Annotated in this window: 48 protein-coding genes, 3 tRNA genes and 2 pseudogenes (1 of these 53 running past the window's edge); 25 read left to right on the top strand and 28 right to left on the bottom strand. The window is 71.8% G+C overall.

Annotation, left to right across the window (positions count from 1 at the left end):
- Positions 1–164: 164 nt before the first annotated feature.
- Positions 165–1,913: an MFS transporter gene (locus ACGF2Y_RS04190; protein ID WP_392943109.1), complete on the bottom strand. Its 1,749-nt coding sequence runs from the start codon at positions 1,911–1,913 to the stop codon at positions 165–167.
- A 228-nt stretch (positions 1,914–2,141) separates the two neighbouring features.
- Here ACGF2Y_RS04190 and ACGF2Y_RS04185 point away from each other — a divergent pair, with 228 nt between their 5' ends.
- Together ACGF2Y_RS04185 and ACGF2Y_RS04180 are read left to right on the top strand one after the other, a co-directional pair.
- The gene (locus ACGF2Y_RS04185; protein WP_392943108.1) at positions 2,142–3,113 is read left to right on the top strand and encodes an endonuclease/exonuclease/phosphatase family protein; all 972 of its coding nucleotides are present in this window, start codon (positions 2,142–2,144) and stop codon (positions 3,111–3,113) included.
- A gap of 218 nt (positions 3,114–3,331) precedes the next feature.
- Entirely contained in the window at positions 3,332–4,495 is a 1,164-nt protein-coding gene (locus ACGF2Y_RS04180) for a serine hydrolase domain-containing protein (protein WP_392943106.1), read from the top strand.
- 25 nt (positions 4,496–4,520) lie between these two features.
- Here ACGF2Y_RS04180 and ACGF2Y_RS04175 read toward each other — a convergent pair whose 3' ends face one another.
- The 6 genes from ACGF2Y_RS04175 to ACGF2Y_RS04150 all read right to left on the bottom strand — a co-directional run bounded on the left by ACGF2Y_RS04175 (position 4,521) and on the right by ACGF2Y_RS04150 (position 12,335).
- Positions 4,521–6,599: an ArnT family glycosyltransferase gene (locus ACGF2Y_RS04175; RefSeq protein WP_392943104.1), complete on the bottom strand. Its 2,079-nt coding sequence runs from the start codon at positions 6,597–6,599 to the stop codon at positions 4,521–4,523.
- Complete coding sequence (locus tag ACGF2Y_RS04170; RefSeq protein WP_392943102.1) at positions 6,596–7,990, bottom strand: glycosyltransferase; 1,395 nt, start codon at positions 7,988–7,990, stop codon at positions 6,596–6,598. Before ACGF2Y_RS04170 ends, ACGF2Y_RS04175 begins: the two co-directional genes overlap by 4 nt.
- A 26-nt stretch (positions 7,991–8,016) precedes the next feature.
- A complete protein-coding gene (locus ACGF2Y_RS04165) occupies positions 8,017–9,594 on the bottom strand; it encodes a sensor histidine kinase (RefSeq protein ID WP_392943298.1) in 1,578 nt (525 codons plus the stop codon).
- 22 nt (positions 9,595–9,616) lie between these two features.
- A complete protein-coding gene (locus tag ACGF2Y_RS04160; protein WP_392943101.1) occupies positions 9,617–10,363 on the bottom strand; it encodes a response regulator transcription factor in 747 nt (248 codons plus the stop codon).
- 173 nt (positions 10,364–10,536) lie between these two features.
- Complete coding sequence (locus ACGF2Y_RS04155; RefSeq protein ID WP_392943100.1) at positions 10,537–11,418, bottom strand: amidohydrolase family protein; 882 nt, start codon at positions 11,416–11,418, stop codon at positions 10,537–10,539.
- Positions 11,419–11,441: 23 nt separating this feature from the next.
- Positions 11,442–12,335 (bottom strand): DUF2797 domain-containing protein, encoded by an 894-nt coding sequence (locus tag ACGF2Y_RS04150; RefSeq protein WP_392943297.1) that lies wholly within the window; start codon positions 12,333–12,335, stop codon positions 11,442–11,444.
- A 133-nt stretch (positions 12,336–12,468) separates the two neighbouring features.
- Here ACGF2Y_RS04150 and ACGF2Y_RS04145 point away from each other — a divergent pair, with 133 nt between their 5' ends.
- Together ACGF2Y_RS04145 and ACGF2Y_RS04140 are read left to right on the top strand one after the other, a co-directional pair.
- A complete protein-coding gene (locus ACGF2Y_RS04145) occupies positions 12,469–13,413 on the top strand; it encodes an RNA polymerase sigma-70 factor (protein ID WP_392943098.1) in 945 nt (314 codons plus the stop codon).
- A 132-nt stretch (positions 13,414–13,545) separates the two neighbouring features.
- Positions 13,546–14,745 carry an NAD(P)/FAD-dependent oxidoreductase gene (locus ACGF2Y_RS04140; protein WP_392943097.1) on the top strand — a complete coding sequence of 400 codons (1,200 nt, stop codon included), beginning with the start codon at positions 13,546–13,548 and terminating at the stop codon, positions 14,743–14,745.
- On the opposite strand, the gene ACGF2Y_RS04135 is transcribed toward ACGF2Y_RS04140, so the two are convergent.
- A complete protein-coding gene (locus ACGF2Y_RS04135; protein WP_392943095.1) occupies positions 14,732–15,082 on the bottom strand; it encodes a hypothetical protein in 351 nt (116 codons plus the stop codon). The two genes, ACGF2Y_RS04140 and ACGF2Y_RS04135, sit on opposite strands and share 14 nt — an antisense overlap.
- 401 nt (positions 15,083–15,483) lie before the next feature.
- Between ACGF2Y_RS04135 and ACGF2Y_RS04130 the strand changes: the two genes are divergently transcribed.
- Positions 15,484–15,870, top strand: a complete 387-nt coding sequence (locus ACGF2Y_RS04130; RefSeq protein WP_392943094.1) for a nuclear transport factor 2 family protein — start codon at positions 15,484–15,486, stop codon at positions 15,868–15,870.
- Between the two features lie 154 nt (positions 15,871–16,024).
- Here the strand turns inward: ACGF2Y_RS04130 and ACGF2Y_RS04125 are convergent.
- Positions 16,025–16,575 (bottom strand): annotated as a pseudogene (locus ACGF2Y_RS04125) (transposase); the annotation flags it as partial.
- Positions 16,576–16,585: 10 nt separating this feature from the next.
- Here ACGF2Y_RS04125 and ACGF2Y_RS04120 point away from each other — a divergent pair.
- Positions 16,586–16,994, top strand: a pseudogene (locus ACGF2Y_RS04120) (NUDIX hydrolase); the annotation flags it as partial.
- A gap of 25 nt (positions 16,995–17,019) precedes the next feature.
- Here ACGF2Y_RS04120 and ACGF2Y_RS04115 read toward each other — a convergent pair.
- On the bottom strand, positions 17,020–17,487 hold the full coding sequence (locus ACGF2Y_RS04115) for an NUDIX hydrolase (protein ID WP_392943296.1): 468 nt from the start codon (positions 17,485–17,487) through the stop codon (positions 17,020–17,022).
- Between the two features lie 18 nt (positions 17,488–17,505).
- Between ACGF2Y_RS04115 and ACGF2Y_RS04110 the strand changes: the two genes are divergently transcribed.
- From ACGF2Y_RS04110 to ACGF2Y_RS04095, 4 genes are all read left to right on the top strand, one after another.
- Complete coding sequence (locus ACGF2Y_RS04110) at positions 17,506–18,285, top strand: GntR family transcriptional regulator (RefSeq protein WP_392943093.1); 780 nt, start codon at positions 17,506–17,508, stop codon at positions 18,283–18,285.
- Positions 18,286–18,617: 332 nt separating this feature from the next.
- Positions 18,618–18,944 (top strand): hypothetical protein, encoded by a 327-nt coding sequence (locus tag ACGF2Y_RS04105; protein ID WP_392943091.1) that lies wholly within the window; start codon positions 18,618–18,620, stop codon positions 18,942–18,944.
- Positions 18,932–20,185: a radical SAM protein gene (locus ACGF2Y_RS04100; RefSeq protein ID WP_392943090.1), complete on the top strand. Its 1,254-nt coding sequence runs from the start codon at positions 18,932–18,934 to the stop codon at positions 20,183–20,185. Before ACGF2Y_RS04105 ends, ACGF2Y_RS04100 begins: the two co-directional genes overlap by 13 nt.
- A 110-nt stretch (positions 20,186–20,295) precedes the next feature.
- Positions 20,296–21,117, top strand: coding sequence for an aminoglycoside phosphotransferase (locus ACGF2Y_RS04095; RefSeq protein ID WP_392943088.1), 822 nt, complete (start codon positions 20,296–20,298; stop codon positions 21,115–21,117).
- A gap of 274 nt (positions 21,118–21,391) precedes the next feature.
- Here the strand turns inward: ACGF2Y_RS04095 and ACGF2Y_RS04090 are convergent.
- Positions 21,392–21,464: transfer RNA gene (locus ACGF2Y_RS04090), tRNA-Arg, on the bottom strand.
- A gap of 227 nt (positions 21,465–21,691) precedes the next feature.
- A tRNA-Ser gene (locus tag ACGF2Y_RS04085) sits at positions 21,692–21,782 on the bottom strand.
- Positions 21,783–22,114: 332 nt separating this feature from the next.
- Between ACGF2Y_RS04085 and ACGF2Y_RS04080 the strand changes: the two genes are divergently transcribed.
- Both ACGF2Y_RS04080 and ACGF2Y_RS04075 read left to right on the top strand, forming a co-directional pair.
- Positions 22,115–22,699, top strand: a complete 585-nt coding sequence (locus tag ACGF2Y_RS04080) for an SSI family serine proteinase inhibitor (RefSeq protein ID WP_392943086.1) — start codon at positions 22,115–22,117, stop codon at positions 22,697–22,699.
- 371 nt (positions 22,700–23,070) lie between these two features.
- Positions 23,071–27,324 carry a PAS domain-containing protein gene (locus ACGF2Y_RS04075; RefSeq protein ID WP_392943084.1) on the top strand — a complete coding sequence of 1,418 codons (4,254 nt, stop codon included), beginning with the start codon at positions 23,071–23,073 and terminating at the stop codon, positions 27,322–27,324.
- A gap of 140 nt (positions 27,325–27,464) precedes the next feature.
- Here the strand turns inward: ACGF2Y_RS04075 and ACGF2Y_RS04070 are convergent, their stop codons facing one another.
- The 8 genes from ACGF2Y_RS04070 to ACGF2Y_RS04035 form a co-directional block, all read right to left on the bottom strand.
- Entirely contained in the window at positions 27,465–29,117 is a 1,653-nt protein-coding gene (locus tag ACGF2Y_RS04070; protein WP_392943082.1) for a long-chain fatty acid--CoA ligase, read from the bottom strand.
- Positions 29,118–29,372: 255 nt separating this feature from the next.
- On the bottom strand, positions 29,373–29,936 hold the full coding sequence (locus ACGF2Y_RS04065; protein WP_392943080.1) for a SigE family RNA polymerase sigma factor: 564 nt from the start codon (positions 29,934–29,936) through the stop codon (positions 29,373–29,375).
- A 180-nt stretch (positions 29,937–30,116) separates the two neighbouring features.
- Complete coding sequence (locus ACGF2Y_RS04060; protein ID WP_392943079.1) at positions 30,117–31,283, bottom strand: lipid-transfer protein; 1,167 nt, start codon at positions 31,281–31,283, stop codon at positions 30,117–30,119.
- Positions 31,280–31,822 (bottom strand): acyl dehydratase, encoded by a 543-nt coding sequence (locus tag ACGF2Y_RS04055; RefSeq protein ID WP_392943077.1) that lies wholly within the window; start codon positions 31,820–31,822, stop codon positions 31,280–31,282. Before ACGF2Y_RS04055 ends, ACGF2Y_RS04060 begins: the two co-directional genes overlap by 4 nt.
- Positions 31,819–32,862: an acyl-CoA dehydrogenase family protein gene (locus tag ACGF2Y_RS04050; protein ID WP_392943075.1), complete on the bottom strand. Its 1,044-nt coding sequence runs from the start codon at positions 32,860–32,862 to the stop codon at positions 31,819–31,821. Before ACGF2Y_RS04050 ends, ACGF2Y_RS04055 begins: the two co-directional genes overlap by 4 nt.
- Position 32,863: 1 nt before the next feature.
- Positions 32,864–33,997: a bifunctional MaoC family dehydratase N-terminal/OB-fold nucleic acid binding domain-containing protein gene (locus tag ACGF2Y_RS04045; RefSeq protein WP_392943074.1), complete on the bottom strand. Its 1,134-nt coding sequence runs from the start codon at positions 33,995–33,997 to the stop codon at positions 32,864–32,866.
- Positions 33,994–35,202 (bottom strand): acyl-CoA dehydrogenase family protein, encoded by a 1,209-nt coding sequence (locus ACGF2Y_RS04040; protein ID WP_392943072.1) that lies wholly within the window; start codon positions 35,200–35,202, stop codon positions 33,994–33,996. The genes ACGF2Y_RS04045 and ACGF2Y_RS04040 overlap by 4 nt, the downstream gene beginning before the upstream one ends.
- A 268-nt stretch (positions 35,203–35,470) precedes the next feature.
- Positions 35,471–35,785, bottom strand: coding sequence for a hypothetical protein (locus ACGF2Y_RS04035; protein WP_392943070.1), 315 nt, complete (start codon positions 35,783–35,785; stop codon positions 35,471–35,473).
- Between the two features lie 335 nt (positions 35,786–36,120).
- Here ACGF2Y_RS04035 and ACGF2Y_RS04030 point away from each other — a divergent pair, with 335 nt between their 5' ends.
- From ACGF2Y_RS04030 to ACGF2Y_RS04020, 3 genes are all read left to right on the top strand, one after another.
- Complete coding sequence (locus ACGF2Y_RS04030; RefSeq protein ID WP_392943068.1) at positions 36,121–37,059, top strand: bifunctional DNA primase/polymerase; 939 nt, start codon at positions 36,121–36,123, stop codon at positions 37,057–37,059.
- A 136-nt stretch (positions 37,060–37,195) separates the two neighbouring features.
- Complete coding sequence (locus tag ACGF2Y_RS04025; RefSeq protein WP_392943066.1) at positions 37,196–37,567, top strand: hypothetical protein; 372 nt, start codon at positions 37,196–37,198, stop codon at positions 37,565–37,567.
- Positions 37,568–37,642: 75 nt separating this feature from the next.
- On the top strand, positions 37,643–38,275 hold the full coding sequence (locus tag ACGF2Y_RS04020; RefSeq protein WP_392943064.1) for a hypothetical protein: 633 nt from the start codon (positions 37,643–37,645) through the stop codon (positions 38,273–38,275).
- Between the two features lie 122 nt (positions 38,276–38,397).
- Here ACGF2Y_RS04020 and ACGF2Y_RS04015 read toward each other — a convergent pair whose 3' ends face one another.
- The 3 genes from ACGF2Y_RS04015 to ACGF2Y_RS04005 form a co-directional block, all read right to left on the bottom strand.
- The gene (locus ACGF2Y_RS04015; RefSeq protein WP_392943062.1) at positions 38,398–39,312 is read right to left on the bottom strand and encodes a MerR family transcriptional regulator; all 915 of its coding nucleotides are present in this window, start codon (positions 39,310–39,312) and stop codon (positions 38,398–38,400) included.
- Positions 39,313–39,634: 322 nt separating this feature from the next.
- Entirely contained in the window at positions 39,635–40,444 is an 810-nt protein-coding gene (locus tag ACGF2Y_RS04010) for a class I SAM-dependent methyltransferase (RefSeq protein ID WP_392943060.1), read from the bottom strand.
- Complete coding sequence (locus ACGF2Y_RS04005) at positions 40,441–41,844, bottom strand: XRE family transcriptional regulator (protein WP_392943058.1); 1,404 nt, start codon at positions 41,842–41,844, stop codon at positions 40,441–40,443. Before ACGF2Y_RS04005 ends, ACGF2Y_RS04010 begins: the two co-directional genes overlap by 4 nt.
- A gap of 123 nt (positions 41,845–41,967) precedes the next feature.
- Here ACGF2Y_RS04005 and ACGF2Y_RS04000 point away from each other — a divergent pair, with 123 nt between their 5' ends.
- From ACGF2Y_RS04000 to ACGF2Y_RS03980, 5 genes are all read left to right on the top strand, one after another.
- Positions 41,968–42,168, top strand: coding sequence for a hypothetical protein (locus ACGF2Y_RS04000; protein ID WP_392943056.1), 201 nt, complete (start codon positions 41,968–41,970; stop codon positions 42,166–42,168).
- Positions 42,168–42,497 (top strand): hypothetical protein, encoded by a 330-nt coding sequence (locus ACGF2Y_RS03995; protein ID WP_392943054.1) that lies wholly within the window; start codon positions 42,168–42,170, stop codon positions 42,495–42,497. The genes ACGF2Y_RS04000 and ACGF2Y_RS03995 overlap by 1 nt, the downstream gene beginning before the upstream one ends.
- 193 nt (positions 42,498–42,690) lie before the next feature.
- Positions 42,691–43,815, top strand: coding sequence for a radical SAM protein (locus tag ACGF2Y_RS03990; protein ID WP_392943052.1), 1,125 nt, complete (start codon positions 42,691–42,693; stop codon positions 43,813–43,815).
- Positions 43,812–43,976, top strand: a complete 165-nt coding sequence (locus tag ACGF2Y_RS03985) for a hypothetical protein (RefSeq protein ID WP_392943050.1) — start codon at positions 43,812–43,814, stop codon at positions 43,974–43,976. Before ACGF2Y_RS03990 ends, ACGF2Y_RS03985 begins: the two co-directional genes overlap by 4 nt.
- A gap of 88 nt (positions 43,977–44,064) precedes the next feature.
- A complete protein-coding gene (locus ACGF2Y_RS03980; protein WP_392943048.1) occupies positions 44,065–44,931 on the top strand; it encodes a GNAT family N-acetyltransferase in 867 nt (288 codons plus the stop codon).
- Positions 44,932–45,018: 87 nt separating this feature from the next.
- Here ACGF2Y_RS03980 and ACGF2Y_RS03975 read toward each other — a convergent pair whose 3' ends face one another.
- From ACGF2Y_RS03975 to ACGF2Y_RS03965, 3 genes are all read right to left on the bottom strand, one after another.
- Positions 45,019–45,396: a hypothetical protein gene (locus ACGF2Y_RS03975; protein ID WP_392943046.1), complete on the bottom strand. Its 378-nt coding sequence runs from the start codon at positions 45,394–45,396 to the stop codon at positions 45,019–45,021.
- Positions 45,397–45,855: 459 nt separating this feature from the next.
- Positions 45,856–45,942 (bottom strand) — tRNA-Ser (locus ACGF2Y_RS03970).
- An 86-nt stretch (positions 45,943–46,028) separates the two neighbouring features.
- On the bottom strand, positions 46,029–47,777 hold the full coding sequence (locus ACGF2Y_RS03965) for a S1C family serine protease (RefSeq protein ID WP_392943044.1): 1,749 nt from the start codon (positions 47,775–47,777) through the stop codon (positions 46,029–46,031).
- Between the two features lie 202 nt (positions 47,778–47,979).
- On the opposite strand from ACGF2Y_RS03965, the gene ACGF2Y_RS03960 reads away from it, so the two are divergent.
- The 3 genes from ACGF2Y_RS03960 to ACGF2Y_RS03950 all read left to right on the top strand — a co-directional run bounded on the left by ACGF2Y_RS03960 (position 47,980) and on the right by ACGF2Y_RS03950 (position 50,772).
- The gene (locus tag ACGF2Y_RS03960; protein ID WP_392943042.1) at positions 47,980–48,816 is read left to right on the top strand and encodes a glycerophosphodiester phosphodiesterase; all 837 of its coding nucleotides are present in this window, start codon (positions 47,980–47,982) and stop codon (positions 48,814–48,816) included.
- Between the two features lie 84 nt (positions 48,817–48,900).
- A complete protein-coding gene (locus ACGF2Y_RS03955) occupies positions 48,901–49,635 on the top strand; it encodes an ATP-binding protein (RefSeq protein WP_392943040.1) in 735 nt (244 codons plus the stop codon).
- 171 nt (positions 49,636–49,806) lie between these two features.
- Entirely contained in the window at positions 49,807–50,772 is a 966-nt protein-coding gene (locus tag ACGF2Y_RS03950) for a DUF5926 family protein (RefSeq protein WP_392943039.1), read from the top strand.
- Positions 50,773–51,166: 394 nt separating this feature from the next.
- Here the strand turns inward: ACGF2Y_RS03950 and ACGF2Y_RS03945 are convergent, their stop codons facing one another.
- Complete coding sequence (locus ACGF2Y_RS03945) at positions 51,167–51,616, bottom strand: hypothetical protein (protein WP_392943037.1); 450 nt, start codon at positions 51,614–51,616, stop codon at positions 51,167–51,169.
- A 388-nt stretch (positions 51,617–52,004) separates the two neighbouring features.
- On the bottom strand, positions 52,005–52,754 hold the full coding sequence (locus ACGF2Y_RS03940; RefSeq protein ID WP_392943035.1) for a bifunctional DNA primase/polymerase: 750 nt from the start codon (positions 52,752–52,754) through the stop codon (positions 52,005–52,007).
- Between the two features lie 651 nt (positions 52,755–53,405).
- On the opposite strand from ACGF2Y_RS03940, the gene ACGF2Y_RS03935 reads away from it, so the two are divergent.
- Positions 53,406–54,893 carry a PP2C family protein-serine/threonine phosphatase gene (locus ACGF2Y_RS03935; RefSeq protein WP_392943034.1) on the top strand — a complete coding sequence of 496 codons (1,488 nt, stop codon included), beginning with the start codon at positions 53,406–53,408 and terminating at the stop codon, positions 54,891–54,893.
- A 198-nt stretch (positions 54,894–55,091) separates the two neighbouring features.
- On the top strand, positions 55,092–56,503 hold the 5' portion of the coding sequence (locus ACGF2Y_RS03930; protein WP_392943032.1) for an aminopeptidase P family protein. Its footprint extends 70 nt past the window's final position; the window shows 1,412 of its 1,482 coding nt (coding positions 1–1,412); it begins with the start codon at positions 55,092–55,094; its stop codon lies beyond the right edge, outside the window.

Below are 56,503 nucleotides of genomic sequence, written 5' to 3'. Positions count from 1 at the left end.
CACCATGGCGCACTCTCCTCGTCTTGCTCGGACCGCCCACCGAGCTGTCCTGCCGGAAGGCGGGACCTGGCGGGCCCTGCCGGGAAGGGCGGGACCCGGCGAGTCCTGCCGTGAAGGGCGGCGTACCGGACACGGACAGTCCGGTACGCGCGTCCCGTCCGATGCTATGCCGCCGGTCCTGGCGAGTCTGCCCGGTCCCCGGCCTTCTCCAGCCGGTCGGCCCGCTCGGCGGCGGCCTCGCTTCCCGCCCCTGCGGTCGCCCCGGCAGTCGCCCCGGCAGTCGCGGGGACGGTCACGGAGGCAGTCGCAGGGGAAGCTGCGGGGGAAGTCGCGGGGACAGTCGCAGGGGAAGTGGTCCCGGCGACAGCCCCGGCGGCCGTCCCCGCAACTCCGGCGGCCGTCCCCCCGGCCCCGGCGGCCGGCGCCTCCGCCCGTTCGGCACGGCGCAGCAGGAGCGCGGCGAGCAGACCGCCCGCCAGCACCGCGACCGCGCCGACCAGTTGGCTGACCTCCAGGCCCGAGGCGAAGGCGTCCTTGATCTGCTCCCGGGCGGCGGGCCCGTCGGCGGCGGCCAGGGCCGCGGGCAGTGAGGCGGCGCCGACGGCGGCCGGGACGAGCGCGGCGAACCGGGCGTTCATCACCGCGCCGAGCACCGCGACCCCGAGCCCGTTGCCGAACTCCGCGAGCGTCCCGTTGACCCCCGCGCCCACCCCGGCCTTGGCCGGCGGGATGGCGCTCATGATGGCGTTGGCCATCGCGGGCATCGCCAGGGCGATCCCCGCGCCCATCACGACCAGGCCGAACAGCATGCCGCCGTAACCGTGCCGGCCGAGCAGCGCGATCGCTGCGAGTCCGGCCGCCAGACAGCTCATCCCCGTCCCGATGACGACGGGCGTGCCCATCTTCCGTACGAGGCGGGCGCCCAGGCCGGTCAGGTTGAGGGCGACCACGGTCAGCGCCATCGGAGCCGTCCGCAGACCCGCCTCCAACGGCCCGTACCCGAGCACGAACTGCAGGTGCTGGGTGAGCAGGAAGAGCGAACCGCCCATGCCGAAGGCGACCAGGATCGCGCCCGCCACCGCGCCGATGAACTTCTGGTTCCGGAAGAAGTTCATGTCGAGCATCGGGTTCGGGATGTGCAGCTCCCACAGAACGAACCCGGCCATCACCACGGCCCCGATGAGCGCGGTCAGCAGCACCCGGCCGGACGCCCAGCCGTGCTCGGGCCCGGAGATGATCGCGAAGACGACGGCGGTCATGCCCATCGTGGAGAGCAGCGCGCCCAGCAGGTCGGGCCGTTCCCCCCGGCCGCTCTTCGACTCCGGTACGAGCCGGACGACGGCGGCCAGGGCGATCAGGACGACCGGGATGTTGATGAGGAAGATCGCGCCCCACCAGAAGTGGTCGAGGACGAACCCGCCGAACAGCGGCCCCGCCGCGAAGCCGAGGGAGTTGACGGTCGACCAGATCCCGATCGCCTTGACCCGCTCGGTGTCGTCGAAGATCTGGACCACGACGGCGAGCGTGGTGGTGAGCAGCAGCGCGCCGCCGATCCCCATCCCGGCGCGGGCGGCGATGAGCTGGCCCGAGGACTGGGAGAGCCCGGCCACGAGCGAGCCGACGCCGAACAGGGCGAGGCCCGCGATCAGCATCCTCTTGCGCCCGTAGCGGTCGGCGGAGCTGCCGGCGGTGAGCAGCAGACCGGACTGGACGAGCGAGTAGGCGTTGATCATCCACTGCACGTCGGCGGTGGAGGCGTTCAGCTCCGTGGTGAGGGAGGGGATCGCGACGTTGAGGACGGTGTTGTCGAGCAGCACCGTGAGCTGGGCCAGGCAGATGACGCCGAGGATCAGCCAGCGCTGCGGATGCCCGTGGGGGTCGAGATCTGGTCGCTGTGCGGCGGGCGCCGTCATGCGGGCTCCTTGGGCTCCGGTGCGGTGACAGCTCGCTCCGGGGGCGTTGTACGGCGTATAGGACGTGTCGTTGTACACCGTAAGGCAGTCCTTGTACAACGTACAAGTCGATATGGGTGCCGATGGACCGGCCGCGCCGGTGGGGCCCGCGCGGCGGCCGGGCGGTACGGTTCTCGACGCTGACCTGACACCTGACGAAGGCCGTGAAGCCCGGCCGGTTGGAGAGCCATGTCGCAGCGCCGCCGTCCCCTTCGCCTCCCTCACCGCCCCCTCCCCCTGCCTCTCCACACCCTTCGCCTCCTTCAACTCCTGCTCACCGCTTCCCTTTTGGGTGCGCTCACCGCGCCGCCCGCCGCTGCCGCGACGCCCCGCCTCCCGTCCGGCGGGGGCCTGCCGCTGCGGGTCGTCACGTACAACATCCACGCCGGGGCGGGCCTGGACGGCGCCTTCGACCTCGACCGCCAGGCCGCCGAACTCCGGTCGCTGCACGCGGATGTGATCGGGCTTCAGGAGGTCGACCGGCACTGGGGCGACCGCAGCGGGTGGCGGGACCTCGCGGGCGAACTGGGGCGGCGGCTGCGCATGTACGTCTCCTTCGCACCGATCTACAGCCGGGATCCGGCCGAACCGGGCGGGCCCCGGGCCGAGTACGGAGTGGCCGTGCTGTCGCGGCACCGGATCGTGAGCGCCGAGAACCACGAGATCACCCGGCTCTCGACCCAGGTCCCGAACCCGGTCCCGGCCCCCGCCCCGGGCTTCGGCGAGGTCGTCGTACGGGTGCGGGGGCTGCCCGTACACGTGTACGTCACCCACCTCGACCACCGCACGGACCCCGCCGTCCGCGTCGCCCAGGTCGCCGACACCCGGCGGATCATGGCCGAGGACCGGGGCCCGCAGATCCTGCTCGGCGACTTCAACGCGGAGCCCGCCGCACCCGAACTGGCCCCGCTGTGGCGGGAACTGGCGGACGCCGACCCGGGTGCGCCCACCTTCCCCGCGCGGGATCCGGTCAAGCGGATCGACTTCGTGGCGGTGTCGAAGGGCGACCCGCGCAGTGGCTCGCGCAGTGGCCCGGACGGCAGCTCGGACGGCCGCCCGGACGGTGGGATCACGGTGCGCAGGGCATGGGTGCCGGAGAGCGTCGCCTCCGACCACCGGCCCGTGGTGGCTGACCTGTCGGTACGGGGGCGGGGCCGATGAGTCCGGGGCCGAGGAGTTCAGGAACGATGGGTCCGGGGCCGATGAGTCCGGGTTGGTCCGGGAGTCTCCGGTTTCGGCCCGAAAGCCTCCCTTTACGGCCGGAGCGCGTCTTCCAGCCCGAACTGCCCGAGGGCCACTCACGGTCCACCGCCCGAGGGCGGAATCCGCACGGGCGCAGGGCTTCCGAGAGAACACGCGGTACCGGACGAAGGACGACCATGAGCACCACCAGCCTGCACGAACTGCTGGACACCCACATCGCCAGGGGATCGATGCCGGGCGCGGTGGCCCTGGTCGCCCGGGGCGAGCGGGCCGAGGTGGTGTCGGCCGGCACGTCCGGCCTCGCCGGGTCCGCGCCGATGCGGCGGGACTCGGTCTTCCGCCTCGCCTCGGTCACCAAGCCCATCGTGGCCGCCGCCGCCATGACGCTCGTCGAGGACGGCCTGATCGCCCCCGCCGACCCGGTGGCGGCGTGGCTGCCCGAGCTGGCCTCGCCCCTGGTCGTGCGGACCCCGCAGAGCCCGGTCGACGACGTGGTGTCGGCGGTCCGCCCGATCACCCTGCTCGACCTGCTGACCTTCCGCGCCGGATACGGCTTCCCGTCCGACTTCTCGCTCCCGGCCGTCGCCCCGCTGTTCGCGGAGCTGAGGCAGGGCCCGCCGCAGCCGGCGACCGGGCTCGCGCCGGACGCCTGGATGGCCGCGCTGTCCCGTATCCCGTTGCTGCACCAGCCGGGTGACGGCTGGCTCTACAACACCTGCTCCGACATCCTCGGCGTCCTCATCGCCCGGGTCGCCGACCGCCCGCTGCCCGCGTATCTGGCGGAGCGGCTGTTCGGGCCCCTCGGTATGACGGACACCGGGTTCTCCGTGGAGCCCGCCGCGCTGCACCGGTTCACCGGCTACTACCGGGCCGGGGCGGACAGCGGAAGCGAACCGGTGCTGGTGGACGCCCCGGACGGGCAGTGGAGCAGCCCGCCCGCCTTCCCGTCCGGCGCCGGCGGCCTGGTCTCGACCGTCGACGACTGGTACGCCTTCGGCCGGATGCTGCTCGCCGGGGGCCTGAACGACGACGGTCACCGGGTGCTGGCCGCCGCATCGGTCCGCCAGATGATCACCGACCATCTGACCCCGGACCAGCGCGCCGCGAGCGGACTGTTCACGGAGGGCCAGGGCTGGGGGTTCGGCGGCTCGGTGGACATCGAGATCGCGGCCCCGTGGAACGTCCTGGGCCGCTACGGCTGGGTCGGCGGCACCGGCACCACGGCCCACATCGTCCCGTCCACGGGCACGGTCGCCGTCCTGCTCACCCAGATGGAGATGTCCGGGCCCGCCGCACCCCAGGTGATGCGGGACTTCTGGACGTACGCGGCCGGGTTCTGAGCCCGGCCGCGCACGCCCCCGGTGCTCAACTCGTCGGCTGCGTCAGGTCGTAGAGCGTGGCGCTGCCGACGGTGACCTCGGTGAAGTTCTCCGTCACCCAGGAGGAGATCTGCGACGAGGTCCCGGAGCCACCGCCCATGCCGCCTCCGCCTCCGCCCCTGCCGCCGCCCGGGGCGAAGTAGTGGATCTTCCCCTCCGCGACGTACTCCTTGAACTGTGCGAGCGTCGGTGACGGGTCGCTCCCGTTGAAGCCGCCGACCGCCATCACCGGCTCCCCCGTGGCGAGTTGATAGCCGGCCGCGTTCTGCGCGCCGACGGCGGCGGCGACCCAGGTGTAGTCGTCCGCGTCCTTCGCCAGGAGCGCCTTCGCCTCGGCGTCGACGGACGTGCCGTTGAGCAGCCCGCCCATGCCGCCGCCTCCGCCGGCCCCTCCCCTCATGCCCTCGCCGAAGCCGGGGTTCGCGCCGGTTCCCGTACCCGTCCCGGTCCCTCCAGGCTGCGTGGGCATGCCGCCCGGGGCCTGCCCCTGCCTGGGAGGCCGCTGCGTGCCGCCGCGCTGCCCGCCGTCACCGCCGCCGTCACCGCCACCGGGCCCGCCCCGGCCGCCGCCCCCGGGTCCGCCCATGCCGAACCCGGCCGAAGGGCCCGCGGTCACGATCGACCCCTGGTGGCCGCTGTTCAGGGTGCTGACCGTGTACGCCGCCGGCCCCGCCAGCGACGCCGCGCAGCTCAGCGCCACCACGGCGAGGGCCAGGCCCCGTCCGCCGAACCGCCCCACGACGAGCAGCCCGAGCGCGCCGACGAGCCCGCCGGCCAGCACCGCCCACCGCAGCCACGGCAGGTAGTCCGGCGTGCGGCCCAGCAGGACGTACGCCCAGACCACCGTCGCGACGACCGTGCCCGCGAGCACCGCGCGCGGCCACCACGCGCCCCGCTCCTCCCACAGCACCGTGACGCCCATGGCGACGAGCGCCGCGACGTACGGGGCGAGGGCCACCGTGTAGTACTGGTGGAAGATCCCGGCCATGAAGCTGAACACGGCCGCGGTCATGAGCAGCGCACCGCCCCAGGCGACGAACGCGGCCCGCGCGGCGTCGGTCCGCGCCGCCTTCCGGGTCAGCCAGAGCCCGGCCACCAGCAGGATCAGCGCGGCGGGCAGCAGCCACGCGATCTGGCCGCCGACCTCGGAGTCGAACATCCGGCCGATGCCGGTCTCACCCCAGCCGCCGCCACCGCCGCCCCCACGGCCACCGCCGACGCTTCCGGTCTCCTCGCCGTTGATCCGGCCGAGCCCGTTGTAGCCGAAGGTGAGCTCCAGGAAGGAGTTGTTCTGCGAGCCGCCGACGTACGGCCGCGAGGAAGCCGGCATCAGCTCCACGATCGCGACCCACCAGCCACCGGCGACGGCCATCGTCAGCGCGGACAGCGCGAGTTGGCCGATCCGCTTCGTCACGGGAACGGGGGCGCACACCGCGTACAGCACGGCCAGCGGCGGCAGGATCAGGAACGCCTGGAGGGTCTTCGTCAGGAACGCGAACCCGACCACCGCGCCCGCCCCGACCAGCCACGCCGTCCGCCCCTGCTCCAGGGCCCGCAGCACGCACCACACGGTGACGGTCATCAGCAGGGCGAGCAGCGCGTCCGGGTTGTTGAAGCGGAACATCAGCGCGGCGACGGGCGTCAGCGCGAACACGCCCACCGCGATCAGCCCGGCGACCGGCCCGAACCGACGGCGTACAGCGGTGTTCAGGACGGCCGCCGTGGCGAGCGCCATCAGGACCTGCGGGGCCAGGATCGCCCAGGAGTTGAGCCCGAACAGCCGCACCGACAGGGCCATCGGCCAGAGCGCGGCGGGCGGCTTGTCGACGGTGATGGCGCCTCCGGAGTCCAGCGAGCCGAAGAAGAAGGCCTTCCAGCTCTGGCTGCCCGCCTGGACGGCGGCGGAGTAGAAGGAGTTGGCGTACCCGGAGGCGCTGAGGTTCCAGAAGTACGCGAGCCCGACGGCCAGCAGGAGCCCGTACAGCGCCGGGCGCGCCCAGCGGGGGCCTTCCCTGCCGGCCGGCGGCGCGGCGGCAGGCATCACGGGGACTGCGGTCGTGGTCATCGGACATCCTCGGGGTCATGGCAGGCGCGGGCCGGGAAGACCCAGGCGCGCAGGAGCAGGAAGCGCAGCACGGTGGCCGCGAGGTTGGCGGCGATCAGGACGGCCAGCTCCGTGCCGTGCGAGGGCGAACCGGAGGCCGCCCCCAGCGCCGCGAGCGAACCGCTGGTCAGCGCGAGGCCGATGGCGAAGACCACGAGGCCCTGCGCCTGGTGGCGGACGGCCCCGCCCCGGCCGCGCACACCGAAGGTGAGCCGGCGGTTGGCGGCGGTGTTGGCGACGGCGGAGACGAGCAGCGCGCCGCCGTTGGCGAACTGCGGTCCGACGCCGAGCCGGAAGAGGGAGTACAGGGCCAGGTAGAAGAGGGTGGACAAGGCCCCCACGACGCAGAACCCGACCAGCTGGCGGGCCAGTCCGTGCGGCACCCCGGTCAGCGCCCGGTCGCGCGGATCGTCCCCGAAGGGCCGGGCCAGCCGGTCCAGCGGCAGCGTGCCGACGGCCAGCGCCCGCCCCACCCGCCACACGCCTTTCAGGTCCTCGGTGGCCGTCCGCACGATGTGGACGGTCGAGTCGGGGTCGTCGATCCAGTCGACGGGCACCTCGTGGATGCGCAGCCCGGCCCGCTCGGCGAGGACCAGCAGCTCGGTGTCGAAGAACCAGCCGCTGTCCTCCACCATCGGCAGCAGCCGCTCGGCCACCTCGCGCCGGATCGCCTTGAACCCGCACTGGGCGTCGCTGAACCCGGCGGCCAGCGAGGAGCGCAGGATCAGGTTGTAGGCGCGCGAGATGAGCTCCCGCTTCGGCCCCCGCACCACCCGCGAACTCCGGGCCAGCCGCGAGCCGATGGCCAGGTCGGAGTGGCCGGAGATCAGCGGGGCGACCAGCGGGAGGAGCGCGTTGAGGTCGGTGGAGAGGTCGACGTCCATATAGGCGAGGACCGGGGCTTCGGAGTCCGCCCACACGGTACGCAGGGCCCGCCCGCGGCCTTTCTGCTCCAGCCGTACGCACCGCACCCCGGGCAGCTCCGCGGCGAGCGAGGCGGCGACGGCGGGGGTGGAGTCGGTGCTGGCGTTGTCGGCGACGGTGATGCGGAAGGGGTACGGGAAGGTCCGCGCGAGATGGTCGTGGAGGCGCAGGACGCAGGGGCGGAGGTCCTTCTCCTCGTTGTGGACGGGGACGACGACGTCGAGCACGGGGGCGCGGGAGGCGGTGGCCTGCTGCCGGGCCGGGAGATGCTCCCTGACCGGCAGCAGGCCACCGCCACTGCCCCTCGTACCGGGGCCGGTCGTGCCGGGGCCGCTGTGCCCTGTGCCGCGACCGGTCGTGCCGGGGCCGCTGTCCCCTGTGCTGCGGCCGGTCGTGCCGGGGCCGCTCCGGAGGCTGTCGGTGGTCATGCCTCCGACGTTCGCCGACCGCGCTGTCACACCGGTGTGCTGAGCCTGTCCCTGCCCTGTGAGTCCGCGCGGGTCACGTCTTTTGGCAGCTCGACCACGAACACCGTGCGGCCCGGCCCGGACTCCACCGCCACCCGCCCGCCGTGCGCGGAGACGACGGCCCGCACGATGGCGAGGCCGAGCCCGGTGGACCCGGTCGCCGTACCCGTACCGGCCCCGCGCGAGCGCGACGCGTCCCCGCGGGCGAACCGTTCGAAGACATGTGGCAGCAGCTCCGCCGGGATGCCGGGCCCGTCGTCCCGCACCTCCAGCGTGACCGGGCCCCCGGCACCTGCGGGCGGCCGTACGGACACCGTGACGGTGGTCCCCGGCGGGGTGTGCGTCCGGGCGTTGGCCAGCAGGTTGACCAGCACCTGCCGGAGCCGGTCGGGATCGGCGCGTACGGTCACCGGCTCGTCGGGCAGCTCAAGACGCCAGCGGTGCCGGGCGCCCGAGCCTGCTCCCGGCTCGTCCGCCACCCGGGCATCGCTGATCGCGTCCACGACCAGCACCAGCAGATCGGTGCTCCCGTACGAGAGCGGACGCCCCGCGTCGAGGCGGGCCAGCAGCAGCAGATCCTCCACCAGGCCCGTCATCCGGTCCGCCTCCGACTCGATCCGCCCCAGCGCGTGCCGGGTGACCGGACCGGGCTCCGGCGCTTCCCGGCCTCCGGTGGCGCGCCGGGTCAGCTCGGCGTAGCCCCGGATCGAGGCCAGCGGGGTGCGCAGCTCATGGCTGGCGTCGGCGACGAACTGCCGGACCCGCGTCTCGCTCTCCTGCCGGGCGGCGAGGGCCGAACCGACGTGACCCAGCATCCGGTTGAGCGCCGCGCCCACCTGCCCGACCTCGGTGCGCGGGTCGGCCTCGGCGTCCGGGACCCGCTCCAGCAGGGCCACCTCACCGCTGTGCAGGGGGAGTTCGGAGACCCGGGTGGCCGTGGCGGCGACCCGGCGCAACGGCCGCAGCGCGACCCCGACGAGAACGGTGCCCGCGATCGAGGCGGCGAGGAGCCCGGCGGCGGTGACGCAGACCTCGACGACGATCAGGGTGGTCAGCGCACCGCTCACCTCGGCGCTGGGGATGCCGACGAGGACGGTGTCCCCCTCGGCGGTGGTCGCGGCCTGGACCCGGTAGCCGCCGAGCCCCGGCAGATCGACGCTCCGGGGCCCCTCACCGGTCTCCGGAGCGGCCTCCTCCAGCGCGCTCCGCTGTTCCCCGGTCAGCGGCTTCGCGCTCTCCTGGGCGCGCAGCCCGCTGTCCTCGACGACCTTCGACGCGGTGACGTCCCCGTCGTCGCCGACGAGGGCCCCGAACGTGCCGAGCGGCTGCCCGCCCCCGCCGACGAAGCCGAGCGGACCGGCCTCGCGCAGCGCCTGGGGCACCGGCGCCGGTCCGGGCGTCCGCTGAGCCCGCTCGGCGACGGAGTGCAGCTGGTCGTCGAGCTTGCCGTACATGTAGGTGTGGAAGGCGATGGCGGTGACGGACCCGATGACGGCGGCGACGACAGCGATCAGGGACACGGCGGACACGACGAGCCGGGTCCGCAGCGTCCAGGGCCGCCGCAGCGCTCCCCCGCCCACGCGCCCGCTACTCACCGGGCTTGATCAGATATCCCGCGCCGCGCCGGGTGTGGATCATCGGCGTGCGTCCGGCGTCGATCTTCTTGCGGAGGTAGGAGATGTAGAGCTCGACGACGTTGGCCTGGCCGCCGAAGTCGTAGTTCCAGACCCGGTCGAGGATCTGCGCCTTGCTGAGCACCCGGCGGGGATTGCGCATCAGGAAGCGCAGCAGTTCGAACTCGGTGGCCGTGACGTGGATCGCGTCCCCGCCCCGGCTCACCTCGTGGCTGTCCTCGTCCAGGACCAGGTCCCCGACGACGAGCGTGGACTCGCTCCGCCCGGCGGCGAGCGCCGAGCCCGAACGGCGGATGAGCCCGCGCAGCCGGGCCACGACCTCCTCCAGGCTGAACGGCTTGGTCACGTAGTCGTCGCCGCCCGCGGTGAGCCCGGCGATCCGGTCCTCGACGGCGTCCCGGGCGGTCAGGAAGAGGACCGGCACATCGGCGTACTCACGACGCAGCCGGCCCAGCACGGACAGCCCGTCCATGTCCGGGAGCATCACGTCCAGGACCACCGCGTCCGGGCGGAAGTCACGCGCGGCCCGGACCGCCCCGGCCCCGTCCCCGGCGCTGCGCACCTCCCACCCCTCGTACCGCAGGGCCATCGAGAGCAGCTCGGTGAGCGGAGCCTCGTCGTCCACGACCAGCACCCGTACGGGGGTACGGTCCGGCCTGAGCAGTTCGGTACGCCCCTGGGGCGAGGTCGTCGTCGTCATGGGCACCACTCTGTGAGACACCCGTGAGAGCAGCCTGACCCGTTTCTGTGAATAGCCTGAGAAAGCGGTCCGCCCAGGGATCGTCCGGGGACCGTCAGGCCCGGCTTCCGTCCGGGACCGTCACGCCCGGGTTCCGTTCAGGAATCGTCAGCCCGGGTTCCGTCCGGGAACCGTCAACCCCGGGTGGGGAACAACGCCTCCGCGTTCCCGTGGCAGACCGCCCGCAACCACGCGTCACCCAGCCCGAGCCGCTCCAGAGCCTCCAGCTGATGAACGTACGGGTAAGGGATGTTCGGGAAGTCGGTCCCCAGCAGGATCCGGTCCCCGAGGTCGGCGAGCCGCCCCCGTTCCGCCGCCGGGAAGGGGCTGAGCCCCTCGCTGAAGTCGGTGAACGCCATCGTCGTGTCGAGCCGGACCTCCGGATACGCCTCCGCCAGCGCCAGGAACTCCGCGTACTCCGGCATCCCCATGTGCGCCACCACCAGCCGCAGCCGGGGATGACGCGCCAGCAGCCGCCCGACCGGCTCGGGCCCGGTGAACCTGCCCGGCGCGGGCCCCGACCCGCAGTGCATCACCACCGGGACCCCGGCCTCCGCGAGCAACCCCCAGACGGGCTCCAGGAGCGGGTCGTTGGCGTCGTACGCGCCCACCTGGAGGTGTGACTTGAAGACCCGCGCCCCGCCCTCGACGGCCTCCTTCACGTACGCCTCGACGCCCTCCTCCGGGAAGAGGGTCGCGGTGTGCAGGCAGTCGGGCGTCCGGGCGGCGAAGCCGGCGGCCCAGCCGTTCAGCCAGCGGGCCATCCCGGGCTTGTGCGGGTAGAGCATGGCGGTGAAGCGCAGCACCCCGAACGACCGGAGCACGGCGAGGCGCTTCTCCTCCTCGTACCGGTAGGTGATCGGCCACTCCAGACCGGTGAGCGGCCCGGCGGCGTCGAAGTAGGCCCACACCTTGCGCAGGACCTGCTCGGGCATGAAGTGGGTGTGCACGTCGATGATCCCGGGCAGCCCGAGCCGCTCCCAGAACCGCACCACGTCATCGCTCTGAGGCCCCACGGACGCTCTCCCTCGGTCGACGGTCAGAACAACCCACCTTGCACACCGCCGCCGCCGATGTCGATGTCGATGAGGGGGACACGTACACCGCCCTCCTCGGCCCCGGGTACGGCCACGAGATCCCACCCCGTGATCAGCCGCGTGTCCAGCACGACCACGCCCACGCCGTCCACCGCGAGATGCAGATCGGGCCCGGCCGCCGCGACGAGCCGCCCCGCGACGACGCCCCCGTCGACCAGCTCCCGCACCGACCGGACAGGAGCGGGCGACCGGTCGATCCCGAAGATCCCCGCCTGGTCGACGACTTCGAGGGGCAGCCGCTCCAACGACTCGGGCCAGCCGCGCCCTTCGAGCTCCGCCGCCCTCCCGTACAGCTCCGCCACCTCGGCGGCCCGCTCCCCGGGCCCCGGCAGCCGGCCGCGCTCGGCCCGCTTCCTGGCGTACGGGATCCGGTCGGGCACACCGAGGGCCGCCCGCAGCACCTCCTCGGTCCGCCGGGCCGCCATCAGGGGCCCGCGCCCCAGCCAGCCGAAGACCACGGCCCCCTGCTCCCGCAGCCGGGCCGCCCCGCGCTCCTCCCCGGTGATCCCGACCTTGACCAGGCCGGGCCCGAACCACGCGAGGTACACGCGGTACGTCCGGGGGTCGTCCGCCATCGTGTCGGCGGCCACCGAGTGCGCCCGGTCCAGCCGCGCGCACTCGGCGCACCGCCCGCCGGTACCGCGCCCCGGCACCACGGCGCCCAGCGGGCACACGTTCCCCCGGGCCCCCACGCAGTGCCGCTCCCCGAGCGCCCGGAACCCGAGGCCGGACCCGTACGCGAGCACGCTCACCCGCCGGTCACCGCCCCGGCTCCACCCCAGCTCGGGCACGTCCCCGGGCCACCGCACCCCGGCGCACCACCACCCACCGGCCACCCCGGACCCCGCTCTTCTCCACCAGCACCAGATCACCGGCCGACCCGGTCCGGCGATGCTAACGGGCGGGCCGGCGGGCACCGCGAAGAGCTGCTCCGGCCGCACCGCCAGGGTTCCCGTTAGGATCCTGACCATGGCGCTGACGGGGAACCAGATGGACGTGTTCGAAGCCTCCATGCCCCGGCTGAAGGCCATCGCCTACCGTCTCCTCGGCTCCGCGAGCGATGCGGAGGACGCCGTGCAGGACACGTTCCTGCGCTGGCAGGCCGCCGACATCGAGCGCATCGAGGTCCCCGAGGCCTGGCTGACGAAGGTCCTCACCAACCTCTGTCTCAACCAGCTCACCTCGGCGCGCGCCCGGCGCGAGACCTATGTGGGCCAGTGGCTGCCCGAACCGCTGCTCGCCGGGGACCCGATGCTCGGCCCCGCCGACACCGTCGAACAGCGCGAATCGGTCTCGTACGCGGTCCTCACCCTCATGGAGCGCCTGTCCCCCAACGAGCGGGCGGTGTACGTGCTGCGGGAGGCGTTCGGCTATCCGCACCGCAGGATCGCGGAGATCCTCGACATCACCGAGGCGGCCGGCCAGCAGATCTTCCACCGCGCCAAGAAGCACATCGCGAGCGGCAGGGCCCGTGCCGAGGTCGACGAGGCGGCCACCCGGCGGATCGTCGAGGAGTTCCTCACGGCCGCCACCAGCGGCCGGACCGAACCGCTCGTCCGGCTGCTCACCGCGGACGCCGTCGCGATCGGCGACGGCGGCGGAAAGGTGCCGGCCCGCGCGAAGGCGTTCGAAGGCGCTCTCGCCGTCGCGAAGTTCATGCGGGGTCTGTTCACCCCCGGCAAGGCCAAGCGGGCCATCGCCGGCGGCTCCGCCGCGATCCACATCACGTCCGTCAACGGCCACCCCGCCATCGTCGCGGTCGTCGACGGGCGCCTCATCGGCATCACCTGCCTGGAGATCACCGCGGACGGCATCGCCGCGCTCCGCAGCCAGGTCAACCCCGACAAGCTGGAACACGCGAATCGGCGCTGGGCGGCCACGGACCACGGAGAACCCCTGTTCCACGCCTTCTGACCTCCGGTGACGCGCGTCACATCGCCCACCTGTCAGGAAACGACGGGCTGCCCGGTTCAAGTGGCGTCAGGGGACGTCAAGGGGCGTCAAGGGACGTCAAAGGGCGAACCCGCGTGAGACAGGAGCCAGGACATGCAGCAGCACCGCATCATCGTCATCGGAGCCGGTTACACCGGAGCGAGTGCCGCCGGACGCCTCGCCAGGCGGCTGCGGACCGAGGACGTCTCCATCACCCTCGTCAACGCCGAACCGGACTTCGTCGAGCGCGTCCGGACACACCAGCTGGCGGCGGGCCAGGACCTCCGCCCCCGGCCCCTCCGCGAGATGTTCGCCGGCACGGGCGTCCGGCTGAGGCTCGCGAAGGTCACCGGGATCGACGTCGACCGCAGGACGGTGTCCGTCACCGACCCGACCGGAGCCGGGAAGCCCGAGGCGTTGGCATACGACACCCTCGTGTACGCCCTCGGCAGCACGTGGGACACCCACACCGTCCCCGGCGCCGCCGAGCACGCCCACGACATCGCCGGCCGCCCCGGAGCCCTGCGTCTGCGCGACCGCCTGGCCGCCCTCGGCCCCGGCGAACCCGTGGTCGTCGTCGGCGGCGGCCTCACCGGTGTGGAGGCCGCGACGGAGATCGCCGAGACCCGCCCGGACCTCGACGTGTCCCTGGTCGCCCGGGGCGCACTGGGCGACTGGCTCTCCCCCAAGGGCGCCCGGCACCTGCGGAAGGTCTTCACCGGCCTGAAGATCACCGCACACGAACACACCGTCGCCACCGCCGTGCAGCCCGGCCGTGTCACCACCGCCGACGGCGGCATCCCGGCCGCGGCCACCGTATGGACGACCGGCTTCGCGGTCCATCCCATCGCACGGGCCACCGCCCTGGAGACCGCCGACAACGGCCAGATCGTGGTCGACAACACCATGCGCTCGACCTCGCACCCGGACGTGTACGCCATCGGCGACGCGGCCCTGGCAGCGGGCCCCGGCGACAAGCCGCTGCGCATGTCGTGCGCCTCGGGCGTCCCCACCGCCTGGCAGGCCGCCGACTCCATCGCGGCCCGCCTGACCGGCGGAAAGCTCCCGGCCATCCCGCTGCGCTACTTCAACCAGTGCGTCTCCCTCGGCCGCAAGGAGGGCCTGATCCAGTACGTCACCGCCGACGACCGGGCCGTCAACGCAGCCCTGACCGGCCGCCTGGCCGCCTTCTACAAGGAACTGGTCTGCAAGGGCGCGGCCTGGGGCGTCGCGAACCCGACCCTGGGCCTGCCGACCCGCCGCCGGGTCGTGCAGGAGCCGGCGGGAGCGATGGCAGCCGCTACAGCCGCTTGAGGTTCCGGTCGAGGATCACCCTGAGGCGCTCCACATCCTCAGGGCCCTCGGCGCCCCGCTTGGGCAACACCGCGACCCCGGCCGAGCGCTCACCACCGAACAGGACGAAGAGGCGGGCGGTCTCCAGATACTCCCGGTGCACCGCCCACTCGACAGTGAAGGACACCCGCTCGCCGGTACTGACCGCGCCGCGCTCATCGGCCACCATGCGGCACTGCCCGTACGGCTCCACGACGCTGAACACCCTGCGGGCCTGGGTGCGCAGCGCCCGCAGGGTGCCCCAGGACACGATGGCCGCGCAGAGCACCAGCGCGACGCTCAGCACAGGTGCCGACATACCGACGACCACACCGAAAACAGCCAGAGCACCGACCGACGCCACCGGCCCCGTCATCGCCTGCAGCCGCCCTGCCCATGTCCGCAACGCACGCGCACGAAGCGCCTCTTCGAAATCCTCGACCGCCGGCCGGAAGACGAACACCGCATCCGCTCCCGTGCCGGTATCCGTGTCGGATGCGAACGCGTCCCCGCCCCTGGTTCCCATGGGCGGGGATCCTAAGCGAGGGAACGCCGGGCGGCTCGTTCCCGGTGCCCGGACGCGGGTGCTCCCCCGTCTCATCCCACTCAGCCCGGCCGCTGGCTGTGCCGCGCCAGTGCTGTGACCGGGATGGTTCACCGTGGTCGGGAGACGGCTCACGGGACGAGCGCGGTCCGCGAGGCGACTGGTATTACTGGTGCATGCAGGAAGAGCAGGAAGAGACCGCGCGGTCCGCGATCGACACGTTCATCTCCGCGTTCAACGCCTCGGACGACAGCTATGTGACTGCGCTGCTCTCCCAGGCCCTCACCTCGGACGTGGTCTTCTGGGGACCGTTGGGCCGCAGTGAGGGGATCGAGACGGTCGAGCGGTTCGTGCTGGACATCCGGCGCCACCCTGCGGGGACCGGCACGATGGTGCGCTGTTCGGCGGTGGACATGCCGGACGAGTGGGCCCGGTACCAGTGGGTCTTCACGACGCCGGATGGAGGCCCCCGCCTGGCGGGAACGGACGTCGTCCATCTGCGGCGGAGCCTCATCGACCAGGTCATCGTCTTCGCGGGGGAGATCGAGCCGTCCGCCTCCTGAGTCATTCTTCTCTGGCGCCGTCCTTCTCCTGAACCGGCCCCGTTCGGGGCTCCGGGTCTGCCCGGCCGAGATCATCTTCACAATGCTTCGGTCGTCCGCGCTTGGCCACGAGCAGACCGAATGATGCGCTGTGGCTGTGTAAGTTCGCGGTTGGTCAGGCTGCGGTGTTGAGGGGGCGTCCGCCCAACGGATGCCCTTCTCGCTTCGGATGCGGGCGCGTTCCTTGCGTTCGGCGGCCAGGACGTCGCGGTGGCGGGCGTTGGCGTTGCGCCAGCGTAGACAGGCGTGCAGGGCTCGTGTCTGCACGGTGTGGTTGGGGTGGTTGGAATTGGCGATGGTGAACTGCCTCAGCGGTCCGAAGTGGGCCTCGATGGGGTTGGCCCAAGAGGCGTAGGTCGGGGTGAAACACAGCTCGACCTTGTGCTTTGTAGCCCAGCGGCGGATGTCGGTGCCTTTGCGGGCGGACAGGTTGTCCAGGATCACGTAGATGGGAGCGCCGTCGGGCCGGGCGGCGCGGAGCGACTTGAGCGCGGCCAGCGTGTTCGCGGCACCTTTCTTGCGGCGGTTGACGCCCCACAACGTGTCGTCGCCGACCGAGTAGCAGCCGTGGAAGTACCGGACTCCATGGGTGCGGTGGTAGGTGGCCGGCACCCGGTCGGAGTGTTTCCGTTCGGCCCAGCCCGAGCCTGCGGTGGGCCGGATCCCGCAGCGAGGTGCCGTAGCTGCCGTCGTCAACGAGCGGCGCGAGGTGCTGATGATGTGGCGACATCGCTTCATCACGAACGCCTGGGCGTGGGAGCTGCCCATGGGGCTGGTCGAGGAGGGCGAGAGCCCGGCGGAAGCGGCGGCCCGGGAGGTGCTTGAGGAGACCGGCTGGCGGCCCGGCCCGATCAAGCCCCTGATCTACGCCGAGCCGGCCAACGGCATCACCGACTCTCAGCACCACGCCTTCCGGGCTGACGGGGCGACCTACGAAGGCCCCGCCGACCGAGAAGAACGAATCGGACCGGATCGAGTGGGTTCCATTGGCCAATGTGCGGGACATGATCGACCGGCGCGAGATCGTCAGCAGCGGCTCCCTCGTCGGGATGCTCTACGTGCTCATGGACGAGGCGATCCGCTGACGACATAAAGCAGTGCTGGCCTTGCTCACAGGTTCCGAGCAAGCTTCCGGCCGTCATGCGCGCGCACCCGGGGCGCGCCGTCCAGCAGGGCGTCAGTGACCCGGACCGCGTAGACCTCGGCCATGCGGCTGGTCACCTCGTCGGGGGCCAGCCACTCGACCGCCGCGGATTCGTCGGACAGCTGCTCGTGGCCACCTTCGACACGGCAGCGGAAGACCAGGGCGACGATGCCACGGGAGGTGTTCTTGTAGACCCCGGTCAGCCGGTCGACCTGGACCTTGATACCGGTTTCCTCGAAGACCTCGCGTCGGACGCCATCCTCGGGGGCCTCGGCTAGTTCGAGCACGCCTCCAGGCGGCTCCCAGGTCCCGTTGTCGGCCCGCTTGATCGTGAGCACCCGGCCGTCCTCCCGGACCACGATTCCGGCTACGGACACGGAGTGGAGCGGCGTTGACGAGGTCTCGGGGCGGATGTTACTCATGTACATGAGAATAGGAGACTCAGAAGGACTATGGCGAACAGCGACGTGACCTCTTCGGCCAAGGCAAAGTATCTCCAGATTGCCGACGACCTCGCCGCACAGATTCGGTCCGGCGTCCTGGGAGCCGGGGACGCCGTGCCGAGCGAGACGACGCTCATGGAACGCTACGGCGTCGCCTCGGGAACCGTACGCAAGGCGGTCGCGGAACTACGAGCGACTCAGCTGATCGAGACCCACCATGGGCGGGGCTCGTTCGTCCGGTCTCGGCCGCCTGTGCAGCGCAAGTCGTCCGACCGGTTCCGCCGGACACACAGGAAGGCAGGCAAGGCGGCCTACCTCGCGGAAGCGGAGCAGTCCGGCGGCAAGCCGTCGGTGACCGTCCTCTTCATCGGCCCCACCGAGGCACCTGCGGAGATCGCCGAACGGTTGGGCGTACCCGCCGGCTCCCAGGTCCTCGCCCGCAAGCGGCGCTACTTCCGGGAGGGCGTGCCAACGGAAGAGGCCACCTCGTACCTCCCGTGGGACGTCGCGAAGGACATCCCGGAGATGTTCGCCGAGAACCCGGGTGGCGGCGGGATCTACGCCCGCCTCGAAGAGCACGGCCAGATCCTCGCAGAGTTCAGCGAAACCGTCCGGGCGCGCCTCACGACCAAGGCCGAGGCCTCCGCACTCGCACTGAGCCCGGGCTCCCCCGTGATCCACCTCGTACGGAACGCGGAAACGAAGTCCGGACGCGTCGTGGAGGTGTGCGACACCATCATGGCTGCCGACCAGTTCGTCCTGGACTACCGCTTCGCAGCCGAAGACTGAGGCGACATCAGGGGCCGACAACCCGACGGCGCCGCCGTTGACTACCACTTGACTCATATACAGGAGTGAGACACCCTTTCGATTGTCACTCATGTACATGAGTGAAGGAGGTCGTCTCTTGTATATGAGGTGCTCATGCCGTCGATCAAGGTTGCTGAGGTACGGATGACGCTGCGGGTCTCGCGCGACTCGGGCCGGACATGGGGATCTCTCACGGAGGTACGCGTGGGCGACGACCCCGTGCTCGCCGACAACTCCGGCGGCTTCCCGCCCTGCGCATGTACTCGGTGCGCGGAGCGGAACTTCGCCGACTGCCTGCGGATGGTGTCGTGATGCGGTGCAAGCACTGGCACCAGGTGTCGCTGGACCTGGCGCAGGAGGCTCGGCAGAAGGCCCCGACCGGATGCGTCGACAGGGCTGCCCAGTGCCAACTGTCGGCCCATAAGGGCGACGAGCACTACGGCCTCCTGGCCGAACTCGACACGTACGGCACCGCCCTCTGGCTCCGCTGGCGCGGGGCCTACGTGGACCTGGTCGTACTGCGGGACTGCCCGGTGGTCGCCCCGGGTCCCGACGGCGACGGCTGCTGTCTGTTCGCCGGCCACACCGAGCAGCACACCTGGGAAGACGCCTCGGAGGAGGTCCTGTGCACCAGCTGATCGCGACCCCGTACAGCGGAACGTTCCTGATCGCCCGCCCCGGGTCCAAGGGCGGCATGCGCATCCCCCGGACGCTGTACGAAGAACTGGCCTCGACCGCCGAGAGCAGCAGCCCTGTGCCGGCCTGGCTCCTCGCCCACGCCCACACGGCCTGGGGCCTGGACCTGGCAGGCGCGGTGATGCGGGACTCTGTTCTCGTACGTCCCGAGACCCTCTTCGGCTACGGCCGGGCCACGTATGAGATCAACAAGGGCTGCAACTTCAACTGCGAGCACTGCTACCTCGCGGAGCGGAAGTTCGAGGGGCTTCCCTGGCCGGACAAGGTTCGGCTCCTGCACCTGCTGCGGGATGCCGGGGTGCTGTGGCTCCAGTTCACCGGTGGCGAGCCGCTGATCGACCGGGACTTCGTGGACGCGTACGCGATCGCCCACCGCTCCGGGATGCTGATCGAGATCCTGACCAACGGCTCCCGGCTCCACCGTCCCGAGATCATCGGCCTCCTGCGCGACCTGCCGCCGCACAAGGTGACCGTCTCCCTCTACGGGGCGACCCCGGCCGGCTTCGACTCGCTCACCCGCAGGCCGGGGGCGTTCAAGCTGGTCGAGAAGGGGCTCGTCGCGGCGCGTGAGGCCGGCATCGCGCTGGAACTGGCGCTGATCATCACCCGGCACAACGCCCACGAGCTGGACGCCATGCGCGCCCTCGCCGAGCGGTACGGAACGGGGCCGCCAGGAGTACGGCACGATCTCCCCCACGTACACCGGCACGCCCGAACCGCTGGCCGCGCAGGCCCCCGGCTTCCTGGACAAGGCCAGCGTCTTCAAGGGCTGCCCCGCCGGCCACACCTTCTTCCACGTCGACCCGCACGGCCTGGCGACCATGTGCAAGGTCGGCCGCGAGAACCCCGTCGACCTCATGACCGAGGGCCTGGCCGGACTCCTCCGCCTGCCCGGCATCGCCGATGCCCAGATGCTTCGCACCGGTGGCTGCGGCGGCTGTCAGCTCTCCGGCACCTGCCGGGTCTGCCGACCGCTCGCCAAGGCCTACCAGGAGGCGAAGGCACCACTGAACACTTACTGCCAACACGGAGAAGAGGAAACGCAATGACCGCTGTCATGGTGGAGATCGGCCCCCGACCGCCGGCCCCGCAGGAGCCCGGGGGAGTGATCCTCCTGGACGACCTGGAGGTACTGGCCGAAGGTGCCGTCCCGGGCTGCAACGACGACAACCCGTACCGGTAGACAACCCGGCCGCACATAACCGCGGGGGCTCCGGGACGTTCTTCCGTCCGAAGCCCCCGCACCACTGCACACCCGTACCCGCACCCGCCTCCGTGGAGGAGCGAAGCCCTATGGCGACCATCCGCATCGTCCTCGACCGACTGCCGCCCGCCGCCCGCGCCGCCGTCGAAGAGCACACCGGCCCCCTCCTGACAGTCGATGAGTCCGCCGAGGGTTTCAACAGCGAGATCGCGGCCCGCGTCACCTCCGCCACGGGCACCTGGCACATCAAGGGCCTGCGCACCGACCACCCCCGCGCCTGGACCCAGCGCCGGGAGGCCGCCGTCGCTCCCTTCCTCACCGGTCTGGCCCCCGCCCTCCGCTGGCGAGTCGAGACCGCAGGATGGGACCTCCTCGGCTTCGAAGCTCTCGACGGCCACCACGCCGACTACGCCCCCGGCTCCCCCGACCTCCCCGAAGTCGCCGCCCTCCTGCGCCGCCTCAGCGAGACACCCTGCCCCGGTATCGAGCTACGTCACGCCGAGCAGCGCCTGGAGCACTACGCCACCCACCCCGACGACCTCCGCTTCTTCGCCGGGACCCACCACCTCCACACCGACCTGAACAACGCCAACGTCCTCGTCGACGATCACACGCATCGGGGCGATCGGGCCCGCCTGGTCGACTGGGCCTGGGCGACCCGCGGAGCAGCCTGGCTCGACGCCGGCTACTGGGTCATCTGGCTCATCGCCGCCGGCCACACCCCCGCCTCCGCCGAACGCTGGGCCGACGAAATCCCCGCCTGGCACACCGCGCCTCCGGAAGGCATCACCGCCTTCGCCGCCGCCAACGCCAACGTCTGGTCCGAGATCAGCGACGCCGACCCCGACCCCTGGACCCGGAGCTTGGCAACGGCAGCCACCGCCTGGCACGAGCACCGCAGAGCTGGCTGAACGGCAATCCGCGCTGGTCGCTGCGGGCTGGCGTGTGCCCCGGTTCCTGCGTGCAGTCCAAGCCGGAAGGAAATGTCGGCGTTCTTCGTGCACTTAGGTGCTGGGTACCCGCCGAGGGTGACAGCGACGGGGCGACGATGACGACGGAGCGGCCGGTGTCCATGCAACCGTCTGATCAGCCCGGAGCGATCCTTCGAAGCGGTTGCCGTCAGCTATGCCGGACAGACAAAGCAAGAGGCCCCCAGGATTTCTCCTGGGGGCCTCTCATCTACTGTGCACTCGGCAGGATTCGAACCTGCAACCTTCTGATCCGTAGTCAGATGCTCTATCCGTTAAGCTACGAGTGCTTGGCGTTCCGGGCTTTTTCTTCCCGGTCGGCCTTGCGAGAACAACATTACATGACCTGCGCCGTGACGCGAAATCCATTAGCCGCACCATCGCTGAGCTGCGGAAACAGCCTCCCGTGGCCCTTCTCGGCCACCCTCCCGGACCGGCCCCGGCGCACCCTTCGCGCCCTCGCGCGTCCCGGAACGACCGAAGCCCCGTGCCAGGGGCACGGGGCTTCGGTACGGAGCGGAGGCGGAGGGATTTGAACCCTCGATGGGCTTTAAGACCCAAACCGCATTAGCAGTGCGGCGCCATAGACCGGACTAGGCGACGCCTCCAGCACACCTCGCGCGGACGCGAGTGGTTGCGTGCAGATGATGACACAGATGAGCGTCGTGCCACCAATCGCCGCCAACGTTACTAGGCCCCCGGGGGCCAGGGCAAAGCAGTTCGGCGTGGTGGCGCAACGTCCGGGCATGGTGCGCGTTAGAGAGGGGTGGGGACCGCGTCCCTGTCAGTCGTCGTCGCCAGTCAGCCGTCGTTGTCAGTCGTTGTCGCCAGTCAGCCGTCGTCGTCAGTCAGCCGTCCGTCAGCCGTCGTGCCGGGGCGGGCCCGTCTTCGTCCGTGGCCGCCGTGGCCGGTCGTGCCGCAGAGATCCTGGAGCTTCCGCATGCTGCGCCGTCTCGCCCTCACCGCCGTCGTCTCGCTCGCCGCGCTCGCCACCGCCGTGCCGGCGTCCACCGCCACCTCCGCCGCCCCCGGCCCCGGGTCCTCCGGTCCGGTGCCCGCTGCCCAGCCCACCGCCGGGCCGTTCGCCGCCGCCCGGCCCGCCCTCGGGCCGCTCCCCCCGCTGGTCCCGCCGCTGCCCGGGTTCCTGGACGGCGGGCAGGACACGGGCACCGGTGCGGCGGACGACGTACGGACCCGGCTCACCGTGAGCGTGGAGAACACCGGGGTCGCGGGGGCCGACGGCACGTTCGCGCTGGAGTGCGGGCCCACCGGGGGCAGCCACCCGCAGGGGCAGGCCGCCTGTGACCGGCTCGCGGAGGCCGGCGCCACCCGGTCCGGGCGCCAGGAGCTGTTCCGGCCGACCCCCGAGGGCACGATGTGCACGATGATCCACGGCGGCGACGCCACCGCGCGCATCGTGGGCACCTGGGAGGGCCGGGCCGTGGACACCACCGCGAGCCGCCGCGACGGATGCGAGATCGCACGCTGGAACAGCCTCGTGCCGGTACTCCCGGACGTTCGATAGTCCGTCGGCTGCTCGACAGACCGTCGGCCACGGTGCGAAGGCGTGCGCCCCTCCCGTACGTATCGTCGTACCGCGGTTCGCCCTCCCGCTACGTACCGCAGGCCGCTCCGAGGACCCCTGCGGGCCCCGGCTGCATGCTCCGAGAGGCATGGCCGCGCCACGCGTCCGCGCACGTCACAGGGTGCGCGGACGCTCACGCCATGGGCGCGCGGCGTACACCGCGCACACAGAACCTCGGTGAGAGCTCCCCCTCATCCGCCGCCCCCGGGGCCTCCCCTGCCCTTAGACTCCTCCAGTGACAGTCTGCGGCCCGAGGGGCAAGATGGGGCCCGCTGTCGGCAAGGTGCGGTAATCAGGGAGGAAGCGTCGTCGTGAGCAGCAGGCCATCCCGAGGCACTGCTCGCCTCGCAGCCATACTCGATGCCCTTCCTGACGGGCTGCTGCTCGTCAATTGCAACGGCACGGTCGTCAACGCCAACGCCATCGCCCTCGAAATGTTCGAGACCCCGGGCACCGCGCTCGTCGGTCGCGGACTGCTCGATCTGCTGCCGGAGTTCGACTCCAAGCTGATCCCGGGTTCGATGCGCCGGCCAGAGGCTGCGGACGAGCAGGGCAGGACCAAGCCGACGCGGATGACCGCGCGGCGTACCGACGGCTACGAGTACCCCGTCGAGGTCACCAGCGCGAGCCTCGACAGCGGGCAGGCCGCGTACAGCGACATCCACTCCAGCTACACCGGTGACGAGCTGCTCATGCTCGTCGTGCGGGACCTCTCCGGCACCGTCGACACCGAAGCGGAGCTGGCCCGTTCGCAGCGTCAGACCGAGATGATCCTGCGGGCCGCGTCCGAGGGCGTCGTCGGCACGGACACCGACGGGCGTGTCGTCCTCGTCAACCCCGCCGCCGCACAGATCCTCGGCTTCCGGGCCAGCGACCTCGGCGGCCAGGAGCTGCATCCGCTGATCCTGCACTCGCGGGTGGAGGGCGAGCCGTTCCCGTACGAGGACTCCCCGCTCGCCGACACCCTCAAGTCGGGGCGCAAGCACCGGGTGCGCGGGCAGGTGCTGTGGTCCAAGAGCGGCGCGCAGGTGCCGGTGGATCTGACGACCGCGCCGGTACGGGACGGGGACCAGCTCGTCGGCGCGGTGATGACGTTCACCGACCGCCGGCCGTACGAGGAGCTGTCGGCGCAGCACACGAGCGTCGTCACCGAGCTGACCACGAGCCACTCCGCCGAGGTCACCGCGCTCAAGGAGGCGCACGCCGCCGAACTGGAGGCGCTGAAGGAGGCCCACGCCGCCGAGCTCGCCGACCGGACCGAGCGGTACGCCGCCGAGGTCGAGGGGCAGGCCGAGCGGCTCGCGTCCCTGGGCGCCCAGCACTCCCAGCTCACCGCCGTCCTCGGCGGTTCGCTGCGCGGGCCCCTGGAGGAGCTGCGCGGCGAGCTGTCCACCCTCGCCGCCGACCCGGCCGGTCAGCTGTGGCCGGAGGCCAACCAGATCCTGCACCATCTCGCCGCCGGGTACGCCCGGATGACCACACTCGTCGACAACGTACTGGGGTATCAGCGCCTGGACGCGGGGGCGGAGGGGCTGCGGAAGGCCCCGGCGATGGTGGACGGGATCGTCACGGGCGGGATCGACGGGGCGGTCGAGCTGATCGGCCCCGGGCGCGCCCAGTTCGCGGTGCACGCCCCGCCGATCGAGGCCGAGGTCGACGCGCGTCAGCTCGCGACCGCCATCGCCCACCTCGTCGCGGACGTCTGCGGTGTCGATTCGACCGGAAAGACCCGGGCCGGGGCCGGGGCCGGGGGCGGCTATGTCGACTCCACCGTGGTCGTGGCCGCAGCTCAGCGCGGTGACGTCGTACGGATCGAGGTGCGCGGGCCGTTCGCCGGGGGCGACCCGGTCCACGAGCCGATCGTGCGCGGCATCGTCCGGGCGCACGGCGGGGTCCTCCAGACGCACGAGATGCCGGGGATGGGCGGCAGCGCGTACGTGCTCGACCTGCCCATCGGCGCCGCGTCCGGCACGGTCGCGCCCCCGGAGGCGAACGGGGCGGACGGGAACGCCCTGCTGCCGGAGCCCGCTCCCGCTGCGTCCCCGACCTCCGCGTCGTCCGCGTCGTCCTCGTCGCCCGAAGGTCTTGGAACGCCGGGCGTCACCAGTGGCGGTCGGCGCCGGGCGCGCAGGTCCTCCACCGACGCGTTCCTGGACAGCCCCGGTGGTACGCCTGGTACTCCTGGTGCGCCGGAGAGCACGGGTGGCGGCGAGGCCGGTGCCGAGGCTCCCGTTCCCGTTCCCGACGACCGTCCGGCTGCCGAGCCGACCGGGCGGCGGCGGGCGCGCCGTGGACCGGCCGCGCCCGAGGAGCAGCAGGCCCCCGAGCTGATCCCCGCCCAGCAGGGCGAGGGTTCCGGGCGTCGGCGCGGCCGGCCCAGCCCGGCCGAGGCGGCCCCGGGCGCGATTCCGGTGAGCGCCGGGACCGCCGGGACCGCCGGGGCCGCCGTACAGGAGCAGCCTCAGCCACCGCAGCGGCAGGCACTGGCCCTGACCTCCGCCCCGTCCTCGGCTCCCTCCCCGGCGCCCTCCGAGGGGTCGGTCGTCACCGCGGCCGAGAACGCCCAGGGCGGGGGTCGTCCGCAGCTCGGGCAGACCGTGCCGCCCCAGGGTGTCCCGGTGGACCCGCAGCAGCCCGTACCGCCCTCCGGACGGCGGGCCCGTCGGGACGGCGAGAATCTGGCCCTCCCCGCCCTCGCGTCCGGAAGCGGAGGAAACGGCGGCACCGGCGGCACCGGCGGCCACCCGAGTCCGGAGCCGTCCCAGCAGGCCGGAAGCCAGCAGCCGGGGAGCCGGCAGACCGGGGGCCGGCGGGCCCGGCGCGCGCTGGCCGCAGCCCAGGAGCGCACCGCCGCCGAGGCCGGTCCCCGGACCGCCTTCGCCCTGCCTCCGGCCGACGCGGACCGGGCGCCGATCGCCCCCGACGCCCCGGCGGGCCCCGGCGACGGGGCGAGCGCGCACCACGCGCGTACCGCACCGGAGGCCGGTCACACCCCTTCTCAGGCGCACCCCGTCGCCCCGGTGCACACCGGCCAGCAGGCGGACGGAACCTCCGGGCAGGGCCGCCCGGCCGCGCCCGGCCCGCACCAGCTCCCCGGCCCGCACGACGGTGGCGTACCGCAGGGTCCGGGTGGGGCACCGGACCACGCGCCGTGGGGCGACACCGGGCAGCCCGCTCACGCCGACACCGGGCCCACCGCCCACACCACCGGCGTCGTGGCCGTCCCCGGTCCGGCGGCGCACCCGGCCGACGGTGACGCGGGCGTCCCGGCCCCGGACCCTCGGCGGCAGCCGCTGCCCGCCGAGGAACCGATGCCGGACGGCGGCAACCCCGACTCGACACAGGGGAGGGCCTTCAGCGTGCGAACGCTGGGCCAGGGCGTGCCGTTCGCCCAGCACCTCGCCCACCAGCAGAACCAGCCGAACCAACAGAGCCAGCCGAACCAGAGCCTCGGCGGGGCCGGTCGGCGGCGCAAGCTCGCCGCCCCGCCGGAGGGCGACCGCGCCCCGGCCCGGACCGCCGCCGGCCAGCAGGCCCCGGCCCGGCAGGACCGGCCGGACACTCCCGAGCCGGCACCCGCTTCCGTGCCCGGATCTCAGCAGAACCAGCCCCCGCCCCAGGGCCCGGCGCAGGAGACCGGGCCGCCGGGGCAGCCGGCACAGGGCGGGCCCGGCGCCGCCTACGGCGAGGGGCAGCTGCTCGCGCCGCCCGTCGCGGAGGGGCGCGCGTACGCCATAGGGGCGCCCGACGAGGGGGCCGAGGGGCCCGAGCCGCTGGACGGGCCCGGGGGCGCGGTCGAGGTCGCCAACCGGCCGCACCCGCACCCGGTCGACGACGAGCTGCCGCCCGAGCCGCTGGACAACCCGCGTCGGCTGCTGGTCTGGCCCGCGCCCGATGTGCCGACCCAGCAGGCGCTCAGCGACCGGGGCTACCGTCCGGTGATCGTGAACTCCCGTGAGGAGGTCGACGCCCAGATCGCCGCGTTCCCCGCCGCGCTCTTCGTCGACCCGCTGACCGGTCCCATCACCCGTACCGCGTTGCAGTCGCTGCGCCAGGCGGCCGTCGCGGCCGAGGTCCCGGTGCTGGTCACCGCCGGCCTGGGGCAGGCGACCCGGGAAGCGGCGTACGGAGCCGACCCGGCCGTCCTGCTCAAGGCGCTGGCCCCGCGCGACAGCGAACAGCATCCCTCGCGGGTACTCCTGATCGAGGAGCACGAGGAGATCGCGGTGGCGCTGACGCAGACCCTGGAGCGGCGCGGAATGCAGGTGGCGCGCGCCGCGACGGACAGCGAGGCCGTCGACCTGGCGGGCCGGATGCGGCCGAACCTCGTGGTGATGGACCTGATGCAGGTACGTCGCCGGCGCGCCGGGATCATCGACTGGCTGCGGGCCAACGGGCAGCTGAACCGCACCCCGCTGGTCGTCTACACGTCGGCCGGGATGGACCATGCGGAGCTGCCTCGGCTCGGATCGGGCGAAACCGTTCTCTTCCTGGCGGAACGGTCGACCAGCGACGAGGTCCAGTCGCGGATCGTCGACCTGCTGGCGAAGATCGGCACCAACTGACCGGCATCCGAAGGATGCACAACGCCGGAATGCGGAACAGGGCGGGTGCGGTACGGAGTTCCGTACCGCACCCGCCCTGTTTCACGTGAAACATCCGGCCCGAAGGGTCGAAGCTGAGCCAGAGCAGGGCCAGAGCTGGGTCAGAGCTGGGTGACGTCCAGCTCGCCTTCCGCGTACTGCCTGCGGATCACCTTCTTGTCGAACTTGCCGACACTCGTCTTCGGCACGGCGTCGATCACCGACCAGCGCTCCGGCAGCTGCCACTTGGCGATGCCCGACTCGGCGAGGAACGCCTTCAGCGCCTCGTAGTCGGTTCCGGCGGCGCCCTCCTTGAGAACGACGGTCGCGAGCGGCCGCTCGCCCCACTTCTCGTCCGGCACGGCGACGACGGCCGCCTCCGCGACATCCGGGTGGGCCATCAGCGCGTTCTCCAGCTCGACGCTGGAGATCCACTCACCGCCCGACTTGATGACGTCCTTGGCCCGGTCGGTGAGGGTGAGGTAGCCGTCGGTGCTGATCACGCCGACGTCGCCGGTCTTCAGCCAGCCGTCCTCGCTGAACTTGTCCTCGGGACGCAGGTGCTCGCCGTCGGCCCCGCCGTAGTAGGCGGCGGCGATCCAGGGGCCCCGGACCTCCAGCTCACCGGCCGACTCGCCGTCCCACGGAAGGTGTTCGCCACCGGGGCCGACCAGCCGCGCCTCGACTCCGGCGGGGAACCGGCCCTGGGTGACCCGGTACGGCCACTGCTCCTCGTCGCTCAGCCCGGCGGGCGGGTGGGCCATGGTGCCCAGCGGCGAGGTCTCCGTCATGCCCCAGGCGTGGCAGAGCCGGACGCCGAGCTTGTCGTACGCCTCCATCAGCGAGGGCGGACAGGCCGCGCCGCCGATGGTCACGTTGGCCATGGAGGTGAGGTCGCGGGGGTTGGCGGTGACCTCGGCGAGGAGGCCCTGCCAGATGGTGGGGACCGCGGCCGCGTGCGTCGGGCGCTCGCGCTCGATCATGTCGGCGAGCGGGGCGGGCTGCAGGAAGCGGTCCGGCATGAGCATGTTGACGCCGCTCATGAACGTGGCATGCGGCAGACCCCAGGCGTTCACATGGAACTGGGGGACGACGACGAGGGTGGTGTCCTTGTCGGTCAGCCCCATCGACTCGGTCATGTTGACCTGCATCGAGTGCAGGTAGATCGAGCGGTGCGAGTAGACGACGCCCTTGGGGTCGCCCGTGGTGCCGGAGGTGTAGCACATGGCCGCGGCCTGGCGTTCGTCCAGCTCCGGCCAGTCGTACGTGGTGGGGCGGCCCGCGATCAGTTCCTCGTACTCGTGCACGCGCGGCGCGACGCCGGCGAGGCCCGAACGGTCCCCGGGGCCGGACACGACGACGTGCTCGATGCCCGGCAGGTGGGGCAGCAGCGGCACGAGGAGCGGCAGCAGCGAGCCGTTGACGATCACCACCTTGTCGTCCGCGTGGTTGACGATCCAGGCGAGCTGCTCGGGCGGCAGCCGGAGGTTGAGGGTGTGGAGCACGGCCCCCATGGAGGGAATCGCGAGGTATGCCTCGACATGCGCCGAGTTGTTCCACATGAGCGTGGCCACCCGCTGATCGCTTTCGACGCCCAGCTCGTCGCGCAGCGCGTTGGCCAGCCGGGTGGCGCGTGCTCCGATCTCGGCGAAGGTGACACGATGCGGCTCGGGTTCGCCGGTCCAGGTCGTGACCTGCGACTTCCCATGGATCGTCATCCCGTGGTGCAGGATGCGGGTGACAGTCAGCGGTACGTCCTGCATGGTGCTCAGCACGGCGTCCTCCCGGTAGGCGCTACGCGGCAGTAAGGTTCCGCTGATTCTGCGCGCATACCACGTGGTATGTCACTACTCGCGGGAAAATTCCTGCCAGGAGCCATGCCCGGGGCCGTGTGGACAGCCCCGTGTCGGGGGCCTTGCGCGGCCTTGCGGGGGCCTTGCGGGGGCCTTGCGGGGGGGCCTTGCGGGGGCCTTGCCTGTAGGGGCCCTGTAGGGGCTTCGGGTGTGGGGGCGCGTGCCGGGTCGTCCGGATCAGCGGACCGGCGTCAGCTCCGGGTCCTCGCGGAGCTTGCCGAGGGCACGGGAGACGGCGCTCTTGACCGTACCGATCGACACCCCGAGGACCTCCGCCGTCTGGGCCTCGCTCAGGTCCTCGTAGTAGCGCAGGACGACCATCGCGCGCTGGCGGTCCGGGAGCTTGAGCACCGCTCGCCACATCGCGTCGTGCAGCGACTGCTGCTCGGCCGGGTCCGGCGCCGGGAGGGTCTCCCGCTCGGGCAGCTCCTCGCAGGCGAACTCGTCGACCTTGCGCTTGCGCCACTGCGAGGTGCGGGTGTTCATCAGCGCGCGGCGCACATAACCGTCCAGCGCCCGGTGGTCCTCGATCCGCTCCCACGCGACGTACGTCTTGGCGAGCGCGGTCTGCAGCAGGTCCTCCGCGTCGCATGGGTTCGCGGTGAGCGAGCGGGCGGTACGCAGCAGGACAGGTCCACGGGCCCGTACGTACGAGGAGAACGACGCGTAGGGCGCGTGGGGGTGGCCGGCGGCGGTGGCAGAGGCCGCCCTGGAGGCGCCCGTGCAGACTGGCGTGGTCATGTACTCAACGCTAGGAGCGAGCAGCGCCGAGGGGATCGCCCCCAGGTCCCGAAGCACCGTCCGCCTCAGGTTGTAGGGCTCGAGCGCCGCGCACCTCCTGAAGGTGGACGGCCCTCGGCGCGGCCGTCAGGGTCCAGCCCCGAGAGCCCCCCGGACGCCCCCGGGGCCGGGCGCCGCCGTTCAGCCGTCCGTGCCGAGGACCAGGCCCGACGTCGGGACGCCCGTACCGGCCGTGACCAGCGACCTCGCCGCCCCCGCCACCTGGTTCACCGAGGTGCCCCGGATCTGCCGGACGGCCTCCGCGATGCCGTTCATCCCATGGAGGTACGCCTCCCCCAGCTGACCCCCATGGGTGTTCAGGGGCAGGGCGTCCGCCGCGACGAAGTCCCCGGCCTCGCCGGGACCGCAGAAACCGAACTCCTCCAGCTGCATCAGGACGAACGGGGTGAAGTGGTCGTAGAGGATGCCCACGTCGATGTCGGCCGGGGTCAGCCCGGAGCTGCGCCAGAGCTGCCGGGCGACCACGGCGGTCTCCGGCAGACCCGTCAGCCCGTCCCGGTAGAAGCTCGTCATCTGCTCCTGCGACCGGCCCGCGCCCTGCGCAGCCGCGACGACGACGGCGGGCGGCCGGGGCAGGTCGCGGGCGCGCTCCAGGCCGGTGACGACGAGGGCCTGGCCGCCGTCCGTCTCCTGGCAGCAGTCGAGCAGCCGCAACGGTTCGACGATCCAGCGGGAGGCGGCGTGGTCGGCGAGCGTGATCGGCTTCCCGTGGAAGTACGCCGCCGGGTTCCGCGCCGCGTGCCGCCGGTCGACCACCGCCACATGCCCGAAGACCTCCGGGTCGAGGCCGTAGGTGTGCAGATAGCGCTGGGCCGCCATCGCCACCCAGGAGGCCGGGGTGAGCAGCCCGTACGGCAGGTTCCAGCCGAGCGCCGTGCCCTCGGCGGTGGGCTCGCGCCGCTGGACGCCGGAGCCGAAGCGGCGGCCGGAACGCTCGTTGAAGGCCCGGTAGCAGACGACGACGTCCGCGACGCCGCTCGCCACCGCGAGGGCGGCCTGCTGCACGGTGGCGCAGGCCGCGCCGCCGCCGTAGTGGATCCGGGAGAAGAACGACAGCTCGCCGATCCCGGCGGCCTGGGCGACGGTGATCTCGGGGCTGGTGTCCATGGTGAAGGTGACGAGCCCGTCCACGTCGGCGGGGGTGAGGCCCGCGTCGTCGAGTGCGGCGCGGACGGCCTCGACGGCCAGCTTCAGTTCGCTGCGGCCGGAGTCCTTGGAGAACTCGGTGGCCCCGATGCCGACGATCGCCGCCTTCCCGCCGAGCGAGTCGGCCCTGCGGATGCTCATGTTCCGCTTATGCCTTTCCGCGGGAGGGTGACGGTGACCGTGCCGGTGACGTGGCGGCCGATGCCGTTGTCGCCGGTGACCTCGACCGTTGCCCGTACGGGATAAGCGATGGGATCCCCGGCGGAATCGGCGGCGGGATCCCCGGCCGGATCACCGGCAGGATCACCGGTGGGATCCGCAGCCGGGTCCTCGGCGGGTACCGCAGCGGGGTCCTCGGCGGCGAGTGCGGTGATGCGGCCGGTCAACCGCATGACGTCCCCCGGGTGGTTGGGGGCGCCGAGGCGGATCGCGACCTTGCGGAGGACGGCGGTGGGGCCGAAGTGATCGGTGATGTAGCGGCCCACGAGCCCGTTGGTGGTGAGGATGTTCATGAAGATGTCGGGGGAGCCCTTCTCCCGGGCCAGTTCCGCGTCGTGGTGCACGTCCTGGTAGTCGCGGGAGGCGATGGCCCCGGCGACGATCAGGGTCCGGGTCAGCGGGATCTCCAGGGGCGGCAGCTCGTCGCCGACCCGGTGGGCCGTGCCGCGCTCGCCCCTCATGCCGCCCCCTCGCTCTCGGATCGCGCGAGCAGCCGGCCCAGCTCCTCCAGGACTTCGCTGCCGCAGCCGAGGTACGCGTCGAGCTGGCGACCCCAGAGGAAGTGCCGGTGGACCGGGTGGTCGAGGTCGGCTCCGGTGCCGCCGTGCAGGTGCTGGCCCGTGTGGACGACCCGCTTGCCCGCCTCCGATGCCCACCAGGCGGCGGTCAGCGCCTGTGCCCCGTAGTCCAGTTGCCGGTCCCGCCGCCAGGCCGCCTCGTACGCGGTGACCCGGATCGACTCGGTGTCCATATGGGCGTCGGCGGCGCGGAGCAGGACGCCCTGGTTGGTGGAGAGCGGGCGCCCGAACTGCTCACGGGTGACGGTGTGGTGGACCGCGCGGGCGAGCGAGCCGGCGCACACCCCGGCCTGAAGGCCCGCGAAAGCGGTACGGGCCAGGGCGAGGACCGCCGCGTACGGCCCCGGCCCGTCACCGAGGCGCTCCCCGCGTACGCCGTCGAGGACGAGCCGCCCCGCCGACCAGGGCGCGGTCGTCTCGACCGGCACCACGGCGACGCCCGGCGCGCCCGCCCCGACGATCCACAGGACCCGGTCGGCATCCGCGACCAGCACCTGGGTGGCGTCGCGCAGCCAGGGCACCCAGGGCATGTCCCCGTACAGCGCACCGCCCGACGCGTGTACGCCGCCCCGCGCCGGGAACGCGCCCGTCGCCACCGCCGTACCGTCGCGCAGGCCGGGGAGCAGGCGCTCGCGCTGCTCGGCCGTGCCGTGCTCGGCGACGGCGAGCAGCCCGTACGCACAGGTCGCCGCCAACGGGACCTGGGCGGTGGTGCGACCCTGTTCCTCCAGGAGCAGGACGAGGCCGAGCAGCCCGATGTCCTCGACCGCGCCGGGCAGTCCCGCCGCGCACAGCTCCTTCCACAGCTCCGCGTCCGTGCCCGTACCGGCCGCCGCCAGCCGCTCGTGCGTGGACAGGTCACCGAAGATCCGCGCGGCCAGGCCCTGTGCTGCGGACTGCTCCTCGCTCGGGGTGAAGTCCATCTCAACCGCCTTCGCTCGCCCGGAAGACCGGCAGTTCCAGGTCGGGGTCCGTACGGAGGAACTCCAGGTGTACGGGCATGCCGACGCGGACCTTGTCGTACGGCACACCGATGACGTTGCTGACGATGCGGACGCCTTCGGCCAGCTCGATCAGCGCGACGGCATACGGTCCGCCCTCGCCGGAGGGGCTGAAGGCGGGGAACGGCGGGTGGTGCATCACGACATGGCTGAAGACCCTGCCTTCCCCGCTCGCCTCGACCGTGTCCCAGTCCGGGCCGCCGCAGGCGTTGCAGCCGGGCAGCCAGGGCAGGCGCAGGACCGAGCAGTCCACGCAGCGCTGGATCAGCAGCCGGTGTCCGGCGACGCCGGCCCAGAACCCGGCGTTGTCCCGGTTGATCACGGGCCGGGGACGCGGGGGCGGTTCCTGCGCTGCCGCCTGGTTCCGTCGTACGGGGCGGTACTTGAGGATGCGGAAGCGGTGCGTCCCGGCCGGTTCGCCGTCGGCGTGCACGTCTGTGCGGGTCGTGACGAAGTAGCCGGTGCCGAGCTTGGTCGTCTTGCGCGGGGAGACGGACTCGATGACCGTGTCGAAGGTGATCCGGTCGCCGGGGCACAGCGGTCGCAGGTACTCCTGCTCGCAGTCGGTCGCGACGACGGAGGTGTAGCCGCCGCCGTCGAGCAGCGCGAACATTTCGTCGTACGCCGCCGAGCGGGCCGTACTGTCCGGGCTGTCCGGGCTGTCCGGGCTGTCCGGGCTGTCCGGGCTGTCGGTACCGTCCGGGCCGCCCGGCGGGGCGTCCGGGCCGCGCGGGGTGCGCGGGGTGTGGGGGCCACCCTCACCGTCCGTACCGCTATTGAGGTCCGTACCGCCCTCACCGTCCGTGTGCCCGGAGAGCCCGCCCATCGTCCATGCCTGGAGCATCGTCGGCGGGGCGACGGCGTCCGGGCCCCGGTAGGCCGCCGAGGTGTCGCCCATCGCCTCGCACCAGTGCCGGATCATCGGCGCGTTGACCGGGTCCTTGCCCCGGCCCCCGGTCGCGGCAGCGCGGCCTTCATAGGCGCTGAGCCGCTCGTACAGCTGATCCGGGACGTCATGCCCTTCGGGATCCCGCCCTTCGGGGCCCCGCCCGCTCATCGCTTGCCCCGGGTCATCCCGAGCCGGGCCGTCGCGACGATCTCGCGCTGCACCTCGCCGACGCCGCCCCCGAAGGTGTTGATCTGCGCGGCACGGTTCATCCGCTCCAGCTCGCCGCCGGGCCCGAAGCAGCCGGAAGAACCGGCCCGGAGCAGAGCGGCGTCCCCGACGGCCTCCTGGCACATCCGGTAGACCTCGACCGCGCTCTCGGTGCCCGCGAACTTCACACCGCTGGCCTCTCCGGGGGCCGGTGCACCGGCGCCGACGGCGTCGACCAGCCGCCAGTTCAGCAGGCGCGTCGCGGCGAGCCGGGCGTACGCCTCCGCGAGCCGGGCGCGCACCCACGGCTCGTCGATCCGGCGGCGCCCGGTCAGGGCATCGGGGGTACGGGCGTGGGCGAGCGCCTCCTCGTAGAAATCCTCGGCCTGCATGCCGATGGCGGCCAGGGCGACGCGTTCGTGGTTGAGCTGGCTGGTGATGAGCTTCCAGCCCTCGTGCTCGGCACCGACGAGGTTCGTGGCGGGGACGCGTACGCCGTCGTAATAGGTGGCCGTCGTGGTCAGCCCGCCCACGGTCTCGATCGGCGTCCAGGAGAAACCGGGGTCGTCGGTGGGCACCAGGATGATCGAGATGCCGCGGTGCTTGGGAGCCTCGGGATCCGTACGGCAGGCGAGCCAGATCCAGTCCGCCTGCTGGGCGTTGCTGGTGAAGATCTTCTGGCCGTCGATGACCCAGTCGTCGCCGTCCCGCACGGCACGGGTCCGCAGCGCCGCCAGGTCCGTACCGGCCTCGGGCTCGCTGTAGCCGATCGCGAAGACGAGGTCGCCGCCGAGGATGCGGGGCAGGAAGTACGCCTTCTGCTCCTCGGTCCCGTACGCCATCAGGGTCGGTCCGACGGTGTTGAGCGTGACCATGGAGACGGGGGCGCCGGCCCGGTACGCCTCGTCGAAGAAGACGAACTGCTCGTCGGGGCCCCGGCCCCGGCCGCCGTACTCCTCGGGCCAGCCGAGACCGAGCAGACCGTCGAGGCCGATCCGGCGGAGCAGCCGCCGCTGCTCGCCCGGGTCCTGCCCGGCACCCCCGCCTCCGCCCCCGCCTCCGTCCTCGCCCTTCCGGCTGTCCGCCGCATCGGACATCAGCGCACGGAAATACGAACGGAGTTCGGCACGGAGCCGCTGCTGGCGTTCCGTCGGAGCGAGATGCACGGGAGTGGCCTCCAGAGCTGCGGAATCAGAACGCCGGAGCGCTCCCGACGGCCTCCCGGTCTCCCGGCCTTCCGACCCTTCGGCCTTCCGACGACCGGCGGTTGTCCGCGCCACGCTCCAACATTTCTGACTGTCCGTCAGATATGGCCGCCTGTCAAGACGGAGGCAGCCCGCACGAGGACACCGAAGTGCCGTCGCGCGGGCTACCGTCCGGCCCGCCGGAACCCACCCCCCGGGAGGTCCCGACGACCGCGTCACCTGGGTAGGGTCACCAGAAGAAGGGCGTGAAGTTCACCGCGACGCTGTGGTCCGACTGGTCGATCGGCACGAAGGCCGAGTTGCTCACCTGGGCGGACGTGTTCTGGTTCGACGCGCCCGCGCCGACGGCCTGCTGCTGGGTCGTGGACGAGTTTCCGGAGTTGCTGCCGGCGACACCGCTGCCGCCGACCGTCGCCACCGCCGCGTTCGATCCGTCGTTCGCGAAGGAGCCGTTGTCCGCCATGGCGACCCCGCCGCAGAGCGCGATGGTCAGGGGCAGAGCGGCGAAAGCGGCGAGGGCACGAGCGGTACGGATACTTGCCATGTCATTTCCTCCAGGAAACGGAATTGCGGCTTCATATTCGGCTGGTTCCGGGGGAGTTGGCCGACCACCCCGGTGCTGTTCACAACGTCGCGAGACCAGAGTTGCCCAGCACATCCCCGGCGAACCCCTCATCACCTCCCCATTCCCCCTCACGTATGACGAAGAGCCGATAAACCTCCTATGCCACGCGATAGTCCAGACCGGCGAGGCGAACCCGACACCCCGTTGGGGCGCCCGGGAAGAAGCGTTCCGCCACACGACGCATCCGGGACGCCCCCCACCCCGCCTCCCACCCTCCCCTTCCCTTCTTCGAACGCGTGTACGAAAATGGCTCCATGGCCACCCTCGACCGGCAGACCCCCACCCTGGCCCTCGCCCACGCCCTGGCCGCCGCCCGGCGCGGCCTGCCCGTCTTCCCTCTCTCCGCCACCAAGCTCCCCGCCCTGCGCTCCCCGCACCGGGGCGAGCAGCCGCCTGCGCACTGCCGGGGAGAGTGCGGGCTGCCGGGACACGGGGTGCACGACGCCACCACCGACCCCGCGGCCGTCCGCGCCCTCTTCGCCGCCGCGCCCCGGGCCACCGGCTACGGCATCGCCTGCGGACGCGCCCCGCACCGCCTGATCGGCATCGACCTGGACGTCGGCCCCGCGTACGGCAGCGATGCGGCGGGCGCGCTCCGGCAGCTGGCCCTCCAGCACCTGTTCACCATCCCGCCGACCGTCACGGTGCTCACCCCGTCCGGCGGCCGCCACCTCTGGCTGACCGGCCCCGCCGATGCGACGGTCCCCAACTCCGCCGGCCGCCTCGCCCCGGGCATCGACATCCGCGGCAGCGGCGGCTACCTGGTCGGCCCCGGCTCGGTCACCGCCCACGGTCGCTACCGCCTGGCCTCCGGCACCGCCCACCTCACCCCGGCCCCCTGCCCCCGCGCCCTGCTCCGCCTGCTGACCCCGCCGCCGGGCCGCGCCGCACGCACGGGTACGGGACCGACCTCGGGTACCGCGTCCGGACCGGCCACCGGCGCATCGGGCGCCGACGCACCGGCCGCCGCGGCCCGTCGCGGAGAGGGCCTGGTGCAGTTCGTCCTGGCCGCCCACGAAGGCCAGCGCAACACCCGCCTGTTCTGGGCGGCCTGCCGCGCCTACGAAGACGGCTTCGGCGACGCCCTGGCGGACGCGCTCACCGCCGCAGCCGTCCGCACCGGACTCCCGGAACACGAGGCCCGCGCCGCGATCGCCTCGGCGGCACGGCTGGCCTCGGGGCGGGGAGACTGACGGCGCGGACTGACGGTGTTCTCGCCGGGTGAGGGCCGGCAGCTTCCCGTTGCTGCCGTTTCCCGGCAGCAAGGAGCCGCAGGGCATGCAGGCATCACCCATGCCGTTTCCGCTCTCACCGGCACAGAATGCGGAGGTGACCCCGACACCGAGCCATGAGGCAGCCCCTGCGCGCCGTGGGCCGATAAGCGCCTACCTTGCAGCAGGCGTCCTGTTCTCCCTGGTCGCGGCCTGGCTGCTGCTCCTCACCACACCGAGCGCCCGCGAGCACGAGCGGGCTTTCACCACGGCGACCGCGTGCACGGACCCCCGCGAAGGCGATTCCGACTGCCTGCGGACGGTCAAGGCGGTGATCGACCGCACCGAGAAGGAGACGATGCGCAAGACGCCGTCGTACTGGCTGTACATCACCGAGGCCGACGGGACGTCCACCCGCACCCGGATCGAGAGCAATCCGGAACGGCTCCCGGCCGCCCGCCCGCGAGCGGCTGTCGAGGTCACTTACTGAGCGGATCAGATCCGGTACGTCGACATCGGATCCGACCGCCGCTACACGAACGCGGACCCGCGCGAAGCCTTCCGGATGCCCTTCGCCATCGGTCTGCTCCTCGGTGTCTTCGGGGCGATGCTCCTGACGGCCGCGGCCGCGACGGCCTGGAGCAGCAGGCGCTCACCCCGGGCGTTCCCCTGGCAGGTCGGCCTCACGATGTCCGGCGGCACGTTCCTGGTCCTGTTCAGCGCGATGGCTGCCTGGAACAGCGACAACATCGGCGATGCGTTGCAACTGACGGGCCTGGCCGGCCTGGTGGTGCTGGCGGTCTACGCCCTGGCCGCCCCGTTCCTGCACCGGCGCCACCGCGGCGACGACACGATCGTGCTGGAACCGTCCGCGCTGACCGAGGAGGTGCGCTTCCCCGGCCTGATCATGGGCGAGGTCCCGTACGCGAGCGACGCCGGCTATCTGATCGCGGGCCCCGGCATCCTGGCCACGCCCCCCGACCCCACCGGCGTCTTCCACCGCAAGGCCGCCCCGCGTACCCTGACCCCGCTCCGCATCCGCCCGCCCTATCTGACGGACCCCACGGGCCGCCCCGACTACGACGGCCGGGCGGTGGTCCTGGAATGCGAGGACGACGGCGTACCGGTCCTCGTCGTCACGCGGAGGAAGGACGCCCCCGCCGTCCTCGGCGCACTCGGCCCGGTCCCGGCGGAGTAGCCCGGAGGGCCAATCGCCCCAGCCCTACGCCTCACCCGGCCGCCCGGTCGTCGCCCACACACGTGCCGACTCGGCGTCGTACCGATCAGCATCGAAGTGGAACTCCAGAAGAGCCCGCGGCCTCACGTCTCGCCGAAGGCGTGAACCGGCTCGTCCTCCTCGGCGATCGGGTCCAGGCCCACGGCGGCTTGGTGGTCCTCCGGCCCGGCTCCGGCAGTGAGGGCGACAGCGGTGCACAGGCCGGTCTCGGGCTCGATGGCGAGATGGTCCTTGCTCCCCGGCCCACTCCCGTTGAACCACACGGGGTGCAAAGCGTCCCAGGAATCGAAGAGCACGTCGTCGCTCTCCGCCAGGCCGGAATCCTCGATAACGGCGTGCAGCGCCTTTTCGAAGGCGTGCCGTTCGGCAGCCACCCGGGCCACGCGGGGGTCATCGACGGCGATCATGTCATCGAGTGTCTCCTCGGCGGCATCAACACCGTCGGACTCCTTCCGCAGGACCGGGTGGGTGGCCAGGGCGACGAAGCGGGTGGCCTGGACGGCCGCACCGAGCGGGCCGAAGATCCGCTCGGTGACCAGCAGGCTGTCCAGTTCCTCCTGGCGCAGGGAGCCTTCGGGCAGGCTCTTGAGGCGGCTGGTGACGAAGTCGGAGAGCAGTCCCATCCTGCTTCCCTCGGTACGCATGCGCTGCACGGCAGTGCGTTGCCGCCGCAGTTCTGCTTCCTGGGCGACGAGGGTTTCCTCCAGCTGTTCCAGGATCCTCGCGATGCCGTCGCCGCTGTCGGCACCGGCGAAAGCCGTGTCGGCGAAGGCGTCACGGATGTCGTCCAGGGCGATCCCGGCGTCGGCCATCCTGCGGATCCACAGCAGCCGGATCATGTCTTCGTAGCCGTAGCGACGGCGGTCGTCGCTGCCCCGCCCGGGCTCGGGGAGCAGGCCGATCTCGTGGTAGTGACGGATCGCCCGCGGTGTGGTGCCGACGAAGGCCGCCGCGTCACCGATCTTGACCTGCCGTGGCGGGATGAAGGACGAATGCATGAGCAGGGCCTTCCTCAGTGGGCGGGAGGTAAGCCCACCGGACCACATACCGCTACGGGAGGTGCAACCCGAGACACTCCGCCGCAGGTTCGCGCCGAGAAGCAGGGCCGAACCTGGCCCACGTACGACCCACACACCCTGGTCAACACCGGGAAACAGGCGACACGGGGTGAGGCAGGGTGAACGCGGAGAGCGGAGCCCCCGTTCCGGAGACCCGCACTCTGACCTGCTACTTCTCTCACCTTGCGGTGGGTGTGGGATTTGAACCCACGGTGACTCGCGCCACAGGGCAGCGACGCGCAGGGGTACGAGTCAGCAGGGCTCATCGGCAGACGAGCATGCCGCCAAGACAAGTGACGCGGAAAGCGCCCTCTGCCTGAATGGTCTCGTTGACCCGCTCCCGCGCGCGCTCGATCGTCTCCCGGAACGGAACGCCCATCTTGTCGGCCCAGGCTTCGTACGAGGCCAAGTGCGCGACGACCGGTTCAGCGTCGGTCACCTCGATCACCCCGGGAAGGGGGATCGTGCGGATCTCGCCGAAGACCGTACCGAGGATCGCTGGCGCGTCCTCCAGAGTGAAGCGGGCGGACAACTGCACTCGGGCCGGGCCCTCTTGGACGCCAAGCACATCGCCTGCGGCCTGGCGCCAAAGGTGCTCCAGTTCTCGCTTGTCGGTCTGACTGTTCGTGGAGACAATCGCGATGCCGCCGGGTGCCAGTACGCGGCCAAACTCCCTTACGGCCTGGACCTGATCCTCGACGTGGTACAGCATGTGCAGCGCAAGAACCGCACCGAGGGCTCCATCCGCAATGGGCAACTGTTGGACGTCCGCGACGACCGCTCCGGGGATGGCGCCGAGAATGCCGTGCGAGACGTCCATGGGCAGCACGTTCAGGTCGGGACGGTCGTCCCGCACCCGAACGACGAACTTCCCGTTACCGCAACCCACGTCAGCGACCACACCGCGTACGTCGGCCAGTTCGTTGACGACGATGCCCGGAAGGTCGTGGCTCGGGGTCTGCCATTGGTAGAGGGACTGACGGGCGGCCAGGTGCTGACCCGTGCCGTACGCCTTGGTGGAGAGAAGGCTTCGATCGGTGACCAAATGATCATGTGTGGGCTGGGCGGTCATCGGGGCTCCGTAGGGTTGCCGGCGAGAGCGGGCCGGACGGTCACCTCGTGAATGTGCGCGCGGAGATCGACTGCCGACTGTGCGCCACGGTACGGATCGCTTCCGAGGAGCGCGGCCAGATTGCGAAGCCTGATGGTGATACTCGCCGTGTAACCCTCGGCACCGAACACCTCCGAGAGCTTCGCACCGGCTCCCTCGACGTCACCGCTGGCAAGGTAGGCCGTGGCCAGGTCCAGATGGGCGGCCTGTAGATCGCCGGGGGAGCGGTCGCCTTCCGGCCCGGCCTGGTACAGCTCCACGGCACGATTGGACGCGCTTATAGCGTGCCGGATCTGCTCGTCGCCCCCGACGGCCAACAGGGTGGTCCCGGCGTAGGCCCACTGCTTGGCCTCGGGGAACGAGAAGACCCCAGGCAACTCGTCGGGTCCCGCATCACCTCGTGCCTCATGGGCCAGTGCAAGTACCCTCAGCGCACTGTGGTTGTCCCCTTCGGCTGCCCGGGCCCGTGCCTCCAAACTGAGCAACCGAGCCCTGATTGTTCCCGTACCGGGGCCTCGCACCTCGCTCTGCCCGGCCTGCGCGAGGTCTCCTGCCCGCCGGTAGTCCCCCGCCCAGTAAGCGGCCAGTGACTGGAACGACCGTGCCCATGCGCGTAACGGTGAGTGCTCCGAGATCTCCGCGCACTGCACCACAGCACGGACATGTGTAGCTGCGGCGGAGCGGTCCCCCAGGTCAAGCGACACATGGGCCGCAAGACCGGATAGCCACCCCGCAACCACGTACAGGTGACGGGTCTGACTGGGGCGCTGTCGGCCCCCCAGCAACTGGAACACTCCACCCTGAGCTGTGCGAATCTCCGGGATCAGAAGAGGGAGCGGCCGGCTGACGAAGTCCCGGGCAAGTCGGTCGACATCAGCATCGAACTGCTCCAGTACGAGCGTGTTGACGTTGGTCTCCGCCGCGTGACGAGCGAGCCTGGCAGAGAGTTCCGTATCGGCGGCTGGGGATCGGGCATCTTCGTCCGCCCCCGGTAGTCCGGCAACCAGCGCCTCGACGGCTGAGGTCGGCACCTGGGCCGCTTCGCGGGGCGTGACCGTCCGGCTGGATGGCGTCTCCCAGGAGCGCCGGGCAAGGCCGAGCATGTGTCCGGGGATGCGTAGCCCGTCCGAGATCCGTTCGATCACGTCCATGTGCAGCAACTGCCGCCGTCCGGCGATCACCTCGCCCACGCGGCTCGGGGTGAGGTCGCAGCGGCGCGCGATCATCGATGGATAGATGCCTGCTCGTGCCTTGACCAGCTGAAAGATACGGCCGAAGTCTCTGGCCTGGCATGCCTCGATCATCACTGGGTCCGTGAGCAGGCTGACCGGGAGTTCCTTCGAGCGAGATGGCTCGGGCATCGGGCACGCTCCGGCAGGAGGACTACGGATCGCTGCACTTGGTCAACCGAGGGTGATGTTACCCAAGTTGGGTAACCCGCTTGGCCTTTCTGGCCGGGCCCGCGGATCGCGATGCTCCTGACCATGGCGAACGGACAGGACGACGTACGGATGACGTTGCGGGTCTCCCGTGACTCCGGCCAGACGTGGGGGCCTCTCACGAAGGTACGCGTGGGCGAGGACCCGGTGGTCCCGGAGAACCCGGGCCGCTACCCGCCCTGCGTCTGCCCCCGGTGCTCGAAGCAGGAGCAGAACGCCGTCGCGTCCTTCCGGATGGTGTCGTGATGCGGTGCGCGCACTGGCGCGGGGTGCCCCTCGACCTGGCACGGGAAGCGCGGGAGAAGTCGGCCGCCCCGTACATCGACAGGGCCGTGCAGTGCCAGCTGTCCGCGCACGACGAGGGTGAGCACTTCGGTCTCCTCACCGACGCCGGCGCATACGGGACCGCGCTCTGGCTCCGCTGGCACGGGACGGACGAGGCGGAACTCGTCGTACTGCCGGACTGCCCGGTGGCCGCCCCGGGGCCTGACGGTGAGGGCTGCTGTCTGTTCGCCGACCACGCCAAGCAGCACACCTGGGAAGACTCCCTGGAGGAGGTCTCGTGCACCAACTGATCGCGAGCCCGCACAAGACCTGGCGCCCTCGCTCGCCTCGCAACGAACAGTGCGGGGACTGCGGTGGCAGCGGCGCCAATTCGTCCGGCAGAACCTGCGGCACCTGCAACGGGCTTGGCGAGATCCACTGCCGCGCCGGCCGCCAGGAGTCCCGTGTGCTGTCCCGCTCCGTGATCCGGAAGGAGGGCCACCGATGGCCCACGCTCTGATCGCCTCCCCGTTCCTCGACGGGCACCTTCTCCTCAATCCGGGAGCAAGGGCCGGCGCCCGCATCTCCGCCGACCACTTCGAGGGCCTGCGCCAGGCCGCCACCGACGGTGAGTCGCTTCCCGCCTGGGCGGTGCAGGCCGCCGCCGACATGTGGGGCCTGGACCTGGGCGGCCGGCCCGCGCAGGGCATCGTGCTGGTGCGCGAGCCGTCCCCGTACGGATACTGCCGGGCGTCCTGGGAGATCAACCTCGGCTGCAACTTCGGCTGCAAGCACTGCTACCTCGGCGAGCGCCCGTTCTCCGGCCTCGGCTGGGAGGACAAGGTGCGACTCCTTGACATCATGCGCGAGGCCGGTGTCCTCTGGCTCCAGATCACCGGCGGCGAGCCCACCATGGACCCCCACTTCCAGGGCGCGTACCAGTACGCCTGGCAGGCCGGGATGATGCTCACCATCTCCACCAACGGCTCGCTGCTCTGGCGGCCGGACCTCCTCAAACTCTTCCGCGACTGCCCGCCCTACCGGCTGGTCGTCAGCATGTACGGGACGAGCGAGGAATCCTTCGACACACTCACCCAGCGCCGTGGCGCGTGGAAGGCGTTCCGGCGCGGCATCGACGCCGCACGCGAGGCGGGCTTGCCGCTGCGTATCAACGTCGTGGTGACCGAGGACAACGCCTCCGAGGCCGACGAGATGGCCGCCCTCGCCGACGAGTGGAACGTCGAGAACCACGCGTACACGAACATGACGCCCACGATCTACGGCGGCGGTGAGCCTCTGCTCGCCCAGTCCGCCGCCCACCTGCGCCAGCGCACGCCGTTCGCCGGCTGCAACGCGGGACACACCTTCTTCCACGCCGACCCACACGCCAAGGTGTCGATCTGCAAAGTCGGCCGCGACGACCAGATCGACCTCATGGCCGAAGGCATCGACGGCCTCACCCGGCTCGGCGCCATCGCCGACCGCCTCATGCTTCGCACCGGTGGGTGCGAAGGCTGCGCCCTGTCCGGCACCTGCCGGGTCTGCCGCCCCCTGGCCAAGCACTACCAGGAGGCCAAGGCACCGCTGCACAGCTACTGCCAGCACGGAGACAAGGAGAACGCCTCATGACCCCGCCCGTCCCGGTGACCATCCTCCCCGGCCCGCCCGCCTCGGTCCGCCGCGCCGCCCCGCCCGTCGCGACCGCGTCGATCACCGCCGTCCAGGACCTCGACGTGATCGTGGAGAGCGCGGAGTGCTCCTGCGACGCCGGGGACGACAACCCCCACTGACCGACACGGTCCGGTCAACTCCGTTCAGGCCTCGGCGAGCTCGCGTCGGGGCCTGAGCCCTGCCCGGCCCACCGCTAGGGTGCCGCACATGTTCTTCCGCTGGGACTGGCTCCGGCCCGTACTGACCGCACCGATCGTGCCGACTCTCGGTCCCGTCCACCCCGACGCCCTGAGCGTCGGCATCTTCGAGGACACCCTGCGAGCGGCCGACACCGGGCACTTCCTTCCGTACGACAAGGACCGGCGCTGGGGCGGCGAGAAGGACGAGAAAGTCCTACGCGACGACGTGGTGCACCAGCGCGAGCACACCCTCATCCCCACTCTGAGCCGGCGTGGACGCGGCACCGTGAAGGTCTTCGCCTACGGGCTCCGCGACAGCGTCGTGGAGGAGGCCGCCGAGCTGGCCGCCAGGCTCGCCGCCGCGCACGACGTGGCGGGCGCCCGGGTCGTACGCCCCCTCGGCCCCGAGACCACACACCCGCGCGGCACCCGCGTCCAGCTGAAGGACTTCACCGCTGGCCCCTGCCTCGCCCCGGACGGCCCGGTCCGCCCTGTCACCGACTGGCCGATCGCCGTGCAGGAGACCTTCACCCCGTTCGCCGAGGCGATGGCCACCGACGGCCTGACCTTCCTCCACACTCAGATGCAGACCGGCCGCTGCGGCCCGGTCCTCGCCGCCGCAGTCGAGGACCACATCGTGGGCGCGATCGGCCCCATGGAAGTCCGCCCCGACGCGATCGGGCGCGCCCAGCTCATGCCCCAGTACTTCGCCCTCCTCCCCAAGACCCGAGGACAAGGCCTGGGACGCATCCTGTGGCGGGCGGCGATGCACTGGGGCCAGTCCCACGGCGCCGCCTACCAACTCCTCCAGACCGAGGTCGGCGGTCCCTCAGATCGGCTGTGTCAATCCGAAGGGCTGGCCCCCCTCGGCTTCACCCACACCACGTCGGCGTAGCTCCGGACCCCGCCGCCGTTTCTGGTCAGCTGACCCTGTTGGACACGTTTCGTGAGCAGGGCTTGAGCTGCGGGATGACTGCACTTGTCAGCTCTCCAAGTGGCTGGCCCATGCAGTCTTGATCCGCTCACCCTGCTCAGCGGTGATGATCCTTGCCTCCAACGCCACGGCCACGAGATCAGTGCCAGCCGCCAGCTTGAAGGCGGTGAAGGCGTCGTTCATCCGCTCTGAGCTTCGAGGGGTACCGAGATGCCCAGGATCCAGGTCGGCGGGAAGGAAGTTCGCAACCTCCCCGTCATGGTTCTCGAACGCGGCCCTATCCATCTTCACGTGGACCCGCTTGGTGCCGATGGTGACGACGGTCCCATGCGACCCATGGTGGTAGAGCGGCCTGTCGCTTGGCACTCTGACCGTGACCTTGTCTCCGACCTTGAAGCTGCTCAGGGTCTTTCCACTGCTGAACATATGAGCCCCCTAGGACATGCGAAATGAGAGGCACTTGATACCGCCGCTCTGCCCTACTTTTACACCTTGCACGGGCTCCCGTTCGAAGCTCTCGACACATCGTGGCCCCTGCTGGTTCTGGCACAGAAGTGGCACAGCCGCCTGCTGATCTACAGCCCTCATGAGGTCGGCCAGGAGTAGCCGCTCCGGCTGCCGCCAAGGTCACTCCCAGACGGGCACGAGTGCTCCCCGATCTAAGAATCGGTGTCACAAGCTCCTCAAGGGCGGGTCGGCTGCGGCCCACCGGCTCGTTGAGCTGGGCCTTCGCGCCGAGGAGTAGGGCCGAACCTGGCCCGCGTACGGCCCACACACCCTGGTCAACGCCGGGAAACAGGCGACACGGGGTGAGGCAGGGCGGACGCGGAGGGCGGGCCTCCGTTCCGGAGACCCGCCCTCTGACCTGCTGCTTCTCTCGCCTTGCGGTGGGTGTGGGATTTGAACCCACGGTGACATCGCTGCCACGACGGTTTTCAAGACCGTTCCCTTAGGCCGCTCGGGCAACCCACCCCGCGTCGATGGTCCGGTCGCTGTGCAAGCCGATGGGCCGTCAGGCCCGCGTGGGGCCGGTTCGACGCGTGGGACAGCCTAGCCGGTCAGCTGTCGCCCTCGCGCTGGCCCAGGGTGACTTCGGCCGTGGCGGTCTTGCCGTCGCGCTCGTACGTCAGGGTCACCTTCTCGCCCGGCTTGCGGGTCCAGATCTCGCCGATCAGGGTCGGTCCGCTGTCGATCACGGTGTCGTTGAACTTCGTGATCACGTCGCCCGGCTTGAGGCCCGCCTTGGCCGCCGGGCCGTTCGGGGTGACGGAGGGGGTGCCGCCCGCGCCCTCGGGGGAGATCGCCGCGCCGCCCGTCTTCTCCTCCATCGTCACCGTCGCGCCGATCACCGGGTAGACCGGCTTGCCGGTCTTGATCAGCTGCTCGGCGACGTTCTTGGCCTGGTTGATCGGGATCGCGAAGCCGAGGCCGATGGAGCCGGCGGACTGGCCCAGGCCGCCGCCGGTCGACTGGATCGCGGAGTTGATGCCGATGACCGCGCCCGTCGCGTCCAGCAACGGGCCGCCGGAGTTGCCCGGGTTGATCGAAGCGTCGGTCTGCAGGGCGCTCATGTACGAGTTCTTGTTGCTGGAGCCGTCCCCGGACGCCACCGGGCGGTTCTTCGCGCTGATGATGCCCGTGGTGACCGTGTTGGAGAGGCCGAAGGGCGCACCGATCGCGATCGTCGAGTCGCCGACCGCGACGCCCGCCGAGTTGCCCAGCGGCAGCGGGGCGAGGCCCGCGGGCGGGTTCTTCAGCTTCAGTACGGCCACGTCGTAGCCATGCGCCCGGCCGACCACCTCGGCGGCGTACTTCTTGCCGTCGGAGAAGGTCGCCGACAGTTCGCCGGACTCCGCGGCGGAGGCCACCACGTGGTTGTTGGTGAGGATGTGGCCTTCCTTGTCGTACACGAAGCCGGTGCCGGTGCCGCCCTCGCCGTCGCCGCCCTGCGCGTCGATGGTGACCACGCTGGGGAGCGCCTTCGCCGCGACCCCCGCCACCGTGCCCGCCGGGCGCTTCAGGTCCCTCGGGGTGTCCGACGCCGAGATGGTGGTCGAGCCGCCGGAGGTCCCGTTGTCGTTGCGGTCCGCCGCCCAGTAACCGAGGGCTCCGCCGATGCCGCCCGCGACGAGGGCCGCGACGGCCACGGCCGCCACCAGACCGCTGCCGCGGCCCCTGCCGCTCTTGCCGCTCGGGGTCTCGGAGCCGGGCGGGACCGGGGCGCCCCAGACCGGTCCGTGGCCGCTGCCGTTGCCGATTCCGCCGGACGCGTGACCGGCGTCCCCGCCGGCGTAGGACGGGACGGCGGGCGGGGGCGGCGGCCAGGAGGCGGCGCCCGCGGGAAGCTCGGGCGGCGCACCGTACGCGGGCGCCGCGCCGTACGGGGAGTGCTGGGGCGGCTGCGGCGGCGTGGGGTGCGCGCCCTGGGCGTACGCGGGCGTGGCCGGAGCGCCCGGGGAGGCAGGTGTGGCAGCGGAAGCAGGGGTGGCCGGAGTGCCCTGGTGTGTGGGGTCGTGGCGCGGCGCCTCGGCGTGCGCCGGGGCTCCCGGTGCCGGGGCCTCCGCGCCGGGGGCGTGCGGGGCGGTCTCGTGCACAGGAAGGCGCGTGGTTTCGTGCGCGGGGTCATGTGCCGTCCCGTGCACCGTCTCGTGCGCGGCGCCCCGGGCCGGAGCCGCCGGCGATGGAGGCGTGGCTCCGCCGGACGGTTCAGGAGTGTCGGCCGGCACGGGAGATGCGGACGGCACGGACGGCACGGACGGCACCGCGTGGTCCTTGTTGCCCTCGTTGCCCTCGTTCTCGGTGCTCACAGCTCTTTTGCTCCTCGGTTCCACTCGGCATCCAGTCGGCGTTCGGTAAGAAATCCGCTGTGCACGTGTCTGCGATCAGCTTTTCCCACAACACGTCGGGCCACTGTAAGCAGGACCTGTGCATCCGCACACTAATCTTTACATCCGACAAAACGGACTTCCAGGGTGACATGTGCTCAGCCATCCCCGCGGCGATGACACCATGGCGCGGGTGACCCACGCACGACAGCGCAGCGCGCACCCCCCCATCCAGGTCATCGCCCACCGCGGGGCCTCCGATGATGCCCCCGAGCACACCCTGGCCGCCTATCGCAAGGCGATCGAGGACGGTGCCGACGCCTTGGAGTGCGATGTCCGGCTCACCGCCGACGGCCATCTCGTCTGCGTCCACGACCGGCGGGTGAACCGTACGTCCAACGGGCGCGGCGCCGTGTCGGCGCTGGAGCTCGCCGACCTCGCCGCCCTCGACTTCGGCTCCTGGAAGGACCGCGAGGAGTCGCCCGACTGGGATCCGGTACCGGGCGAGCTCACCTCCGTACTCACCCTGGAACGGCTCCTGGAGCTCTTCACCGAGGTACGGGCCACCGGGCGGCCGCTGCAGCTGGCCATCGAGACGAAGCACCCCACCCGCTGGGCCGGGCAGGTCGAGGAACGGCTCCTGCATCTGTTGAAGCGCTTCGGGCTGGCCGAGCCGCCCGCCGAAGAGCCCTCGCCCATCCGCGTCATGAGTTTCTCCGCCCGCTCGCTCCACCGCGTCCAGGCGGCCGCGCCCACGCTGCCCACGGTCTACCTGATGCAGTTCGTCTCGCCCCGGATGCGCGACGGTCGGCTGCCCGCCGGGGCCCGGATCGCGGGTCCCGGCATGCGGATCGTGCGCAGCCACCCCGGGTACATCGAGCGGCTGCACCGTGCGGGGCACCGGGTGCACGTGTGGACCGTGAACGAACCGGCCGATGTCGACCTGTGCTCCGAACTCGGCGTCGAGGCGATCATCACCAACCGCCCGAAGCAGGTTCTGTCCCAACTGGGCCGCATTTAGTACGGACAAGGACGCACAAGGCCCCCGACCTCCACCATTACGGGGTGTGCACCGGCGCATTCGCTGCGCGTCCAATCATGACGAGTGCGTCACCGGCAGCGCATTGGCCGGTTTCCGGTGCAGCTCAGTGGGGCATCCAACCCGTGGCGTGGGGCAAAGGAGGTCTCGGGGGTGGCGTTGGTGGTGGCACAAGAGGTGCCCGCGTCGTCGAGCATGGCCGTTCCTCATGGCCCTGCCGGCGTGGGGCAGGCACGACACCGGATGCGTGAACAGTTGCGCGGCAACGGGGTGTCGGACGCGGTCGTCGACGACGCCGTTCTGATCCTTTCCGAACTTCTCAGCAACGCGTGCCGGCACGGCAGGCCGCTGGGACGGCACGCCGACGTCGGCGACGGGGACATCCGCGCCGCCTGGCGGGTGGACACCGGTGGCGCGCTCACCGTGGAGGTCACGGACGGCGGTGGCCCGACCCGCCCGGTTCCGGCCACCCCTTCGGTGACGGCACGCGGCGGCCGGGGCCTCAACATCATCAGCGCCCTGGCCCAGGAGTGGGGCGTACGGGACGACTCGTCCGGCGAGGTCACCGTCTGGGCCCTCGTCTCCGCGAAGAAACCGCCCGGCATCGGCGGCAGCAGCTCCGGCGCGAACGGCTCCGACGCGAACGGCATCGGCGCGTCCGGCATCGACGCGTCCGGCATCGGCGCGTCCGGCATCAGCGCCAACGGCATCAGCGGCACCGGCGTCAGCTCGAACAGCGTCGGCGGGCTCACCGGGTTCGAGGGCCTGGACTTCTCCGAGGCCTTCGACGACGTGGGCTGAACACACGAACGACGGGGGTCGAGTGCACGAACGACCTGGGCCGAGAGCACGCAGGGCATGGGCCGAGCGCACGGATGGCATGGGCCGAGCGCGTACGTGGGACGAGCAAGGCTCCCCGGGCGGCTAGGCTCGCGCCGAGTCCGCACTGTCGCAATCGGGAGAATGCCCACCATGGCCAAGAAGCGCCCTCAGTCCAAGGCCGGGAAGCAGCAGCTCAAGGACGGTGAGATCCCGGTCGTCGGGGCCCGTGAGCCCTGCCCGTGCGGATCGGGCCGTCGCTACAAGGCGTGTCACGGCCGCGCCGCCGCCCAGGCCGTCACCGAGCTGGTGCACCGCCCCTTCGAGGGACTCGCGGGCGAGTGCGACTGGGTCGCGCTGCGCGAGCTGGTGCCCGCCGCCACCGTCGGGCTGACCCTCAAGGGCGGGCTGCCCGAGGAAGTTCCGTCGGTGACGCTCGCGACGGTCCTGCCGATGGCCTGGCCGGCGCTGCGCCGCGACGACGGTTCCGTCCTGCTCGCCCTGCAGAACGACACCTCCTCCGGCGACCTCAGCCGCGACCTCGCGGACACCCTCCAGCGCGCCCTGGCGGCCGAGCCCGGCACCCCGGTCGCCGCCCGCCGCGTGCCCTCCGACGGGCCGCGCCTGCAGGATCTGCTCGACCCGGACGCCGCGTTCGAGCCGGTCGTCCACTCGGGGTTCGAGTTCTGGGTGCCCGACGCGGAGAACGCCACCCCCGAGGTGTCCGCCTCCCTGGAGCGCGCGAACGCCGCCGCGATCCCGACGACGCTGCTGTCCGGCGTCGACGCCGCGTACTGGTGCGAGACGCCGGAGAAGAACCACCTGCGCTGGGTCATGCCGCACCCCGAGGAGCAGCTCCTCGACGCGCTCGCCCGGCTGCACGCCGCGGGCACCTCCTCGCTCGGCGACGACACCCGTCTGGTCGGCTCGTTCCGGGCGCACGGGCTCGTGGTCCCCGTCTGGGACCTGCCGAGCTCGATGGGCGCCGAGGCGTGCGAGAAGCCCGCCGTCGAATTCGCCGAGCGACTGGCGACGGCACTCGCGTCCGACGCCCCGCTCACCGCCGAGGAACGCCGCGCCCGGGGCGGTCTCACCAACCGCCAGGTGACCCTCAGCTGACAGTGCGGCCGGGGCGTCGCAGACGGTGACCCGCGTCACAACTCGCCGTCCCCGTAAGTGAATAGGCGTCCCTACAGGCGAGATCGAATTTGCGAACGGCAGATCTCTTGTTACGGTTCTAGAAGCCCGGCCGCTGGTGCATCCCCCGTCGCCAGCGACCGGGCGTCCTCGTTTCCGGCTGCGGCCCGCCCTGTGACACCCCCGGGCGCGGAGCCGCACCCCGCTCCTGAAGCCCCGCCCGCGGCAGCGGAGTCCGTAGCACCGATGAACGTGACGTCGGAGCCCGGAACATCGGAGCCGGGGCATCGGAGCCCGTAACGGCGGAGCCCGTTCCCCTTTCGGCCCGGCCCAGCTCGGCTTGGCTACCGGCCCGGCTCGGCCCGGCCCGCCTCGGTCAGTCCCTGGCGCCCGGCGCCCGTTCGGATCCGGCGCGGAGCAGGAGCGGCGCCTGGTCCACCGGCCCCGCGCCCACGAACTCCGCGACCGCCGTCGCGGACCGGGGCGCAGCAGAGGACGGCACGCGCGGTGTCTCGCAGGTGCCCGGCTCGTCGTGCGCGGTCGGCGCACAGTGCAGCTCCACGGTCCGCCCGCCCGGCCCCATCAGCGTGAGTACGGGCCGGAGTTCCTCACCGGTCGCGTTCCGGTAGTAGGTCCGCGCCCACGTATCGCCGTCCTGGGCCATGACGCAGGTCTGCGCCTCGACGCCCTCCGGTGCGACCAGCTCGGGGCCGCACCGTGCCGCCGCTCCCGTATGCCGCCCGCCGCGCGCACCATTGGCGCGTTCGTCACCACCGGGAGCGGACGAACGATCAAACTCAGGCAGCGATCCGGCTTCTGCGCTCATTCTCGATGGCGGTTTCGGCAACGCCGAAGAAAGAGTGGCGACACCCCCTCCGGATAGGCCATCAGAAACCTTTGGCTGATGGCTTTCTGGCGAGCCGCCAGAATATTTCGCGTCGGCCGCATCGCCCGATACGGCATCCGGACCAACAGCGGGATCCGCGGAAGCCACCAGCGGAACGAGGCACCCGAACACCACGGCTGCCGTGAGACCGATCATGCGGAGATTCATGGTGGCCCCACCTGGCTACTGCGCGGAATTTCCTGACGACGGGGCGACGATATCGGCGGAATGCGTGCCGCCGGGCGCCCGGCACCCGTTTACCGCGGATCCGGTCCGGCTCACACCCGTTCGAGTGAGCCGGACGCCCGGCCTGCCTGTCCTGAAGGTGTCAGTAGGCGAGCCGGCTGCCGCCGCCCGGGGCGCCGGTGCTCGCCTCGACCAAGGCGTCCAGGACCGCTTCGACGTCCGGGAGCCAGGGCGCCGCGACCGCGGGAGGCCCGCCCTTCGTCCGCCCGCGGGACACCGGGGCGGAGGCGGAAGCGGAAGCCCCGAGCGGCGCGGGGGGCCGCTCCCAGCGGACCTGGCCCGCACCCGTCCGGGACGGCGGCAGGACAAGGTAGCCGCCCTCGCCGTGGAACCGGAGCGAGCTGGGCACCCAGTCCTTCGCGTACAGCAGTTCGCCGAGCCGTTCCAGGGTGTACGGGGCCACCAGCAGCGACCATCGGGTGGGCGTCGCCACGACGGGGCCGAGCCGCATGCCGAGGCCGTCGAGGACGCTCAGCGCTCTGGCGCCGGCCACGGCGGGCAGGCTCACCGCGCAGGGCGCGCGGCCGCCGGTCGCCAGCATCACGGGGGCGGCGGGGCGGCCGGCCCACCACCAGCGCACCATGCGCTCGTCCGTGGTGGCCGCCAGCAGGCCGGGCTCGAAGGGGTGTGCGCCCGGTACGGCGCAGTCGGGTTCGGGGCAGGCACAGCCGAGGCCGCCGCTCTCGCCGGGCAGGGTGGCCTGTGCCGTCCCCACTCCGGGGACCACGGGCCATTGCCATGCGGTGGCGCAGGTCAGGGCCGCGTCGAGCCGGGCGGTCCCCTCCTTGCGCCGGAGCCGGAGCCTGCGTCGCCTTCCGAGGATCTCGCGCATGAGCGCTCGTTCCTTTCCGTTGAACGCCGAGTCCACATGACAGCACGCGGGTGTGACACCGCGTGCGCATCTCTTCGCTGTGCGTACGTGCTCATCAGTTCTGCGGTACGGGCGTGCCGTCGATACCGCGCGTGAGCCGAGCCGAGCCGAGTGGAACCGGTCCGAATAGAACCGATCTGGTGGTGGAACAGAGCCGAACCGAGCAGAGTCGAGCGGAGTCGAACCGAACGGGCCGAACGGGCCGAACTGACCGAACTGACCGAACGGGGTCGAACTGACCGAGCGGAGTCGTGCGGGTCGAACCGAGCGGGTCGAACCGGGTCGGTGATCACTGGGCGAGGGCGGCATGCGCCTCGCCTGCCGTCCCTGGTGCGAACCCCGCCGTCCGGGACGGGGCGTCGACGGGGGCGTCGCCTTCACGGGTAAGGACGCCCGAACCCGCTGCCGGGTTCCTGGGCGATCACCACCGCACCCGCGCATCACCGTTTACGTACCCAGCATGCCCGGAATGACGCTCCTCCGGCGACCTGAGCCCGGAGGTACCCCTGTTGAGCGGCCCCAGTCGATCGCAAATAGCGTCCGCGGGGTGCATTTTTTGGCCAAGTTAACCGACACTGGGAGAGCACGAATCGCCCGGACCCCGAAGGGACAATGCTGGACATCGGGTTACTTGTGCGTGTACATGTGGATGCATTGATAGTGGCGCAGAATCACATGGGGGTTTGCGATGCTATTCGACGAATCGCACCGGTCGGAAAGCTGGCTGCCATGAGCGCCCCACACCTGCCGAAAGTGGCTGGAATCGATCCAGAGGTTCCGGTTTCAACGCACACTCCCGCTCCCCTGACGGAGGTCCCGGGGCCGCCCGGAGCCTTCATCCAGGACCGGCTGGCGGGCTGGGTCTCGGACCTCACCACCCTGCACGAACTCACCGAGCGGCTGGCCGGGACGAGCACCCTCGACGACGCCCTGAACGAGGTGCTGCGCGCCGGAGCCGCCCTCGTCGGCGCACGCCGCGGCCTGCTCGTTCTGGAACCGGCGCACCGCGAGGGCCCCTCCGCCACCCTCGGCCTCGGACTCACCCACGCCGAACTCGGGCACATCGAGACCGTGCCGCGCGCGGCCACCGCCCTCGGCCGCGTCCTCGACGGGCTCCCGGACACCGCCGACGGGGTCGTCAGCCCCGACCTGCTCGGCGAGAAGGACCTCGACCCCCGGCACCGCGAGGTCGCCGTCCGGCTCGGCTACGCCGCGAGCTACGCCCTCCCGCTCACCACGGATGCGGCGGGCCGCCTCGGCGCGGCCGTCTGGCTCTACGACGAACCGGCCGAGCCCGCACAGAAGCAGCGCCACCTCGCCGGCCTCTACGCGCGCTACGCCACCGAGCACCTGGCCCGCCTGATCGAGCTGGAGCGCGCCCGCGCGGACGTCGCCGCCGTCGCCGAGGAACTGCTGCCCAGCCGGCTGCCCCGGATCCCCGGCGTCCAGCTCGCCGCCCGGCACCGCACCGGCCCCCGGGGCGGCGGCGACTGGTACGACGCGCTGCCGCTGCCCGACCACACGCTCGGCCTCGCCGTCGGCTCCGTGGGCGGATCCGGACCGAGCGCCATGGCCGCCATGGGCCGGCTGCGCGCCAGTCTGCGGGCGTACGCCGTGATGGAGGGAGAGGACCCCGTCGCCGTCCTCTCCGACCTCGAACTGCTGCTGCGGCTCACCGAACCCGCGCGGACCGCGACCGCCCTGTTCGCCTACTGCGAACCCGCCGCCCGCAAGGTCGTGCTGGCCGGTGCCGGGCACACCCCGCCGCTGGTGCTCGGCGAGCGGCGCTGCGAGTACGTCGAGACCACGCTGTCCGCCCCGCTGGGGATGCTCGCCTGCTGGGAGGCGCCGAGTGTGGAGTTCAGCCCCGCGCCCGGCGAGACGGTGCTGCTCTACACGGACGGGCTGCTGCGCCGCACCGGGGACCCGATGGACCGCGCCTTCGCCCGGCTGCACTCCGCCGCCGCTTCCGTACCGAAGCCGGACCGGCACGATCCGGCGGCCGTCGCCGACCACGTCCTGCGCACGATGCTCCCCGACGGCCTCGACCGGAGCGATTCCGCCGAGGACGTCGTGATCCTCGCCGCCCACTTCGACTGACCGCCCGCTTCGACCGCTACAACGGCCGACCGCCACATCGGCCGGTCGCCGCTTCGACCGGTTGCCGCTTCGACCGGTCGCCGCTTCGACCGGCCTCGGCAGTGGTCTCTCCGGTAACAGGCCCTTCGGCCCTGGGCCCCCTTCCGTACGCCCGTACGATGGGTGATGGCCCAGTGTCGTATCAAGGAGAGACGAATCGTGTCTGAGGAGCTCATCCCGGAGAACCCGGAGCAGGAGACCGAGGAGAACGAAGCGGCGGAATCGGTCAAGCAGCGGAAGAACGGCCTGTACCCGGGCGTCTCCGACGAGCTCGCCGACAACATGAAGTCGGGCTGGGCCGACACGGAACTGCGCGACCTTCAGCCGATCGCCCAGGCCGAGCACACCGCCGCCCGGCGCGCCGCGCTCTCCGCCCGCTTCCCCGGCGAGCGGCTGGTCATTCCCGCGGGCAACCTGAAGACCCGCTCCAACGACACCGAGTACGCCTTCCGGGCCTCCACCGAGTACGCGTACCTCACCGGTGACCAGACCCAGGACGGCGTGCTCGTTCTGGAGCCGACCGGCGACAGCGGCCACGAGGCGACCGTCTACCTGCTGCCGCGCTCCAACCGGGAGAACGGCGAGTTCTGGCTCGACGGCCAGGGCGAGCTGTGGGTCGGCCGCCGGCACTCCCTCACCGAGGCCGAGCAGCTGCTGGGCATCCCCGCGAAGGACGTCCGCGAGCTGGCCGCCGCGCTGACCGAGGCCACCGGCCCGGTCCGGGGCGTCCGCGGCCACGACGCGGGCATCGAGGCCGCCCTCACCGACAAGGTCACCGCGGAGCGCGACGAGGAGCTGCGCGTCTACCTCTCCGGGGCCCGTCTGGTGAAGGACGCCTTCGAGATCGCCGAACTGCAGAAGGCCTGCGACGCCACCGCGCGCGGCTTCGAGGACGTCGTGAAGAGCCTGGACAAGGCCGAGGCGACCAGCGAGCGCTTCATCGAGGGCACGTTCTTCCTGCGCGCCCGCATCGAGGGCAACGACATCGGCTACGGCTCGATCTGCGCCGCCGGTCCGCACGCCACCACCCTGCACTGGGTCCGCAACGACGGCGCCGTCCGCGCGGGCGAGCTGCTGCTCCTGGACGCCGGGGTCGAGACCAACGACCTCTACACCGCCGATGTGACGCGCACCCTGCCGATCAACGGCACGTTCACGCCGCTCCAGCGCAAGATCTACGACGCGGTGTACGAGGCCCAGGAAGCGGGCATCGCCGCCGTGAAGCCCGGTGCCGCCTTCAGCGACTTCCACGACGCCGCGCAGCGCGTGCTCGCCGAGAAGCTCGTCGCGTGGGGCCTGCTCGGCGACCTGTCCGTGGACAAGGTCCTGGAGCTGGGCCTCCAGCGCCGCTGGACCCTCCACGGCACCGGCCACATGCTCGGCATGGACGTCCACGACTGCGCCGCCGCGCGCACCGAGGAGTACGTCAACGGCACGCTGGAGCCGGGTGTCTGCCTGACGGTCGAGCCCGGTCTCTACTTCCAGGCCGACGACCTGACCGTGCCCGAGGAGTACCGGGGCATCGGCGTCCGGATCGAGGACGACATCCTCGTCACCGAGGACGGCAACCG

Source organism: Streptomyces sp. NPDC048142, from assembly GCF_043202835.1.
Lineage (GTDB): Bacteria > Actinomycetota > Actinomycetes > Streptomycetales > Streptomycetaceae > Streptomyces.
Note: the sequence above shows the minus strand (reverse complement) of the source record. Positions and strands in the feature narration are given on the sequence as shown.

Bases quoted from the DNA above. Each gene is read 5' to 3' on its own strand.
- ACGF2Y_RS04050 (WP_392943075.1), bottom strand. From the start codon at position 32,862: ATGGACTTCACCCCGAGCGAGGAGCAGTCCGCAGCACAGGGCCTGGCC.
- ACGF2Y_RS04030 (WP_392943068.1), top strand. From the start codon at position 36,121: ATGGCCACCCTCGACCGGCAGACCCCCACCCTGGCCCTCGCCCACGCC.
- ACGF2Y_RS03990 (WP_392943052.1), top strand. From the start codon at position 42,691: ATGGCCCACGCTCTGATCGCCTCCCCGTTCCTCGACGGGCACCTTCTC.
- ACGF2Y_RS04140 (WP_392943097.1), top strand. From the start codon at position 13,546: ATGCAGCAGCACCGCATCATCGTCATCGGAGCCGGTTACACCGGAGCG.
- ACGF2Y_RS04060 (WP_392943079.1), bottom strand. From the start codon at position 31,283: ATGAGCATCCGCAGGGCCGACTCGCTCGGCGGGAAGGCGGCGATCGTC.
- ACGF2Y_RS03945 (WP_392943037.1), bottom strand. From the start codon at position 51,616: ATGAGCGCAGAAGCCGGATCGCTGCCTGAGTTTGATCGTTCGTCCGCT.
- ACGF2Y_RS04005 (WP_392943058.1), bottom strand. From the start codon at position 41,844: ATGCCCGAGCCATCTCGCTCGAAGGAACTCCCGGTCAGCCTGCTCACG.
- ACGF2Y_RS04020 (WP_392943064.1), top strand. From the start codon at position 37,643: ATGCCCTTCGCCATCGGTCTGCTCCTCGGTGTCTTCGGGGCGATGCTC.
- ACGF2Y_RS03995 (WP_392943054.1), top strand. From the start codon at position 42,168: ATGCGGTGCGCGCACTGGCGCGGGGTGCCCCTCGACCTGGCACGGGAA.
- ACGF2Y_RS03985 (WP_392943050.1), top strand. From the start codon at position 43,812: ATGACCCCGCCCGTCCCGGTGACCATCCTCCCCGGCCCGCCCGCCTCG.
- ACGF2Y_RS04015 (WP_392943062.1), bottom strand. From the start codon at position 39,312: ATGCATTCGTCCTTCATCCCGCCACGGCAGGTCAAGATCGGTGACGCG.
- ACGF2Y_RS04065 (WP_392943080.1), bottom strand. From the start codon at position 29,936: ATGACCACGCCAGTCTGCACGGGCGCCTCCAGGGCGGCCTCTGCCACC.
- ACGF2Y_RS04110 (WP_392943093.1), top strand. From the start codon at position 17,506: ATGGCGAACAGCGACGTGACCTCTTCGGCCAAGGCAAAGTATCTCCAG.
- ACGF2Y_RS03980 (WP_392943048.1), top strand. From the start codon at position 44,065: ATGTTCTTCCGCTGGGACTGGCTCCGGCCCGTACTGACCGCACCGATC.
- ACGF2Y_RS04185 (WP_392943108.1), top strand. From the start codon at position 2,142: ATGTCGCAGCGCCGCCGTCCCCTTCGCCTCCCTCACCGCCCCCTCCCC.
- ACGF2Y_RS04170 (WP_392943102.1), bottom strand. From the start codon at position 7,990: ATGACCACCGACAGCCTCCGGAGCGGCCCCGGCACGACCGGCCGCAGC.
- ACGF2Y_RS04135 (WP_392943095.1), bottom strand. From the start codon at position 15,082: ATGTCGGCACCTGTGCTGAGCGTCGCGCTGGTGCTCTGCGCGGCCATC.
- ACGF2Y_RS04080 (WP_392943086.1), top strand. From the start codon at position 22,115: ATGCTGCGCCGTCTCGCCCTCACCGCCGTCGTCTCGCTCGCCGCGCTC.
- ACGF2Y_RS03975 (WP_392943046.1), bottom strand. From the start codon at position 45,396: ATGTTCAGCAGTGGAAAGACCCTGAGCAGCTTCAAGGTCGGAGACAAG.
- ACGF2Y_RS03935 (WP_392943034.1), top strand. From the start codon at position 53,406: ATGCTGGACATCGGGTTACTTGTGCGTGTACATGTGGATGCATTGATA.
- ACGF2Y_RS04095 (WP_392943088.1), top strand. From the start codon at position 20,296: ATGGCGACCATCCGCATCGTCCTCGACCGACTGCCGCCCGCCGCCCGC.
- ACGF2Y_RS04160 (WP_392943101.1), bottom strand. From the start codon at position 10,363: ATGACGACGACGACCTCGCCCCAGGGGCGTACCGAACTGCTCAGGCCG.
- ACGF2Y_RS04180 (WP_392943106.1), top strand. From the start codon at position 3,332: ATGAGCACCACCAGCCTGCACGAACTGCTGGACACCCACATCGCCAGG.
- ACGF2Y_RS04145 (WP_392943098.1), top strand. From the start codon at position 12,469: ATGGCGCTGACGGGGAACCAGATGGACGTGTTCGAAGCCTCCATGCCC.
- ACGF2Y_RS04055 (WP_392943077.1), bottom strand. From the start codon at position 31,822: ATGAGGGGCGAGCGCGGCACGGCCCACCGGGTCGGCGACGAGCTGCCG.
- ACGF2Y_RS04010 (WP_392943060.1), bottom strand. From the start codon at position 40,444: ATGACCGCCCAGCCCACACATGATCATTTGGTCACCGATCGAAGCCTT.
- ACGF2Y_RS04105 (WP_392943091.1), top strand. From the start codon at position 18,618: ATGCGGTGCAAGCACTGGCACCAGGTGTCGCTGGACCTGGCGCAGGAG.
- ACGF2Y_RS04000 (WP_392943056.1), top strand. From the start codon at position 41,968: ATGGCGAACGGACAGGACGACGTACGGATGACGTTGCGGGTCTCCCGT.
- ACGF2Y_RS04130 (WP_392943094.1), top strand. From the start codon at position 15,484: ATGCAGGAAGAGCAGGAAGAGACCGCGCGGTCCGCGATCGACACGTTC.
- ACGF2Y_RS04190 (WP_392943109.1), bottom strand. From the start codon at position 1,913: ATGACGGCGCCCGCCGCACAGCGACCAGATCTCGACCCCCACGGGCAT.
- ACGF2Y_RS04035 (WP_392943070.1), bottom strand. From the start codon at position 35,785: ATGGCAAGTATCCGTACCGCTCGTGCCCTCGCCGCTTTCGCCGCTCTG.
- ACGF2Y_RS03940 (WP_392943035.1), bottom strand. From the start codon at position 52,754: ATGCGCGAGATCCTCGGAAGGCGACGCAGGCTCCGGCTCCGGCGCAAG.
- ACGF2Y_RS03950 (WP_392943039.1), top strand. From the start codon at position 49,807: ATGGCCAAGAAGCGCCCTCAGTCCAAGGCCGGGAAGCAGCAGCTCAAG.
- ACGF2Y_RS04175 (WP_392943104.1), bottom strand. From the start codon at position 6,599: ATGACCACGACCGCAGTCCCCGTGATGCCTGCCGCCGCGCCGCCGGCC.
- ACGF2Y_RS04045 (WP_392943074.1), bottom strand. From the start codon at position 33,997: ATGAGCGGGCGGGGCCCCGAAGGGCGGGATCCCGAAGGGCATGACGTC.
- ACGF2Y_RS03960 (WP_392943042.1), top strand. From the start codon at position 47,980: ATGGCGCGGGTGACCCACGCACGACAGCGCAGCGCGCACCCCCCCATC.